The organism is Plantactinospora sp. B6F1 (genome assembly GCF_040120695.1).
In the GTDB taxonomy this organism is placed as follows: domain Bacteria; phylum Actinomycetota; class Actinomycetes; order Mycobacteriales; family Micromonosporaceae; genus Plantactinospora.
On the sequence record NZ_JBEEAC010000009.1, the window covers coordinates 172,408 to 226,413 of the forward strand.

The 54,006-nt window shown below is 72.2% G+C and carries 45 protein-coding genes and 2 pseudogenes; 16 read left to right on the plus strand and 31 right to left on the minus strand.

Translation table 11 applies throughout. The annotated features are described in order from the left end of the window. Positions 1–135 precede the first annotated feature (135 nt). The 5 genes from ABNF97_RS14995 to ABNF97_RS15015 form a co-directional block, all read right to left on the minus strand. Positions 136–1,365 carry a Gfo/Idh/MocA family protein gene (locus tag ABNF97_RS14995; RefSeq protein WP_349338906.1) on the minus strand — a complete coding sequence of 410 codons (1,230 nt, stop codon included), beginning with the start codon at positions 1,363–1,365 and terminating at the stop codon, positions 136–138. After that, positions 1,362–2,867, minus strand: a complete 1,506-nt coding sequence (locus tag ABNF97_RS15000; protein ID WP_349338907.1) for a mannitol dehydrogenase family protein — start codon at positions 2,865–2,867, stop codon at positions 1,362–1,364. Before ABNF97_RS15000 ends, ABNF97_RS14995 begins: the two co-directional genes overlap by 4 nt. Further along, a complete protein-coding gene (locus ABNF97_RS15005) occupies positions 2,858–4,168 on the minus strand; it encodes an enolase C-terminal domain-like protein (protein ID WP_349338908.1) in 1,311 nt (436 codons plus the stop codon). Before ABNF97_RS15005 ends, ABNF97_RS15000 begins: the two co-directional genes overlap by 10 nt. 189 nt (positions 4,169–4,357) lie before the next feature. Then, positions 4,358–5,794: a glucuronate isomerase gene (gene uxaC / locus ABNF97_RS15010; RefSeq protein WP_130465353.1), complete on the minus strand. Its 1,437-nt coding sequence runs from the start codon at positions 5,792–5,794 to the stop codon at positions 4,358–4,360. A gap of 85 nt (positions 5,795–5,879) precedes the next feature. Beyond that, positions 5,880–7,208 (minus strand): Gfo/Idh/MocA family protein, encoded by a 1,329-nt coding sequence (locus ABNF97_RS15015; RefSeq protein WP_349338909.1) that lies wholly within the window; start codon positions 7,206–7,208, stop codon positions 5,880–5,882. 242 nt (positions 7,209–7,450) lie between these two features. Between ABNF97_RS15015 and ABNF97_RS15020 the strand changes: the two genes are divergently transcribed. The 5 genes from ABNF97_RS15020 (at position 7,451) to ABNF97_RS15040 (ending at position 12,591) form a co-directional block, all read left to right on the plus strand. Further along, the gene (locus ABNF97_RS15020; protein WP_349338910.1) at positions 7,451–8,617 is read left to right on the plus strand and encodes a LacI family DNA-binding transcriptional regulator; all 1,167 of its coding nucleotides are present in this window, start codon (positions 7,451–7,453) and stop codon (positions 8,615–8,617) included. An 18-nt stretch (positions 8,618–8,635) separates the two neighbouring features. Beyond that, positions 8,636–9,985 (plus strand): extracellular solute-binding protein, encoded by a 1,350-nt coding sequence (locus ABNF97_RS15025; protein WP_130465356.1) that lies wholly within the window; start codon positions 8,636–8,638, stop codon positions 9,983–9,985. Positions 9,986–10,065: 80 nt separating this feature from the next. Then, entirely contained in the window at positions 10,066–11,049 is a 984-nt protein-coding gene (locus ABNF97_RS15030; RefSeq protein WP_349338911.1) for a carbohydrate ABC transporter permease, read from the plus strand. Then, on the plus strand, positions 11,049–11,918 hold the full coding sequence (locus ABNF97_RS15035; protein WP_130465357.1) for an ABC transporter permease subunit: 870 nt from the start codon (positions 11,049–11,051) through the stop codon (positions 11,916–11,918). Before ABNF97_RS15030 ends, ABNF97_RS15035 begins: the two co-directional genes overlap by 1 nt. Before the next feature lie 25 nt (positions 11,919–11,943). After that, positions 11,944–12,591, plus strand: a complete 648-nt coding sequence (locus ABNF97_RS15040; RefSeq protein WP_349338912.1) for a YesL family protein — start codon at positions 11,944–11,946, stop codon at positions 12,589–12,591. A gap of 90 nt (positions 12,592–12,681) precedes the next feature. Here ABNF97_RS15040 and ABNF97_RS15045 read toward each other — a convergent pair whose 3' ends face one another. The 9 genes from ABNF97_RS15045 to cysS form a co-directional block, all read right to left on the minus strand. Continuing rightward, the gene (locus ABNF97_RS15045) at positions 12,682–13,941 is read right to left on the minus strand and encodes a cytochrome P450 family protein (RefSeq protein WP_349338913.1); all 1,260 of its coding nucleotides are present in this window, start codon (positions 13,939–13,941) and stop codon (positions 12,682–12,684) included. Next, complete coding sequence (locus ABNF97_RS15050; protein ID WP_349338914.1) at positions 13,938–14,585, minus strand: GTP-binding protein; 648 nt, start codon at positions 14,583–14,585, stop codon at positions 13,938–13,940. The genes ABNF97_RS15045 and ABNF97_RS15050 overlap by 4 nt, the downstream gene beginning before the upstream one ends. Next, on the minus strand, positions 14,566–14,937 hold the full coding sequence (locus ABNF97_RS15055) for a DUF742 domain-containing protein (RefSeq protein ID WP_207230664.1): 372 nt from the start codon (positions 14,935–14,937) through the stop codon (positions 14,566–14,568). Before ABNF97_RS15055 ends, ABNF97_RS15050 begins: the two co-directional genes overlap by 20 nt. Before the next feature lie 217 nt (positions 14,938–15,154). Beyond that, positions 15,155–15,559 carry a roadblock/LC7 domain-containing protein gene (locus ABNF97_RS15060; RefSeq protein WP_207230665.1) on the minus strand — a complete coding sequence of 135 codons (405 nt, stop codon included), beginning with the start codon at positions 15,557–15,559 and terminating at the stop codon, positions 15,155–15,157. After that, positions 15,559–17,103: an ATP-binding protein gene (locus tag ABNF97_RS15065; protein WP_349338915.1), complete on the minus strand. Its 1,545-nt coding sequence runs from the start codon at positions 17,101–17,103 to the stop codon at positions 15,559–15,561. The genes ABNF97_RS15060 and ABNF97_RS15065 overlap by 1 nt, the downstream gene beginning before the upstream one ends. A 228-nt stretch (positions 17,104–17,331) precedes the next feature. Further along, positions 17,332–18,414: a pentapeptide repeat-containing protein gene (locus ABNF97_RS15070; RefSeq protein WP_130465362.1), complete on the minus strand. Its 1,083-nt coding sequence runs from the start codon at positions 18,412–18,414 to the stop codon at positions 17,332–17,334. Between the two features lie 88 nt (positions 18,415–18,502). Beyond that, positions 18,503–21,328: an Hsp70 family protein gene (locus tag ABNF97_RS15075; RefSeq protein WP_349338916.1), complete on the minus strand. Its 2,826-nt coding sequence runs from the start codon at positions 21,326–21,328 to the stop codon at positions 18,503–18,505. Positions 21,329–21,538: 210 nt separating this feature from the next. Then, positions 21,539–22,693: a 23S rRNA (guanosine(2251)-2'-O)-methyltransferase RlmB gene (rlmB, locus tag ABNF97_RS15080; RefSeq protein WP_349338917.1), complete on the minus strand. Its 1,155-nt coding sequence runs from the start codon at positions 22,691–22,693 to the stop codon at positions 21,539–21,541. After that, positions 22,693–24,114 carry a cysteine--tRNA ligase gene (gene cysS / locus ABNF97_RS15085; RefSeq protein WP_349338918.1) on the minus strand — a complete coding sequence of 474 codons (1,422 nt, stop codon included), beginning with the start codon at positions 24,112–24,114 and terminating at the stop codon, positions 22,693–22,695. The genes rlmB and cysS overlap by 1 nt, the downstream gene beginning before the upstream one ends. Positions 24,115–24,262: 148 nt before the next feature. Here cysS and ABNF97_RS15090 point away from each other — a divergent pair, with 148 nt between their 5' ends. Continuing rightward, entirely contained in the window at positions 24,263–24,961 is a 699-nt protein-coding gene (locus tag ABNF97_RS15090) for an IclR family transcriptional regulator (protein ID WP_502930489.1), read from the plus strand. A gap of 91 nt (positions 24,962–25,052) precedes the next feature. On the opposite strand, the gene ABNF97_RS15095 is transcribed toward ABNF97_RS15090, so the two are convergent. From ABNF97_RS15095 to ABNF97_RS15110, 4 genes are all read right to left on the minus strand, one after another. Then, complete coding sequence (locus ABNF97_RS15095) at positions 25,053–25,742, minus strand: HAD family hydrolase (protein WP_349338919.1); 690 nt, start codon at positions 25,740–25,742, stop codon at positions 25,053–25,055. A 29-nt stretch (positions 25,743–25,771) separates the two neighbouring features. Further along, entirely contained in the window at positions 25,772–27,172 is a 1,401-nt protein-coding gene (locus ABNF97_RS15100; RefSeq protein ID WP_502930486.1) for a class II fumarate hydratase, read from the minus strand. 137 nt (positions 27,173–27,309) lie between these two features. Then, positions 27,310–30,306 carry an AfsR/SARP family transcriptional regulator gene (locus ABNF97_RS15105; protein ID WP_349338921.1) on the minus strand — a complete coding sequence of 999 codons (2,997 nt, stop codon included), beginning with the start codon at positions 30,304–30,306 and terminating at the stop codon, positions 27,310–27,312. A gap of 595 nt (positions 30,307–30,901) precedes the next feature. Continuing rightward, a complete protein-coding gene (locus ABNF97_RS15110; RefSeq protein WP_130465369.1) occupies positions 30,902–31,144 on the minus strand; it encodes a hypothetical protein in 243 nt (80 codons plus the stop codon). 174 nt (positions 31,145–31,318) lie between these two features. Between ABNF97_RS15110 and ABNF97_RS15115 the strand changes: the two genes are divergently transcribed. Both ABNF97_RS15115 and ABNF97_RS15120 read left to right on the plus strand, forming a co-directional pair. Further along, positions 31,319–31,525, plus strand: a complete 207-nt coding sequence (locus tag ABNF97_RS15115; protein WP_130465370.1) for a hypothetical protein — start codon at positions 31,319–31,321, stop codon at positions 31,523–31,525. A gap of 372 nt (positions 31,526–31,897) precedes the next feature. Beyond that, a pseudogene (locus tag ABNF97_RS15120) lies at positions 31,898–32,105 on the plus strand (adenosylcobinamide amidohydrolase); the annotation flags it as partial. 104 nt (positions 32,106–32,209) lie between these two features. Here ABNF97_RS15120 and ABNF97_RS15125 read toward each other — a convergent pair. The 4 genes from ABNF97_RS15125 to ABNF97_RS15140 form a co-directional block, all read right to left on the minus strand. Continuing rightward, positions 32,210–32,821 (minus strand): GNAT family N-acetyltransferase, encoded by a 612-nt coding sequence (locus ABNF97_RS15125; protein WP_349338922.1) that lies wholly within the window; start codon positions 32,819–32,821, stop codon positions 32,210–32,212. A gap of 38 nt (positions 32,822–32,859) precedes the next feature. After that, a complete protein-coding gene (locus ABNF97_RS15130; RefSeq protein WP_349338923.1) occupies positions 32,860–34,539 on the minus strand; it encodes a fumarate hydratase in 1,680 nt (559 codons plus the stop codon). A 96-nt stretch (positions 34,540–34,635) separates the two neighbouring features. Next, on the minus strand, positions 34,636–36,066 hold the full coding sequence (locus ABNF97_RS15135; RefSeq protein WP_349338924.1) for an outer membrane protein assembly factor BamB family protein: 1,431 nt from the start codon (positions 36,064–36,066) through the stop codon (positions 34,636–34,638). 43 nt (positions 36,067–36,109) lie between these two features. After that, positions 36,110–37,372 (minus strand): MFS transporter, encoded by a 1,263-nt coding sequence (locus ABNF97_RS15140; protein WP_349338925.1) that lies wholly within the window; start codon positions 37,370–37,372, stop codon positions 36,110–36,112. Between the two features lie 117 nt (positions 37,373–37,489). Between ABNF97_RS15140 and ABNF97_RS15145 the strand changes: the two are divergent. Further along, positions 37,490–38,464, plus strand: a pseudogene (locus ABNF97_RS15145) (ArsR/SmtB family transcription factor); the annotation flags it as partial. Here the strand turns inward: ABNF97_RS15145 and ABNF97_RS15150 are convergent. After that, on the minus strand, positions 38,434–39,024 hold the full coding sequence (locus ABNF97_RS15150) for an Lrp/AsnC family transcriptional regulator (RefSeq protein ID WP_349338926.1): 591 nt from the start codon (positions 39,022–39,024) through the stop codon (positions 38,434–38,436). The pseudogene ABNF97_RS15145 and the gene ABNF97_RS15150 sit on opposite strands and share 31 nt — an antisense overlap. 135 nt (positions 39,025–39,159) lie before the next feature. Between ABNF97_RS15150 and hppD the strand changes: the two genes are divergently transcribed. The 6 genes from hppD (at position 39,160) to ABNF97_RS15180 (ending at position 45,097) form a co-directional block, all read left to right on the plus strand. Continuing rightward, positions 39,160–40,380 (plus strand): 4-hydroxyphenylpyruvate dioxygenase, encoded by a 1,221-nt coding sequence (gene hppD, locus ABNF97_RS15155; protein WP_349338927.1) that lies wholly within the window; start codon positions 39,160–39,162, stop codon positions 40,378–40,380. Positions 40,381–40,390: 10 nt separating this feature from the next. Next, positions 40,391–41,074 carry an RDD family protein gene (locus tag ABNF97_RS15160; protein ID WP_349338928.1) on the plus strand — a complete coding sequence of 228 codons (684 nt, stop codon included), beginning with the start codon at positions 40,391–40,393 and terminating at the stop codon, positions 41,072–41,074. A gap of 28 nt (positions 41,075–41,102) precedes the next feature. Beyond that, entirely contained in the window at positions 41,103–42,191 is a 1,089-nt protein-coding gene (locus ABNF97_RS15165) for an RDD family protein (protein WP_349338929.1), read from the plus strand. Beyond that, on the plus strand, positions 42,188–43,333 hold the full coding sequence (gene hisC, locus ABNF97_RS15170; RefSeq protein ID WP_130465376.1) for a histidinol-phosphate transaminase: 1,146 nt from the start codon (positions 42,188–42,190) through the stop codon (positions 43,331–43,333). Before ABNF97_RS15165 ends, hisC begins: the two co-directional genes overlap by 4 nt. 143 nt (positions 43,334–43,476) lie before the next feature. Next, positions 43,477–44,031 (plus strand): hypothetical protein, encoded by a 555-nt coding sequence (locus tag ABNF97_RS15175; protein ID WP_349338930.1) that lies wholly within the window; start codon positions 43,477–43,479, stop codon positions 44,029–44,031. Positions 44,032–44,065: 34 nt separating this feature from the next. Beyond that, positions 44,066–45,097 (plus strand): hypothetical protein, encoded by a 1,032-nt coding sequence (locus ABNF97_RS15180; protein WP_130465377.1) that lies wholly within the window; start codon positions 44,066–44,068, stop codon positions 45,095–45,097. 43 nt (positions 45,098–45,140) lie between these two features. Here ABNF97_RS15180 and ABNF97_RS15185 read toward each other — a convergent pair whose 3' ends face one another. The 5 genes from ABNF97_RS15185 to ABNF97_RS15205 all read right to left on the minus strand — a co-directional run bounded on the left by ABNF97_RS15185 (position 45,141) and on the right by ABNF97_RS15205 (position 49,760). Then, positions 45,141–46,514: an outer membrane protein assembly factor BamB family protein gene (locus ABNF97_RS15185; RefSeq protein WP_349338931.1), complete on the minus strand. Its 1,374-nt coding sequence runs from the start codon at positions 46,512–46,514 to the stop codon at positions 45,141–45,143. A gap of 99 nt (positions 46,515–46,613) precedes the next feature. Continuing rightward, on the minus strand, positions 46,614–47,171 hold the full coding sequence (locus ABNF97_RS15190) for an SRPBCC family protein (RefSeq protein WP_130465378.1): 558 nt from the start codon (positions 47,169–47,171) through the stop codon (positions 46,614–46,616). A gap of 165 nt (positions 47,172–47,336) precedes the next feature. After that, complete coding sequence (locus ABNF97_RS15195; protein WP_107257431.1) at positions 47,337–47,534, minus strand: DUF397 domain-containing protein; 198 nt, start codon at positions 47,532–47,534, stop codon at positions 47,337–47,339. 146 nt (positions 47,535–47,680) lie between these two features. Further along, a complete protein-coding gene (fahA, locus tag ABNF97_RS15200; protein WP_130465379.1) occupies positions 47,681–48,886 on the minus strand; it encodes a fumarylacetoacetase in 1,206 nt (401 codons plus the stop codon). Positions 48,887–48,902: 16 nt separating this feature from the next. Next, positions 48,903–49,760 (minus strand): hypothetical protein, encoded by an 858-nt coding sequence (locus ABNF97_RS15205; RefSeq protein WP_130465380.1) that lies wholly within the window; start codon positions 49,758–49,760, stop codon positions 48,903–48,905. A 94-nt stretch (positions 49,761–49,854) separates the two neighbouring features. Here ABNF97_RS15205 and ABNF97_RS15210 point away from each other — a divergent pair, with 94 nt between their 5' ends. Continuing rightward, positions 49,855–51,030 (plus strand): homogentisate 1,2-dioxygenase, encoded by a 1,176-nt coding sequence (locus ABNF97_RS15210; protein ID WP_130465381.1) that lies wholly within the window; start codon positions 49,855–49,857, stop codon positions 51,028–51,030. Positions 51,031–51,049: 19 nt separating this feature from the next. Here the strand turns inward: ABNF97_RS15210 and ABNF97_RS15215 are convergent, their stop codons facing one another. From ABNF97_RS15215 to ABNF97_RS15225, 3 genes are all read right to left on the minus strand, one after another. Beyond that, the gene (locus ABNF97_RS15215; RefSeq protein WP_349338932.1) at positions 51,050–52,039 is read right to left on the minus strand and encodes a hypothetical protein; all 990 of its coding nucleotides are present in this window, start codon (positions 52,037–52,039) and stop codon (positions 51,050–51,052) included. A 218-nt stretch (positions 52,040–52,257) separates the two neighbouring features. Next, positions 52,258–53,295, minus strand: coding sequence for a tetratricopeptide repeat protein (locus ABNF97_RS15220; RefSeq protein WP_349338933.1), 1,038 nt, complete (start codon positions 53,293–53,295; stop codon positions 52,258–52,260). A gap of 368 nt (positions 53,296–53,663) precedes the next feature. Continuing rightward, the gene (locus ABNF97_RS15225) at positions 53,664–53,957 is read right to left on the minus strand and encodes a DUF397 domain-containing protein (protein ID WP_349338940.1); all 294 of its coding nucleotides are present in this window, start codon (positions 53,955–53,957) and stop codon (positions 53,664–53,666) included. Between the last annotated feature and the right edge of the window lie 49 nt (positions 53,958–54,006).

Genomic DNA, 54,006 nt, shown 5'->3' on the forward strand with positions numbered 1-54,006 from the left:
GGCGGCCGAATGCCGAGTAGAGGGATATTCGGTCCGATTTCTATCGGACGGTTGTCCCCGAGATTTGCAGTCCGTCGCCCGTTCTGACGCATCCGGCCCGGCCGTCACGCATCATCAGTCTCCCGCAGCCGACCGTCACGCATCGCCGATCTCCCGCTCCACCGCCGCCCGGTGCGGCTTCACCGCCCACGGCACACCCAACTCCGAGAGGAGCACGCCCTCGGCCGCCGCCCGGCGCAGCGCCGCGTTGACCCCCCGGATGGTCAGCACCCGGTCCGACCCCGCACCGGACGCCACCACCCGCTCCCCCTCGACCAGCTCCGGTTCCGGTGCCGCCGAGATCGCCTGCACCAGGGCGGTGAACGCCGCCGTCCGGGCCAGCGGCGCGATCAGCGGCACCGCGGGATCGGTTCGGTGCGCCAACAGGTTCTCCAGCAGGTTCAGCCGGTCCGGCACCTCGCGCGGCCCCGGGTCACCCGGGAGCGTCAACCGGTCCGCGGTGTACTCCAGCACCGCCCGGCCGGCGGTGCCGTGCACGATCACCTCACCGGCGACGAAGTCCTCACCTGCGAGCGTCACGGCCGCCAGCACCGGCAGGCCGCAGCCGAGGGTCACCCGCAGCGCGGCGGTGTCGTCCACCTCGATTGGCCGGGTCCGGTAGCGCTCCAGCTCGACCTGGACCGGCCAGGCCGGCGCGGCGCCGTCGACCGCACCCAACGGCGCGACCGCGCCGGCCGCCACCGCCGCTGCTGCCACCGCCAGGCACTGCATCACCGCGTGGGCCAGCGGATTCACGAGTACGCCGTCCAGTGCCGGCCGCCCGTCCAGGCTGCGCCGACCGGCCCACGGAGCACGGGCGTAGTAGCCGTCGGTACGCTGCCAGCACGCCACCGTCGAGATTCCGGTGACCCCACCCAGCCGGCCCTCGGCGACCGCCGCGACCAGCTCGCGCAGTGCCGCCGAGCCGAGCGCCTGGAACCCGATCTGCGCCACCCGGCCGTTCTCGGCCAGCGCGCCGGCCAGGGTGCGGTGCTCGGCCAGCGAGAGCACCGGCGGCTTCTCCAGCAGCAGGTCCGCGCCGGCCCGGATCGCGTCCAACGCGATCGGCAGGTGGGTGTGCGGCGGCGTGCAGATCACCACCACCTCCGGGCGTACCGCCGCAAGCATCTGGCGATGGTCGGTGAAGATCCGCGCCCCGGGCGGGACCGGCGCGTCCGGCTCCGCCTCCACCGGCCGTACGTCGACCAGGGCGACCAACTCCAGCCGCCCGGCCTCGTGCAGCGGGGCGATGATCCGGCGGTGCCACAGCCCGTGCCCGCTCGCCCCGACCAGCGCCACCCTCGGCGGCGCACCGACCCCGCTCATGCGACACCCGCCAACGTCTTCTCCACTCCGTGCCGGTCCAGCGCGGTGAGCCACTCCACCACGAGCTCGCGTACCTCGTCGTCGGCGGCGAGTTCCGCCGGGAAGACCTCGGTCAACCCGAACAGCGCCGCCATCACCCCGGCCGGGGTCCCCTGCCCGGCCGCCAGGGCCGCCCGGATCCGGTCGGCGAGCGGGTCGTTCAGCGGCAGCGACGTACCGTCGTCGGCCCGGCCCTGTGCGAAGCGCATCCAGGCCGCCACCACCAGGGCCGCCCACCGGGGCCGGGCCCCGGCCGCACGCAGATCCGTGATGGTGTGCAGCACCCGCTGCGGCAGCTTCTGCGAGCCGTCCATCGCGATCTGGATGGTGCGGTGCCGGAGCACCGGATTGGCGAACCGCTCCAGCACCTCCTCGCCGTAGTCGACCACCGAGACGCCGTCCGGCGGGGTGAAGCTGGCCGCCACGTCCTCGGCGATCAGCCGGCGCAGCACCACGGCCAGGTGCGGGATCTCCAGCGCCTCCGCGATGGTCTCCCGGCCGGCCAGCGCGCCGAGGTACGCCGTTGCCGAGTGCACGCCGTTCAGCGCGCGCAGCTTCAGCCGCTCCCAGGGGCCGGCGTCGTCGGTGAGCACCGCACCGGCCCGCTCCCAGGCCGGTCGCCCGCCCGGGAACCGGTCCTCGATCACCCACTGCCGGTACGGCTCGGCGGCCACCGCCGCCAGATCGCTGACCCCGAGCGCCGCCTGCGCGTCGGCCAGGGTCTGCGGGGTGCTCGCCGGCACGATCCGGTCCACCATCGTGCCGGGGAAGGTGACGTTGTCGCGCAGCCAGCCGGCGATCCGCTCGGAGCGGCCGCCCGCGACGTCGCCGACCACGTCGAGCGCCTGGCCGACCAGGCTGTGCAGCCGCTCCCCGTTGGACGGCAGATTGTCGCAGCTGACCAGCGCGATCGGCCCGGCGTCGGCGACCGCCCGGGCGAGCAGGCCCTGGACCAGCAGACCCGGCACGGTCTGCGGCGGCCGGTCGGTGGTCAGGTCGGCCAGCATCGCCTCGTCCGGCCGGAGCCGACCGGTCGCCGGGTCGAGCTGGTACGCCTTCTCGGTCACCGTGAGCGTGACCACCCGGATCGCCGGGTCGGCCAGCAGCGCGACGATCGCCGCCGGGTCGCTGGCCGCGTGCCGGACCTCGGTGAGCGCCCCCACCACCCGGGTCTGGTTGCCCGCCCCGGAGGTGCTGGTGACGCTGAACAGGCAGTCCTGGGCGGCGAGCGTGGTCACGATCTCGGTGCTGCGCGGTGCCACCCCGACGATGCCCCAGTCGCCACCGGCCGCCGCCACCGCCTCCTCGGTGTAGACCGCCTGGTGGGCCCGGTGGAACGCGCCCAGCCCGAGGTGCACGATCCCGGCCGGTACGGCACCGGGCCGGATCAGCGGCCGGCACGAGGACGGCAGTCGGCGCAGCGCGCCGAGGCCCAGCCGCGAGGCGCCGACGGTCACGCCCATACCGGGCCACCCGGGAAGGAGTACTCGGCGACCGACGACGGCTTCATCGTGGAGCTGTAACCGGACTGCTCCGGCAACAGGTAGCGGCCCCCTCGGGTGCGTACCGGGTCGACGAAGTGCTCGTGCAGGTGGTCGACGTACTCGACCATCCGGCCGTCCAGCGAGGTGCCGACCCGCAGGTAGTCGAAGATCGCCAGGTGCTGGACGTACTCGCAGAGGCCCACGCCGCCGGCGTGCGGGCAGATCGGCACGCCGAACTTCGCCGCCATCAGCATCACCGAGAGCACCTCGTTGACCCCGCCGATCCGGCAGGCGTCGATCTGGCAGACCCGGATCGCCTCGGCCTGCATGAGCTGCTTGAAGATGACCCGGTTCGCCGCCACCTCGCCGGTGGCGACCCGGCAGCGCCCGCCGGAGAGCCCGGTCACCGCCTCGGCGATCCGGGCGTGCCCGAGTACGTCGTCGGCGTGTGTCGGCTCCTCGATCCAGTACGGGTCGAACTCCACCAGCCGGGACATGTTGGCGATCGCCTCGTCGACGTCCCAGACCTGGTTGGCGTCCATCATCAGCAGCGCGTCCGGGCCGATCTCCTCGCGGATGATCCGCGCCCGGCGAACGTCGTCGTCGACCGGGCCGCCGACCTTCATCTTCATCGCCCGCCACCCCTGCGCGTACGCCTCACGGGTCAGCGCCCGGACCTTGTCGTCCGGATAGCCGAGCCAGCCGACCGAGGTGGTGTAGGACGGGAACCCGTCCCGGGCCAGCTCGGCGAGCCGGTCCGGGAGGCCGACCTGCCCCTTCTCCAGGATGGCGACCGCCTCGGCCGGGTTGATCGCGTCGACGATGTGGTGGAAGTCGACGTTACGGACCAGTTCCTCGCTCGGCATCTCGGCGAGCAGCCGCCACAGCGGCTTGCCCTCCAGCTTGGCCCGCAGGTCCCAGACCGCGTTGACCAGGGCACCGGTCGCCATGTGGATGACGCCCTTCTCCGGCCCCAGCCAGCGCAGCTGCACGTCGGCGGTGAGCGACCGCCAGAACGCCACCGGATTCGCGACGATCTCCGTCATGGTCCGGCCGACCACGTGGTGGGCCAACGCCCGGATGGCGGCGCAGGTCAGCTCGTTGCCCCGGCCGTTGGTGAAGGTGAACCCGGCCCCGAAGGTCCCGTCCGGCGCGTCGGTGCGCAACTCGACGTAGCTGGCCGAGTAGTCGCCCCGGTTGATCGCGTCCGAGCCGTCCCCGGCCGCCGCCGTCGGAAACCGCACGTCGTGCACGTCGACACCGGTGATGGTAACCGTCACTGTGCTTGCCTTTCGTTCCCGACTGCGGGACTCACTCGCTCCGCTCGCTCATTCCTCGCGCTCACCGGCTTGCCTTTCGTTCCCGACTGCGGGACTCACTCGCTGCGCTCGCTCATTCCTCGCGCTCACCGGCTTGCCTTTCGTTCCCGACTGCGGGACTCACTCGCTGCGCTCGCTCATTCCTCGCGCTCACCGGTCTGGACTGTCGAGCTTGAAGACCTTCTTGGGCAGGTGGTAGGCGAGGTCGACGATGGTCTCGGCCGCCTCGTCCAGTGGCAGCCGGTGCTCGGCGACGAGCCGGGCCAGGAAGCCGGCGTCGATCCGCCGGGCCACGTCGTGGCGGACCGGGATCGAGCAGAACGCCCGGGTGTCGTCGACGAATCCGGCGGTGTTGTAGAAGCCGGCGGTCTCGGTGACGGCCTCCCGGAACCGGCGCAGCACCTCGGGTGAGTCCAGGAACCACCAGGGTGCGCCGAGGTAGAGCGCCGGGTAGCCGCCGGCCAGCGGGGCCAGCTCCCGGGTGAAGGTGTACTCGTCCAGGGTGTAGACGACGACCCGCAGCCGGGGATCGTTGCCGTACGCGTCCAGCAGCGGGGTGAGCGCGTGCAGGTACTCGGTGGCCTGCGGAATGTCGCCGCCGACGTCCCGGCCGTGCTTGGCGTAGAGCCAGCGGTTGTGGTTGCGTACCGAGCCGGGGTGCAGCTGCATCACCAGACCGTCCTCGATGGACATCCGGGCGAACTCCACAAGCATGTGCGCCCGGAACGCCTCGGCGTCCTCGGTGGTGGCCTCGCCGCGCAGGCCGCGCTGGTAGAGGGTGCTCGCCTCGGCCTCGCCCAGCCGCAGGGTCAGCGCGGTCGGGTGGCCGTGGTCGGTGGAGGTGGCTCCGGCGGCGATGAACGCCTGGCGGCGGCTGCGCAGCGCGGCGAGGTACCCGGGGTACCGGCCGGTGTCCTCGCCGGTGATGTCGCCGAGCCGGGCGACGTTGGCGGCCCAGCCGTCGAACTCCATGTCCACGACGTTGTCCGGCCGGAAGGTGGTGACCACCCGTCCACCGGGCCCGCCCCAGCCGTCCGCGGCGAGCTTGGCGTGCCGGCCCAGGTCGTCCAGGGGCGACTCGGTGGTGGCCAGCACCTCGATGTTGAAGCGTTCGAAGAGCGCCCGGGGCCGGAACTCCGGCTGGTCGAGCTGCGCCGCGATCGCGTCGTAAATCTCGTCGGCGGTCTCCGTCGAGAGCCGGGTCTCGATCCCGAAGACCTTCCGGAAGGTCTCCTCCAGCCAGAGCCGGCTCGGGGTGCCCCGGAACAGGTGCCAGTGCGCCGCGAAGCGCCGCCAGATGGTCCGCCCGTCCGTCTCGACCGGCCCGCCGTCCACCGCCGGTACGCCCAGCTCGGCCGGGGGGACCCCCTGGCTGAGCAGCATCCGGGTCAGGTAGTGGTCCGGCACGATGATCAGCCGCGCCGGGTCCGGGAAGGCGACGTCGTCGGCGAGGATGCCCGGGTCCACGTGCCCGTGCGGCGAGATCAGCGGCCGGTCCCGGACCAGCGCGTACAGCTCGCGGGCGATCGAGCGTTGGCTGGGCTCGGACGGAAATAGCAGATCAGGCCGATCGGACGACGCGGACACTGGCGAACTCCTCGCGGTCAGAGCGGTAGGGAAGGCCCCTTCTTATCGTTCTCTGTTGTAGAAGGGCCCCTTCCCTACAGCCGGGTCAGGGGATGGTGAGCAGGTCGGTGACGCGGACCGGCTGCCCGGTTTCGAAGGATCGGTTCGCGGCCAGGCCGGTGAGCAGGGCGAGTGCGCCGTCCCGGGCGGTGGCGGCCCGGTCCATCGGGTCGGTGTGGCCGCCGAAGAGCACCGCGGTCATCCGGGCGTCCGCGCCGCCGTGTCCGGTGCGGGTGTAGCCGGAGACCGGTACCTCCCGGGGCTGCTCCCAGAACGGCCGCAGGGTGATCTTCGCCCAGCCCTCCTCCACGGCCGCCTGTACCCCGTGCAGCGCGGCGCCCTTCAGCTCGCCGGCCGCCTGCGGGCTGACGAAGTCGCTCTCCACCACCTCCAGTTCGAGCCGCCCCCGGCTGCCGTTGAACATCACCCGGTAACCCTCCCAGGGTGCGTACGCGGTCAGGTGATAGGTCATCGTGGCACCACTGTCGTACTGCGCCAGCACCGCCATGTCGTCCTCGATGGTGACCCCGGGGGCGAAGACGTTCTGGTCGCGGTGGTAGCCGTCCTCGGCCTCCGCCTCCAGGTAGAGCGCCCGCAGCCTCGGGTGGTCGGCCAGGTGCAGCGCGAACGGATCGTCGGCGGCGGCCGCCGAGCCGTGTGCCCGGTCATACCGGCGGGCGTAGCCGTGCCGCCGGCCGGCCGCGTCGCCGTAGAAGAAGAGCCGTCCGGCGGCGTACACCTGGACCGGCTTGGCGTCCAGCCACCAGTTGACCAGGTCGAAGTGGTGGCTCGCCTTGTGCACCATCAGGCCGCCGGAGTTGGCCTTGTCCCGGTGCCAACGCCGGAAGTAGTCGGCACCGTGGCGTACGTCGAGCAGCCACTCGAAGTGCACGGAGCCGATCTCGCCGATGGCGCCCTCGGCGAGCACCTCCCGAACCTTCTCGTGCAACGGGTTGTAGCGGTAGTTGAAGGCGACCGAAACTTTCCGGCCGGTTTCCTCGACAGCCCGCAGGATCCGCTCGCACCGGGGCACGTCGGTGGTCATCGGCTTCTCGGTGATCACGTCGCAGCCGGCCCGCAACGCCGCGACGATGTAGTCGTCGTGCGTGCGGTCCACACTGGTCACCAGGACCACGTCGACCCGTTCCTTCTCCAGCATCGAGGAGAATTCGCTGGCCAGGTACGTCGGCACCGGGTCGAAGTCGAGTTCGGCGAGCCAGCCGTTGTGCGCGTTCATCCGGGCCGGGTTGACGTCGGCGAAGGCGACGAGTTCGGCCGTGTTCGGGTGGTCCAGCACCAGGGCCCGGACGAACATCTCGGCGCGCGCGCCCGTACCGACCAGGGCGAAACGCTGCCTTCCCGGGGTTACCGACATCCCAGCTCGCCTCCGATGGCTGCAAAGGTTTGCAGGAGAAGTAACCATGCCAGCGGGGCGGCCGTCAACGCCCGCCGACAATGCTGTGTCCTTTATCCGTATTTATAACTATTGGAGTGCCTCCCTCGCTGCGTAACGCAACAAAGCCGTGACCGAGTCCCGTTGACACCTGAGCAACCGTTTGCATTAATTGGCGGACCGCAGTGACGGTAGACACATCGGCAGCCACAGAGAGGACTCGCGTGCCAGCCACCATTCGCGACGTCGCGCGGGCCTCCGGAGTGCACATCTCCACCGTCTCGCGGACGTTCTCGGCTCCGCACCTGGTCAACCCGGAGACCCGCAACCGGGTGTTGGCCTGCGCCGAGGACCTCGGCTACCGGCCCAACCGGGCCGCCCGAGCGCTCATCACCGGCCGCACCCACAACATCGGCCTGATCATCGCCGACATCGCCAACCCGTTCTTCCCGCCACTGATCAAGGCGGCGGAGAGCCAGGCCCGGCAGCGCGACTACCACATCTTCATCGCCGACACCAACGAGGACCCGGCGGCCGAGGAGGACCTGGTGCACGCCCTGGCCAAGCAGGTCGACGGCGTGCTGCTGTGCAGCCCACGGATGAGCAACAGCCTGATCGAGCAGCTCAGCCGCGAGGTACCGCTGGTCGTGATCAACCGCCAGGTCACCGGCCTGCCGGCGGTGGTGATGGACGTCGGCCAGGGCGCCCGGCTCGCCGTCGAACACCTGACCGGCCTCGGGCACCGCGCACTCGCGCTGCTCGGCGGCCCACGCGGCTCGTGGACCAACCGGGAGATCCGCCGGGCGGCCACCGCCGCCGCCCGGGCCGCGGACGCCTCGCTGACCGTGCTCGGGCCCAACCCGCCCACCGAGGGCGGCGGCCTCGCCATGGCGGAACAGGTACGCCGGACCGGCGCCACCGCCGTGCTCGCCTACAACGACCTCATGGCGATCGGCCTGATGGAAGGGCTTGACTCGCTCGGGCTACGGGTGCCCCGGGACATCAGCGTCGTCGGCATCGACGACATCGCGCTGAGCCGACTCACCCGACCCAAATTGACGACGGTGGCCACGCCAGCCGCGGCCGCCGGCCGGACGGCCGTCGACATGCTCCTGCAACACGACGGTTCCGCCTCCGCACGCGCCGGGCGCGGCGGCGGGCGGGCCAGCACCACCGACGACCGTCGCACCACCGCACAGGTAAGCCTGCAGACCGAGTTGGTCATCCGCGACTCGACGGGTGTCGGTCCGGCGGCTTCGGCCGACCGGCCCGGGGCGGCGGCACCAGCCGACCGTCCGGGCGCGGCATCTCCCGCTCGCCCGGGTCCGCACGGCCATCCGGACCCGGGCGGCGCGACGACCGCGGCCACCCCCGAAAGTGTCGCCTCCTAACGCCAAGGAGTGAGCACAATGCACCCCCGCACACCCCCGACAGCAGACGCGTCCACCGCGCCTGGTCACCGCAGCCTGCATCGCCGGGACCTGCTGCGCCGCCTCACGGCCGCCATGGTCGCCGTGCCCCTCGTCCTCGGCGCGGCCGCCTGCGGCGACGACGAGGCGAAGGAGCCGGGCGGCCCGGTCAGCATCGAGTTCTTCTGGTGGGGCGGTGAGGCCCGGGCCGAGATGACCCAGAAGGCACTCGACCTCTACACGCAGAAGAATCCGAACGTCACCATCAAGCCCGTCTGGCAGGCCTTCGACGGCTACTACGACAAGCTCGCCACCATCTCCGCCGGTGGCAACGCCCCGGACGTCTTCCAGATCGACGACAACGGGCTGGCGGAGTACGCGAGCCGCAACGTCACCCTCGACCTGACGCCGTACGTCAAGGACAACAGGATCGACCTGTCCAAGCACGCCGAGGGGCTGACCAGGTACGGCCAGCTCGACGGCAAGCAGGTGGCGATCGCGACCGGCGAGAACACGCCGGCCATGATCTACGACAAGACCAAGCTCAAGGAGCTCGGCGTCGGCGAGCCCCAGGAGGGCTGGAGCTACGAGCAGCTCTTCGACTGGGCATCCCAGGTGACCGCCAAGGGCGGTGGCAAGTACTGGGGCACCATGGACACCAGCTCCGACTACAAGGCGCTGTGGCTGTGGCTGCGGGCCCAGGGCAAGGAGTTCTACGACGGCAACAAGCTGGCGTTCACCGAGGCCGACCTCGCCGCCTGGTTCCGGCTCTGGCAGGGTGCCCGGGCCAAGAACGCCACCCCGCCGGCCGACGTCGTGCACGAGGCGGTCACCGGCAGCGTCGCCACCCAGCTCGTGGTGACCGGCAAGGCCGCCACCTCGTTCATGTGGTCCAACCAGCTCGGCGAGTTGCAGAAGGCCACCAAGAACGAGCTCGGCATGGTCGCGTACCCCGGCGACCCGAAGGGTCAGTGGGCGCGTGCCTCGCTGTACTGGGCCGGGTCGCGCAGCACCAAGCACCCGGAGGCGGTGGCCGACCTGATCAACTTCCTGGTCAACGACCCGGAGGTGGCGAAGATTTTCGGTGTCGACCGCGGCCTGCCGTCGAACATGGACACCCGGACCTCCGTCGCGGCGGGCCTGACCGACCCGGCGATGAAGACGACGGTGGAATTCGAGAACGCCCTCGCCCCCAAGTTCGGCCCGGCGCCCACGCCGCCGCCGAAGGGGCACAGCGGGCTGCGCAACAAGCTGCGTGACATCGCGGAGAGCGTGACCTACGGTCGCGCCACCCCCGAGGACGCCGCGAAGCAGTTCTTCGCCGAGGCCCAGGCGGCGCTCGCCGGCTGACCGCCCGAGGCCAGGGGTGGGGAGCCGGTTGCCCGGCTCCCCACCCCTGCCGGAGCGTCCTTCGAGAGGAGAACCAACCCGTGGCTCTATCCACGGCGACCAAGCCGCGTCCCGACGACCCGGCGCCGGCCGGCACGCCGGGCCGGCGGACGCGGGCCGGTCGGCGCCGGCACCGCGCCGAAGGGGTCGCCGGCTACGTCTTCCTTTCCCCGTGGCTGATCGGCCTGATGGCGATCACCGCCTTCCCCATGCTCTTCTCGCTCTACCTGAGCTTCACCAACTACGACGTGCTCTCCAGTTGGGAACTCGTCGAGTGGGTCGGGCTGGACAACTACCGGCGGATGTTCGGCGAGGATCCGGCGTTCTGGCACGCGGTGACGGTCACCCTGACGTACGCCCTGATCGCGGTGCCGCTCAAGCTCGCCGCCGCGCTCGGCGTCGCGCTGCTGCTCAACCGCGAACGGCGCGGCGTCGGCTTGTTCCGCAGCCTCTTCTACCTGCCCTCGCTGCTGGGCGGCAGTGTCGCACTGGCCCTGGTCTGGCGGGCCATGTTCGGCGGTGACGGGGCGTTCAACAGCTTCCTCGGCCTCTTCGGAATCCAGGGCCGGGCCTGGGTGAACGACCCGAGCTGGGCGCTGGAGACGCTGATGGTGCTGGCCATCTGGCAGTTCGGCGCCCCGATGGTGATCTTCCTCGCCGGGTTGAAGCAGGTGCCGACCGAGCTCTACGAGGCCGCCTCGGTCGACGGCGCCGGCCGGGTCCGCCAGTTCTGGAACGTCACCCTGCCGATGCTCTCCCCGGTGATCTTCTTCAACCTGGTGCTGGAGACGATCAACGGATTCCAGGGCTTCACCTCGGCATACGTGATCAGCAACGGCACCGGCGGGCCGGTCTACTCCACGCTCCTCTACACCCTGCACATCTACGACCAGGGCTTCGGAGAGTTCCGGATGGGCTACGCGTCGGCGCTCTCCTGGGTCTTCCTGCTGGCCATCGCGGTGATCACCGTGATCTTCTTCAGCACCGGCCGGTTCTGGGTGCACTACTCCGACGGAGACGACTGATGGCAGTCCAGGCAGTCCGGGCAACCTCGGCCACCGGCCGCCGCTGGCGCGGCGTGGTCCGGGTCCTCGCGCTCGTCGGGGTGCTCGCCTTCGTGCTCTATCCGCTGCTGTGGATGGCCGGCTCGTCCCTGAAGTCACCGACCGAGGTGGTCAGCAACCTCTCGGTGATTCCGGAGAAGGTGACCTGGGCCAACTACCCGGACGGCTGGAACTACATCAGGGGCCTGAGTTTCGGCCGGTTCTTCCTGAACAGCACGGTGATCGCCCTGGCCACGGTGGTCGCCAACGCGCTCTCCTGCCTGGTGGCCGCTTACGCCTTCGCCCGGTTGCGGTTCCGGATGCGCAGGCTCTGGTTCGCCGTCATGATCGGTACCCTGCTGCTTCCCAGCCACGTGCTGATCGTGCCGCAGTACGTGATGTTCAACTACTTCCGCTGGGTCGACACCCCGCTGCCGCTGATCGTGCCGAAGCTGCTCGCCACCGAGGCGTTCTTCGTCTTCCTGATGGTGCAGTTCATGCGCGGCATCCCGCGCGAGCTGGACGACGCCGCCAAGATCGACGGTTGCTCGCCGTACGGGGTGTTCCGGCACGTGATCCTGCCGCTGAGCCGGCCGGCCCTGGTCACCACGGCGATCTTCTCGTTCATCTGGACCTGGAACGACTTCTTCACCCAGCTCGTCTATCTGCCGAGCCCGACCAGCTACACGGTGCCGATCGGGCTGCGGCTCTTCATCGACTCCAGCGGGCAGACATCCCTCGGGCCGATGTTCGCGATGTCCGTACTGTCGCTGCTGCCGGTCTTCGTCTTCTTCCTGGCCTTCCAGCGGATGCTGGTACAGGGCATCAACACCAGTGGGCTCAAGGGTTGAGGTGTCGGGGATGCAGACTCGGGACATGACCGAGCCACCCGCACCGAACTGGCCGGAGCAGCCCGCCCCGGCCACCCGACCCGACTGGCGGGACACCCTGCGCAACGCCGCCGATCTGGCGCTGCTCGGCATCGTCACCACCGTCGCGGCACTGCCGGTGGTCACCGCCGGAGCGGCGGTCGGCACCGGCAGCGCCGCGCTGCACACCTGGATCGAGACGGGGAGCTGGCCCGGGACCCGACCCGTGCTGCGGGACTTCCGCCGCGCCGTGCTGCCCGGCATCCTGCCCACCCTGCTCGCCGGGATCGCCGCCGCGGTACTCGCGGTGAACCTGCTGGCGCTGACCCGGGGCGTCGTACCCGGCGGCGCGGTGCTGGTGGTGGTCACCGCCGCGCTGGCGGCGGCGGCCGGCGGCTTCGCCGGGCTGACCGTGGTACGCCTCGGTCAGCGTGGCGGCGACGGCTGGCGGCACGCGGTCCGCGAGTCGACCCGGACGCTCCGGGAACGGCCGGTGATCCTGCTCGGCAGCACCGGTACCGTCGCGCTGGCCCTCCTGCTCTGCGTGCTCGTCCTCCCGCCGCTGACCCCGATCCTGGTCGGCTACACGCTCTTCGGGCTGCACGCCACCACCCGCCGGCTGGCCGGGCGGGTGCCGCCGTCGACCGACCTCTGACCCGGGACCTCCCCGTCCCGTTCCCGGGCTGGTTCGACCCGGCCCGGTCGCCCAGGGAGGGTGCTCAGGACCGGAGGCCAGGACCGGAGGTCAGGGCTGGTCGGCGGGCGTGAAGCGCACCGGCAGCGACGCCGGGCCGCGCGTCCAGGACGAGGCGACCGGCGCCACCTCCTCCGGCGCGACCGCCAACCGGACTCCTGACAGCTGATGCAGGGCGGTCTCGACGGCGGTCCGGGCGATGAGCCAGGCCGGAATGGTGGCCGGACAGGCGTGCGGACCGGCGCTCCAGGCGAGGTGAGCCCGGTTGCCGACCTCCGACCACGTCTCACCGGCGGTATGGATTCGCGGATCGGCATTGGCGGCGGCCAGGCCGAGAATCAGCGCGTCGCCACGCCGGATCAACTGCCCGCCCAGCTCGACGTCGGACATCGCGTACCGGGCCGCCGCGTTGGTGAAGGGCGGATCCCGCCACAGCACCTCGTCCAGCGCGTCGTCCACGCCGAGCCGGCCGCCCCGGAGGCGGCCGCCGAACCGCTCGTCGGTGAGCATCAGCCGCAGCGTCTGGCCGATCCAGTTGACGGTGTTCTCGTTCGACGCCACGATCAGCAGCAGCATGGTGTCGTAGATCTCGGCGTCCCCGCGCAGGTTCGGATGGGCGGCGAGGAAACTGGTCAGGTCCTTCGTCGGCGTCGCCCGACGCGCCGCGACCACCTCGGCGAGGATCTCCATCACCCGGCGGTGCGCGGCCGCGGCGTCGGCCTGCCAGGCGTAGAGCTGCTGCAGCGCGAGGTAAAGGGCCCGCCCCTGCACGGCGTCCAGGCCGAACGTGTCCGCGATGGCGAGCATCGGGACGACCGCGGCGTAGTCGGCGACCAGGTCGGCCTCGCCCCGGGCCGCGAAACCGGCGATCACCTCGGTGCAGAGCGCCGCGACGGCACGCCGCATCTGCCGCTGGTCGATCGTGGCGATCCCGCCGTCGATCGGGGCACGCAGCCGTCGGTGCCGCTCCCCGTTGGTGAAGAAGGCGTTGTTGTACGGCGACATCATCGGGCGGACCGGTGAGTCGGGTGCGAGCCGGCCGGCCTGGTACACCGACCAGTCGGTGGGGTCACAGGAATAGGTCTGCTCCTGCCGGGCGACGGTCAGGACCTCGTGGTATCCCAGCACGAGCCAGGCGTTGATCCCCGGTTCGAGCTCGATCGGCGCGACCGGGCCGTACTCCTCACGCAGCTTCTGGAAGACGTGTCGCGGCTCCGGACACATCGTCGTCGCCACCAGCGGAGTCAACCCGGTCATGTCGTCGAGGGACGCGGGAGTGCCCGCCTCCCGACGCGACGTCGCGGCTGTCACGAAACCACCTCCTGAGCGGCCGGACGGGTCCGGTCCGGAGTCGGGTCGCCGGCCGGGGCGGCGAGGTCGACGGCGTGCGCGACGAGGGCCGTCAGCGCGGTCAGGGCCGAGGCGCGATCCCGGGCGTCGCAGTCCACGATCGGCGTCTCCGGCAGCAGGTCAAGGGCGGTACGCAGTTCCTCGGCGCTGTGCCGCACCGTGTCCGGGAAGTGGTTGACCGCCACGACGAACGGCAACCGGGTGCCGATCTCCAACTGGTCGAACACCTCGAAGCTGGCCTCCAGCCGGCCGGGTCGGGTGTCGACCAGGGCCAGTACCCCGGCGGCACCCTCGGCCAGCCCTTCCCAGAGGTCCCAGAAGCGCCGCTGCCCGGGCGCACCGAAAAGGTACAACGCCAGGCTCTCGTCGAGGGTGATCCGGCCGAAGTCCATCGCGACCGTGGTGGTGGCCTTCCCCGGCAGGCCGGTGAGGTCGTCGACGCCCTCGCTGACCTGGGTCATGGTCTCCTCGGTCCGCAGCGGGGTGATCTCGCTGACCGAGCCGATCAGGGTGGTCTTGCCGACCCCGAAGCTGCCGACCACGAGGATCTTCACCGACTTGGTCACGGTGCCGGGTAGGTAGCGGTCAGAGAGCGCGGAGCCCATTCAGCACCTCTTGCAGTAGTTCCCGGGAAGGCTGTTCGGCGCGCGGGCTTCCGGCCCGCGCGGTCAGGTGGCCGGAGTCGACCAGGTCGCTGGCGAGCACGCGTACGACGCTCACCGGCAACTTCAGCCGAGCGGCGGCCTCGACGAGCGACAGCAGCCCACGGCACATGGCCAGCAGGGCGCGCTCCTGACGACCGGCCGAGACCGGCAGGGGTGGCGCCGGATCGGCGGCGACCAGTAGCGTGTCGATCCCTATGGTGTTGCGGGACGGCCGAGCCCGGCCCTTCGTGAGCACGTACGGGCGCAGCGCCGTGTCCCGGTAGGCGCCGCTCCGCTTCTCCCGCGGGGTCACACCCTGCTCCGCCGGCTCATCTGGAGCCGCCCGGGCGGCCGGCGGCATCGGCCATGGGGCGGTCAGCCGTGGTGATGATTGGCGGCGGCGTGGTGGTTGGCGGCATGGCGTCGACTCCTCCGTCTGGGGCGGAACTGCTCGGATGCAACTGTGATGCGCGGGCGTGGGCGCGACGGTGCGCCACACCTACGGCTGCCCCGGCCACCGGCCGGAAGCGTCAGGCCCCGCTGCCGTGCCGTGCCGTCGTGGCGAGGTTCCGCTCACCGATCCGGTTCACCTGTGCCTGCATCTGGTGCGCGATCAGCGCCGGATCGACGGCCGGCTCGGTCACCACCGCCAGATGTGAGCCGTCGCCGGCCCGCCGCAGGAACAGGTATCCGCCGTCGAACTCGATCATCAAGTGCCGGAGGGACCGGCCGCCCGACCCGAACTCCCGGCCCACACTGCGACCGAGCGACTGCAACCCGGAGGAGGCGGCCGCGAGCCGGTCGGCGACGTCCTGGTCGGTGTGCTCGGACCGGACCATCGCCAGGCCGTCGGCGGAGAGCACCACGGCGTGCCGGACGTACGGCACCGAGACCACCTCGGCCAGCATCCAGCTCTGGTCTTGCATCGCGCTCATCAGGAGCCGCCCATGGGACCCGTGGCGTCGTCCGTGGGGCGGACGGGGCGGTCAGGCGCGTTGGTGGTTGACGGCATGGCGTCCACTCCTCCGTGTGGGCGGAACTCCTCGGATGCAACTGTGATGTCCGGCTCGTCACCGGTCCGGGTGCCGGAGATGAAGGCGCCCATCCAGGAGCCGGCCTGCTCGGGTGTCGGCTCGGCGGACGCCGCGGCCGGTTCCGCCGCGACCGGAGTGACCGACGCGGACTCGCCGCGGCGGGACCGTCGGCGGGGCAGCGTCACGCCGGTGGCCGGGTCGGCGGGTTCCGCCTCGACCGGCCTCGGCCCCGGTTCCGACTGTGCCGCCGGCGGCTGCGCCGGCAGCACGGCCGGCGAGCGCAGCACCACCGCCTCCGGCGGGTCCACCGTCTCCACCACCTTCGACGGGATCAGCACCACGGCCCGCAGCCCGCCGTACGGCGACTCGCTCAGGTCAGCCCGGAAACCGTGCCGGCGGACGTAGTGGCCGACGACGGCGAGCCCGGTCTGCGGAATCTCGCCGAGCTCACCCAGCCCGACCGGGCGCCGCCCGGAGACCGTCTCCCGGGCCTGCTCCAGGCGGTGGTCGTCCATCCCGATGCCGCCGTCGTCGACCTCGATCACCGCACCGCGCTGCACCCGCCGAACCGTCACCGGCACGGTGGTGGCCGGCGGGGACGACTGGGTGGCGTTGGCCAGCAGCTCCGCCACCAGGTGGATGACCGGCTCCACCACCTCGGCGGCGACCGCCACGTCCTGGTCGCCGGAGACCTCGACCCGCTGGTAGGCCAGGATCCGGGCCGATGCGGCACGCACCACGTCCACCATGGCCAGCGGCTCCTGCCACTGCTGCCCCGGCCACTCTCCACAGAGCACGGCGAGGCTCTGCGCGTGCCGGGCCTGCTGCGCGGCGGCGTGGTCGACCCGCATGCTGGACTCCACCACGTCCGGGTCGTGCTGGTGGCGGTCGGCCATCAGCGAGACCTGCTCCTGGATGGAGTGCGCCGCCGTCTGCACCCGGCGGGACAGCGCCACCACCGCCAGCCGCAACGACTCCTCGCGCTCGTCCGACCGCTTCAGCGCGCTGGTCGCCTCGGCGAGGACCTCGTCGACGAGGCCGGCGGTCCGGTCGTCCAGCAGCGGATCGCGCGGTGTGGACGGTACCGGCGATCCGGTCAGCACGGCCGGGAGCCGGGCCCGGAGCAGGTGTTCGAGGGCGTTGTCCACCGCCGCCGACCGCGCCTCGGCCCGTTCCTGCCACTGCCTCTCGCGCTCCGCCAGCTGCTGCTGGTAGCCGCGCACCTGTCTTTCGAACTCCCGCTCGCGCTCGCCGAACGCGGCCCAGGCGGCCCGCTGCCGGCGCCGGAGCACCGCCAGCAGCACCAGGGTCAGCCCGGCGGCTCCGGCCGCCAGCGCGGTGACCGCCGTCGCCTCCGGGCCGGTGCCGAGCACGGCGGCGACCACGGCCGCCGTACCGGCCAGGGTGGTGAGAAGGACGGTGGCCGACCACAGTGGGCGGCCCATGGGCGAGGGACGACCGGACGATTCAAGAGGTGTCATGTTCACCTTCGAGCGGAGGATCCGGGCAGGACGGGGCCCCAAACCGCAGTTCAGGCACGTGGTGGATGAGGATGGTACCCGATCAGATCGGGAGGATCTCCCCTCTGACCGGACAGATGTCGCTGCCGCAAGCGGCGACCGTACGGTGGCCACGCCGCCATGGGTGGATCTCGGTCAGCGGGCCGGACGGAGTCAGTCCGCGCAGGTCGGAGCCGGGGAGACCGGCGTGGTCATCGCGGCCGGCAGTCGGGTCCGGTCACTGAGTACGGCGCAACTGATCTGCTCCGCGGTGACCTCGGTGGCGACCATGGTGGCGCCGTGCAGCATGGCGCGGTTGAGGTTCGCCCCGACCAGCCGGGCGTCGGTCAGGTCGATGTCGACCAGGTTGGCACCGACCAGTCTGGTCCGGACCAGTTCCGCTCCCGGCGCGGTGACGTAGCCGAGGTACGCGTCGCTGAGGTTCGCCCCGGTCAGGTCGGCGGCGGTCAGATTGGTGGCATCGAGACGGGCACCCCGCAGGTCCGCGCCGACCAGCGTCGCACCCGTCAGCCCTGCCCCGTCCAGCGCGGCGCCGACCAGCACGGCACCGGCCAGCGTCACCCGGTCGAGCATCGCCAGGTTGAGTCGCGCCTCGGTCAGGTCCGCCCCGCCCAGCCGGGCCTCCCGCAGGCTGGCCCGGTCGAGTACGGCACCACGCAGGTCGGCCTCGGTGAGGTCGGCCCGGTCGAGCCGGGCCCCGGTCAGGTCGGCGCCGTCGAGCCGGGCCCCGGTCAGCAGGGCACCGGTCAACCGCGCCTGCGCCAGCGACGCCCCGGTGAGCACCGCCCCGGTCAGGTCCAGCCTGTCACCCGGGCGGTCCCGGGCGGCATCCCGGCGACCGATCACGGTCAATGCCGCCTGCACGTCCACCCCGGGCCGCCGGTCCGGGCCGGCCGGCCGCCGGACCGACCCGGCGGCGGCCTCCGCCGCGTCCAGCTGCGACTGCCGGCGTACGAAGGTGGCGAGCACCGGGACGACGGTCGACTGCTCGGCCGGCGCGTCCCGGAGTACGCCGTCCAGCGCGTGGACGCCGCTGGCCCGTACCACATCGGAGGGCGAGGCGAGCAGCTCGACGGCGGCGGTGAACCTCGCGGTGACCCGGTCGGGTCCGGCGTCGGTGGCGCCGGCGGCGGAATGCAGCGCCACACCGGCCAGCAGCGTGGCCACGGCGCTGAGCACCAGCGCGGGTACGCCGAGAAACAGGACCGGCCGCCGCCGGCCGGGCTGGATATCCATGCACGTAGTCTGCCTGCCGGTTGCTGACCCCGGCTACCCGGCGACGTGCGCACCATCCGGCGGTCTGGGCGTCGTCCAGGGCCGGACGCTATCCGGCGGTGAAGCGGGCGACGACGAACTCGGAGTCGGCCCCGCAGACGATGACCGAGGTGTTCCAGGAGCAGGAGTCGGTGCTGACCTCCTTGAGCAGGCCGAGTTGGGTCAGCTTTCCGGACTCGGCGACCACCCCGGCGACGCTGGCATCCTGGGTGATCGTGCTCAACTCCTTGGCGAAGAGCAGCAGGTTGCCGCCGTCGACCCGGACGGCCACACCGTCCTCGCTCAGCTTCTCGGCCCCCTCGGTGGAGAAGAGTTTCGCCACCGGGTCGCCGCTGGAACCGGTCTGGACCAGGACACGCTCGCCGACCGCCAGCAGGCTCTTCGCCTGCGGCACCTTCCGGCGCCAGGCGGCCTGCTGACTGCCGCCCTGGTCGGTCCGGACCGCCACCAGCTCGGTGCTGTCGGTGCCGGACCCGGCGGTCTCCAGCAGGCAGACCTGCTTCTCCCCGCAGGGCTCCAGTTCGGTCGGCCGGCGGTTCTTGTCCGCCGCGTTGTAGATGGTCGTCGGTGGGCCGAGGGTCTCCAGGTCGTACCGGGCCAGGCCGTAGCCGCCGGTCTTCGGTGCGACGAAGAGCTGTCCCTCGTACGCCAGCACCTCGTCGTCGGTGTCGGCGGCGTCGGCCCGGGACTTCAGCACCTCGCCGTTCGTCACGTCGATGACCCGGATCGAGCCGTCCGCGCCGATCTGCACGAGTCGCGGTTTGGCACCGCGGTTCGGCAGCGCCGCGTCCCCGTACGGCTCGGCGGGCCCACTCACCTCCTGGAGGGTCCGCATCGGATAACCGGCGGCGTCGCTGTCGTACTCGCCCTTCGGGTTCGGCCTGGTCCACTCCTTGCCGGTACGCGCGTTGATCCCGATCAGCATGTCGGCGGTCTCGTCGAGCACCACCACGTACTCGTCGAAGAAGTAGAACCGGTCGTCGCCCCGGACGGCCCGTTTCCACAGCTGGGCACCGGTCACCGGATCGAGGGCGATCAGGTCGCGCGGGGTACTGGTGCTGCTGACCTCCGCCTTGGCCAGCAGTACGTCCGGGAGCGCCTTGATCCATCTCCACCCCTCGGCGCCGGCCGCCGTGGTGATCCACCGTTCGACCTTCGCCGACTCGGCGTGGAGTACCGCGATGTCCAACCGCTGGTCGGTCCGCTGGTAGGCGACGTACGCCCGCTCACCGGCGGTGGCGGTGAGGAGCGAGGTGCGGTTCTTCTCCCGTGTGGCGATCCGGTCGACCTCCTGGAAGGGGACGTAGTCGAGGCCGGGGTAGCGGTCCCGGGTCAGGTAGAGCAGCGTCGCGGCGACCACACCGACCAGCGCGACCAGCGCCCCGACGCCGATCCAGACCGGGCGGCGGCGTGCCAGGCCGGCCAGCCACGCCGACCCGACACCACCGGCCGGATGCGCCGGCCCGACACCACCCGCCGGATGCGCCGGCCCGGTCGGCGGATAGCCGCCGGCAGCCGCCGCCCCGGATGCACCGGCGACCGCCGTAGCCGGACCGGATGCACCGGGGACCGGCGCCGCCCCGGTTTCGTACGCCCGGGGCTGTCCCGGCACCGCGCCACCGGCGGCGGCGGCCGGGCTGGTCGGCACCGCACCACCGGCGGCCGGGCTGGTCGGCACCCCGGCGCTGCCCCGGGCCGGGAGTGTCGCCGGGAGCGGGAGTTCGGCGAGCGCGCCCTCCGCGACCGGCAGCTCCGGCTGTTCGAGTACGGTCGGCGCGATGCCGAGTTCGGCGTGCAGCATCCGGGCCACCAGCGGAACCCGGGAGGAGCCGCCGACCAGGAACAACCCGGCGAGCTGGTCGACAGCGAGCCCGCTCCTGGCGATCACCGAGGCGGCCTCGTGGACGCCCCGGCGCAGCAGCGGGCCGACCACGCTCTCCAACTCGTCCCTGGTCAGGTGCAGCGCCTGCTCGACGCCGGGCACGGCGACCGGCGCGGTCGCGGTGCGGGAGAGCATCTCCTTGGCTCCGCGTACGTCGTCCCAGAACTGCCGGCGGGCGCGCCACTGGCCGGCGCTGGCCGGCTGGCGCAACTGTTCCCAGATCGGCGGGTACGCGGTCCGGATCACCCCGCCCAGGTGCTCGACCAGCGCCGCGTCCAGGTCGAGCCCGCCGAGGTCGGCGACACCGCCCGAGCCGACCACCACGAACCGGGCCCGACCATTCCCGTCGATGCCCTCGTTGCGGACCACCGCGATGTCCAGGGTGCCGCCGCCGAAGTCGAAGACGGCCAGCGCGGACCGGACCGGCACCGGCCGGCGCAGCACGTCGGTGAAGTAGCGGGCGGCGGCAACCGGCTCCGGCACCAGCAGCGTCCCGCCATTGGGCCGGGCAGCCGGACCGGCACCAGGGAGCCGGGCGGCCGGATCGGCACCGGACGGGACCGGTGGCCAGCCGGCCCGGGCGACGGCGGCGGCCAGGGTGTCCCGGCGACGTGACCCCCAACTGGCCGGGTAGCTGAGTACGGCCGGCGGCAGGAACCCGACCGCCTCCACCGCGGCGTTGGCCACCGCACCGAGCACGCCGGCCAGCAGGTCGACGGTGGCGATCTCGCGGTCACCGAGGAGTACGGCCGGCTCGTCGATCCGCCGCTTGGGGTTCGGTTCGTAACGGGCCGGGTCGGCCTGGGCCAGCCGCTGGGCGTCCCGCCCGACGTGTGGCCGTCCGGCGTCGTCGAGGAACACGCCGGACGGCAGGATCGGCTGCCCGTCGTGCAGCAGCGGTCTGGTCCGGCCGTCGGGCCAGCGCAGCACCGCCACGGTGTGCGAGGTCCCGAGGTCGACGCCGAGCCCGTAGCCTCCGTCCTGACCCGCCATGAACCGACTCCTCCGCCGGGCGAGGGGTTGCCCGGCCCTGCATGTTACGGGGGCACCCCGCAGCACCGGACCCGGCCGTGATGATCTCGCTCGTTCCCGGGGTCGCCGGGGACAACGGGGTCACCGGGGACAACGGGTCGACGGGGACAACGGGTCGACGGGGACAACGGGGTCGACGGGGTCGACGGTCGGGCGACGGTCAGGCTGCGGTCAGGCGGCGAGACGGCGGCGGGAGATCTCGGCGAGCGCCACGGCTGCCGCCACGCTGGCGTTGAGCGACTCGACCTCGGAGACCATCGGGATGCTGACCCGCAGGTCACAGGTGCTGCCGACCAGCCGGGACAAGCCTCGTCCCTCGGAGCCGACCACCAGCACCAGCGGACCGACCGCCGCCTCCAGGTCGTACAGCTCGGTCTCGCCGTCGGCGTCCAGCCCGACCACCAGGAACCCCTCCTGCTGGGCGAGCTTCAGCGACCTGGTCAGGTTGGTCACCTGACTGACCGGCACCCGGGCCGCCGCACCGGCACTGGTCCGCCAGGCGGTCGCGGTGATCCCGGCGGCCCGCCGCTCGGGTACGAAGACGCCCTGCGCGCCGAAGGCCGCCGCCGAGCGGATCACCGCACCGAGGTTGCGCGGGTCGGTGATGCCGTCGAGCCCGACCAGCAGCGGTGAGGGCTGCTCCAGCGCCACCGCGAGCATGTCCTCGAACGGCTGGTAGGCGAACGGCGGCACCTGCACGCCGATGCCCTGGTGCAGCACCCCGCCGGTCATCCGGTCCAGCTCGGCCCGGCTGACCTCCAGGATCGCGATGCCCCGGTCGGCGGCGGTCCGGACCGCCTCGTTCACCCGGTCGTCGATGTCGATGCCCTGCGCGACGTAGAGCGCCGTCGCCGGCACCTGTGACCGGAGCGCCTCCACCACCGGGTTGCGCCCGACCAGCAGCTCCGCCGCCTCCCGCCCGGGAGCCGAGCGGCGGCCCGGCGCGACCCGGGGACCCGGACGGGGAGCCGGCTTGCCACCGGGACGCCCGGCACTGGCCGCACCCCGACCGGCGCTGACCGACTTGCGCCCGCCCTTCTTCGTACCGGCGCCGCCGGCACCCCAGGTGGTGTCCTTGCTTCCCGGTATGCCGACCTTCGGCGCCCGCCCCTCCTCGGCGGCCGCCCGGCGCTCCTTCGCCTGCTTCCAGGCGGTGCGCTGCGGCACCTGCTCGGTGCCGGAGTACGCCTTGTGCCAGGGGCGCTCGTCGGCGGGCAGGGTCTTGCCCCGGCCCTTGAGCGCGTTCCGGTTCTTGCCGCCGGAGCCCCTGACGGCGCCCTTCTTGGCGCTGACCCGACGGCCTCGGCGTGGCGAGTTTCCGGGCATCAGTCCTGTTCTCCGATCGTCCAACGCGGCCCGTGCGGGGTGTCTTCGACCACCACGCCCGCGTGCTTGAGCTGGTCGCGCACCGAGTCGGCCGCGGCCCAGTCCTTGCGGCTGCGGGCCTGTGCCCGCTGCTCCAGGGCCAGCGCCACCAGTGAGTCGACCACGGACCGCAGTTCCCCATCCTGCCCGTTGCTGCTCCAGGCCGCGTCGAGGGGGTCGAGCCCGAGTACGTCGAGCATCGCCCGGACCACACCGAGCGCCGCCCGGGTCCCGGCGTCGTCGCCGCCGGAGAGTGCGATCTGGCCGTCCCGGACCGTGTCGTGCAGCACCGCGATCGCCGCCGAGGTGTTCAGGTCGTCGTCCAGTGCCGCGCCGAACTCGGCCGGCAGCTCGGCGAGCGTACCCGCGCCGACCCGTTCCACGGCCCGCCGCACGAAGCCCTCGACCCGGCGGTACGCCACCGCCGACTCGCGCAGCGACTCGTCCGAGTAGTCGATCCGGGACCGGTAGTGCGGGGCGACCAGGTAGTAGCGCAGCTCGACCGGACGGATCCCGATCGAGGCGACGTGGTCGAGGTCGACCACGTTCCCCAGCGACTTGCTCATCTTGGCCTCGCCGAGGTTGAGCAGGCCGTGGTGCACCCAGTACCGGACGAAGGGCAGGCCCGCGGCGCGGGACTGGGCCTGCTCGTTCTCGTGGTGCGGGAAGGTCAGGTCGAGCCCGCCGCCGTGGATGTCGAACTCCGCGCCGAGGTAGCGCCAGCACATCGCCGAGCACTCGATGTGCCAGCCGGGCCGGCCCGGCCCCCACGGCGACGGCCAGGCCGCGTCCGCCGGCTCCTCCGGCTTGGCGCCCTTCCAGAGCGCGAAGTCGTTGACGTCCCGCTTGCCCCGTTCGGCGGACTCCTCCCCGATCTGGGTCTGGGTCGCCTCCGGCCGCTGGCCGGACAGGTCGCCGTATTCGGCGTACGACCGGACGTCGAAGTAGACGTCGCCGGAACCGTCGTCGGCGACGTAGGCGTGCCCCTCGGCGAGCAGCTTCTTGATCAGCTCGTGCATCTCGGGGATGTGCCCGGTCGCCCTCGGCTCGTACGTCGGCGGGAGCACGTTGAGGCTGCGGTACGCGGCACCGAGCAGCACCTCGTTGGCGTACGCGATCGACCAGAACGGGCGGTCCTGCGCGACCGCCTTGGTCAGGATCTTGTCGTCGACGTCCGTGATGTTGCGGATGAAGGTCACCCGGAAGCCGCTGTGCAGCAGCCAGCGTCGCAGCACGTCGTAGTTGACCCCGCCCCGGAGGTGGCCGATGTGCGGCGAGGACTGGACGGTGAGGCCACACAGGTAGATCCCCACCTCGCCGGCACGCATGGGAACGAAGTCCCGCACCGAACGGGTGGCGGTGTCATACAGGCGTAGCGTCACCGTACAAGGGTACCGACCTATGTCTGTTCGGGCTCACCCCGCAGACCCCCACCCGCACCCCGCAGAATCCTCACCCGGCCCGGCTCCGGTCGCGCCGGCTCCCGTGCCGACCGGCACCGGCCGTACGCTGCCTGATGTGGCGAGGGTGGTGGGCGACGGAGCGGCCGACCCAGCGGAGGAGGCCGCCGGCCGGGCCGGCGAGGAGGCCGCCGGCCGGGCCGGCGAGACGGCGCAGACCCTGGACCGTGGCCTGCGCCTGCTGCACCTGGTCGCCGACGCCTCCGGCGGGCTGACCGTGACCGAGGCGGCGACCCGGTTGGGTGTCGGCCGGGCGGTGGTCTACCGGCTGCTGGGCGCACTCACCGAACACGGGATGGTCCGCCGGGACGCCGGTGGCCGGCTGCGGCTCGGCGCGGGACTGCTGCACCTGGCCCGGCGGGCCCAGCCGCTGCTCGCCGACGGGGCGCTGCCGGCGCTGCGCCGGCTGGCCGAGCAGACCGGGGCGACCGCGCACCTGACCGTGGTCGACGGTGCCGAGGGGGTGGCGCTGGCGGTCGTCGAGCCGAGCTGGACGGCGTTCCACGTCGCCTACCGGACCGGCACCCGTCATCCGCTGGACCGGGGCGCGGCCGGCCGGGCGATCCTGGCCGGCCGGCAGGGCCGGGCCGACCCGGTGACGACCAGCGGCGAACTCCAGTCCGGCGCCCACGGCGTCGCCGCACCCGTGCTCGGAGTCCCCGGCCTGGAGGCCAGCGTCGGCGTGGTCGCCCTGGCCGCCCTCGACGTCACGAAGACCGGCCCCCAGGTCCGCGCCGCCGCCACCGAGATCGCCACCGCCCTCTCCTGACCCAGGAGACCGGGCAACTTCCCGGAAAGAGTGGCTCCCCGGGCGCTGGAGGCCACTCTTTCCCTGATATTGCCCGGACCTTCACCGCCTGTTAGGGGGTCTGGCACCAGTGGTGGAGTAGGGCGGGGAGTTCGGCCAGGGAGCGGATCTCGGCGTCGGGGCGCAGGCCGGCCGGGCGGGCCAGGCCGGCGCGGTTGAGCCAGACCGCGCGCAGGCCGGCTGCCTGGGCCGCCTCGACGTCCTTGCTCGGCGAGTCTCCGACGTGCACCACCGACGACGGGGGCGTCCCGGCTGCCGCCAGTACCGCCGCGTAGAACTCCGGTGCCGGCTTCTTCGGTACGCCGCCGACGTGCGCGTAGATCTCGAAGGCGAAGTCCGCGGCCAACCCGCACCGCTCCGGCCGGCTGTTGCCGTTGGTGGCGAAGCCGAGCGTGTACGACCGGCGCAGCACCCCGAGTGCCGGCAGGGTGTCCGCGAAGGGCCGGGTCAGCGCGAACCGCCGGGCGAAGTAGAGCTCCGCGATCGGCTCCAGTTCGGCGGTCAGGCCGGCCCGGGCCAGTGACCGGGCCAGCGCGGCCCGGCGGATCCGGGTGACCGGCTCACCGGCGTGGTCGGCGAGGACGGCGTCCCAGTCCCCCTCGATCTCGGCCAGCGTGACGTCCCGGGCCGCCGGGCTCAGCCGCCGCATCGCAGCGAGTACGGCGACCAGCGCGCCGGTCACCGCCGGACGCAGGTCGACCAGTGTCTCGTCCGCGTCGAACACCACCGTGCGCACGTCCACGCGTACGAGGGTAGGTGCCGCCGGGAACGTCAGGGATGGGTCATCCGGAGTACGTCGAGCGCCTCGTCGAGCTGCTCGGCGGTGAGTCGGCCCGCCTCGACGTGTCCCCGGGCGAGCACCACCTCGCGGATCGACAGCTCCTGGGCCAGCGCCTCCTTGGCGATCGAGGCCGCCTCGTCGTAGCCCAGGTGGCGGTTGAGCGGGGTGACCACCGACGGCGACCCCTCGGCGTACGCCAGCGCCACGTCGACGTTCGCGACCAGGCCGACCACGCAGCGGTCGGCGAAGAGCCGGCTGACGTTGGCGAGCAGGCGGATCGACTCCAGCACGTTGCGGGCCAGCACCGGCAGCATCACGTTCAGCTCGAAGTCGCCCTGCGACCCGGCGAAGCCGACCGTGGCGTCGTTGCCGATCACCTGGGCGCAGACCTGCCGGACCGCCTCGCAGACCACCGGGTTCACCTTGCCGGGCATGATCGACGAGCCGGGTTGCAGGTCGGGGATCTGCACCTCGCGCAGCCCGGCCCGGGGGCCGGACCCCATCCAGCGGATGTCGTTCGCGATCTTGTAGAGGCCGACCGCGATCGTGCGGAGCTGACCGGAGACCTCGACCAGCCCGTCCCGGGCGCCCTGCGCCTCGAAGTGGTTGCGCGCCTCGGTCAGCGGCAGCCCGGTCATCTCGCGCAGCTTCTCGATCACCTTGGGCGCGAAGCCGGCCGGGGTGTTGATCCCGGTGCCGACCGCGGTGCCGCCGAGCGGCAGTTCGGCGAGCCGGGGCAGGCAGCTCTCCAGCCGCTCGATGCCGTACCGGATCTGGGTGGCGTACCCGGAGAACTCCTGGCCCATCGTCACCGGTGTGGCGTCCATCAGGTGGGTACGGCCGGCCTTCACCACCTCGGCGAACTCGTCCACCTTGGACTCCAGCGCGAACTCCAGGTGCCGCAGTGCCGGCAGCAGGTCGTGCACGACGGCCTGGGTGGCGGCCAGGTGGATGGAGGACGGGAAGACGTCGTTGCTGGACTGGGCGGCGTTCACGTCGTCGTTCGGGTGCACCTCGCGGCCCAGCTTCCGGGCGGCCAGGGTGGCGATCACCTCGTTGGCGTTCATGTTCGACGAGGTGCCGGAGCCGGTCTGGAAGACGTCGATCGGGAACTGGTCGTCGTAGCCGCCGTCGGCGACGTGCGCGGCCGCGGTGACGATCGCCGCGGCGACGGCGTCGTCGATCACGCCGAGTTCGGCGTTCACCGCCGCGGCGGCGCCCTTGATCTGCGCCAGCGCCCGGATATGCGCCGGTTCGAGTCCGCGTCCGGAGATCGGGAAGTTCTGCACCGCCCGCTGCGTCTGGGCCCGCCACAGCGCGTCGACGGGCACCTCCACCTCGCCCATCGTGTCGCGTTCGATCCGGTAGCCGGCCGCCTCTGGTGTGGTCACGCGTTCCATCCTGCCCCGACCCGGGCCGGCTCGCAGATGATCGCCGTCACGGATCGGTCCGCCGGACACCTCAGCCGCCAGTTCCGGCTCGTTCCGGGGTTCGCGTAGCTGCCGCCGTATCTCATGCTGGTCCGGGGTCAGCCGAGTTCGCGTAGCTGCCGCCGAATCTCGTGCTGGTCCGGGGAGTCGACCTGGATCAGCAGGGCGAGCGCCCGGGTCCAGTACGACCGGGCGGCCGCCGGATCGGTCGGGCGCAGGCAGTGGGCCAGTCCATCCAGCGCGCGAGCCTGCTCGTACGGCGTCTGGATCTTCGTCGCGCCGAGCAGTGCCTGCCGGTGCAGGTCCAGCGCGGCGGTGGTGTCCCCGAGATCCAGCATGGCGCGGCCCAGGAGGTTCCGGGCGGTGCACTCGCCGGCCCGGTCCCCGGCGTCCCGCATCGCCACCAGCGCCTCCCGGTGCCGCTGCGCCGCCACCTCCGGCCGGCCGCACCGCCGCTCGACGTTGCCGATCTCGTTGAGCAGGTCCGCGACGGCGAACGGGTTTCCCCGGGCCCGCTGGATACGCAGCGCCACGGACATGTAGCGCAGCGCCCGGTCGCGCTGACCCAGCCGCCCGTACACCCCGCCGATCGAGCCGACGGTGTCCGCCACCACAGCGATCTTGCCGACCTGGCGGGCCAGGAAGAGCCGGTGCCGCAGCACCCGCAGCGCGTCCGAGTAGCGGCCGAGCCCGAGATAGACGCTGCCCAGGTTGGTCAGAGCGCCCGGCATCGCATGCCAGCCGGGTGTCTGCCGGGCCAGCTCCAAGCCGAGTTCGAGGTAGTGCATCGCCTCCCGGGTTCGGCCGAGCATCACCAGCGGCAGGCCGAGGTTGACCGTCGCCACCGACCGCCCGGCGACGTCGCCGAGCCGCTCCCAGATCGCGATGACCACCCGCAGCGACTCGAGCGAACGCTGGAACTCACCGAGCCGGAAGTACGCCGAGGTGAGGTAGTTGTGCATGATCGCGATCCCGGCGTCGTCGCCGAGCGCCTCCGCCGCCCGCAGCCCGTCGGTGTGGGTCTGGATCAGCTCGTCCAGGTGGCCGCCGAGATAGAGCTGCCGCCAGTTGGCCCGGGCGAGCTGCCAGGCGTACCGGTACAGGCCCTCCTGCACCGCCAGCTGGACCAGCGCCACCATGTTGCGCCGCTCCGCCTCCAGCCAGTCCTGCCCTCGCTGTACCGCGACGGCGACCAGTTCGGGGCGGGCCGGCTGCCCCGGTATGGCCAGCTGGAGGTTTCCGTTCGGTTCGAGGACATGGCTCACCGAGGCGGCGGCGTGCAGGTAGTAGTCGAGCAACGCCTGCAACGCCTGCCGCCGCGCCGGCGCGCCACCGACCACGGTGACCAGTTCGCTGACGTACTCCCGGACCAGATCGTGCAGCTGGAACCGCCCCGCGTCCACCTCGTCCACCAGGTGCGCGTCGACGAGTTCGTCGAGATGTTCCCGGGCCACGGCGAGCGGCAGCTCGGTCAGCGCGGCACAGGCGTACTGGTCGAACTGCACGTCGGGACGCACCCCGAGTAGCCGGAACGTCCGCTGGACCGGCTCCGGCAGCTGGGCGTACGACAGCGCGAAGGCGTCCGCCAGGGTCCGGTGCTCGACGGCGAACTCGGCGAGTACCGGACGGTCCGGGGCGCCGAGCCGCTGGGCGAGGTCCGCGACCCGCCAGCGCGTACGGTGGGCCAGCCGGGCTGCGGCGAGCCGGATCGCCAGGGGCAGGTATCCGCAGCGCCGGACCACCTCCTCCGCCGCCGTCGGCTCGGCCCGGACCCGTTCCGGGCCGGCGATCCGGGCCAGCAGGTCGACCGCCTCGGCGGGCTCCAGCACGGTCAGCGACTGCGCACGTACCCCATCCAGGCCCACCAGCCGGCGCCGGCTGGTCACCACGGTCAGGCAGCCGGGACCGGCCGGCAGCAGCGGGCCGACCTGGGCGGTGCTGGCCGCGTTGTCCAGCACCAGCAGTACGCGCCGGCTGGCCAGCTCGGTGCGCCACAGCGCCAGCCGGTCATCGAGGCCGGCCGGGATCCGCTCCCCCGGTACCCCGAGTTGCCGCAGCAGCGTGCCGACGGCCGTGCTCGCCGGCAGCGGGCTGTGCAGGCTGTGCCCGTGCAGGTCGACGAAGAGGTGCGCGTCCGGGTACGCGGCACCCAGCGCCGTCGCCAGGTGTACGGCCAGCGCGGTCTTGCCGCTGCCCGGCATGCCGTCGATGACGTGGACGGCGGAGAAGCTCGGATCGGCCTCCTCTATCTCCTTACGCAGCCGGGCGATGGTCTCGTGCCGGCCGGTGAAGTCCTCGATGGCCCGGGGCAGGGCACGTACCGGCGACCGGGGCTCGGGCTCCTCGTCCGCCGGCTCGACCTCGCCGGCGAGTATCCTCCGGTGGACCTCCCGCAGTGCCGGTCCGGGTTCGATGCCGAGCTCTCCGGTCAGGATCTCCCAGCCGGCCCGGAACACCGCGAGCGCCTCCGCCCGGCGGCCGCTGTCGGCGAGCGCCAGCATCAGTTGGCCCCGGAGCCGCTCCCGCAGCGGGTGGCGTTCCACCAGTTCGGTCAGTTCGGCGACCAGGTCGCCGCTGCGGCCGCCGAGCCGCAGTTCGAGCGCGAAGCTGTCCTCCATCGCCAGCATCCGCTGCTCGTCCAGCGACGCCGCGCCCCGGCGGACGGCGTGACCGCTGATGCCGGCGAGCGCCGGACCGCGCCAGAGCGCGAGGGCGGCCCGGTACCCCTCCCGCGCCTCCGGCCAGTTCTGCTCGGCGACGGCGCTGCGGGCCCCGGCTACCAGCCGCTCGAAGCGGTACGCGTCCAGGTCGTCCGGCCCGAGCACGATGCGGTAGCCGGCGGGGCCGGTGACGATCGTCTCACCGGGCACTCCGGCGGCGACCAGCAGCCGGCGCAGCCGGGAGACGCAGGTCTGCAACTGCCCGCGCGCGGTGACCGGCGGATCGGCCTCCCAGACCGCGTCGACCAGATCGTCGACGGGTACCACCTGCGGGGCATGCAGCAGTAACACCGCCAGAACCACTCTGTCCCGGCCGGCGGTCACCGTCGACTCGCCGCCGCTCACCTGGAGCGGCCCAAGAATTCCGAACCGCATGCCGGCTCCTGACCGAGGTCACATCCGGCAGCAGGGTAACCCGACAATCACGCGCGGCAGAATCGACTTGATAGCGGGCTGGCAGTGGAACGAGAGTGCCACCGCGAACACTGTGCACAGCACGTATGAAGTTGGGTACAGCACCGACGGGGGCGGTGCGTCCGGCGACCTGCGGGGGCGGCGGACGCACCGTGTCGGAGCAGCGGTTTCGCCGCCATCCACACCTGAGGAGACGCCAGGACATGGATGCCTCTGCACGTCCCCGGCGGACCCGGCCGGCGCCGGCCGCCGGGGACGTGTTGCAGTTCGCCGAATCCGACTACTGCTACGGAACCGGCCCGCTCGTCCTCCGGGTCACCCGGGTCGGCGCGGATCTCGGCCGGTATCCCCAGCTCGAGTGGCTGTCCCTACGCGGCGTGGAGTTGCGCGGAGACGGCAGCGCCGGTCCCGAACGGCAGGTGCTGGTCCGCACCAGCGCCCTATCCCACGCCGCTGAGTCGCGTTTCAGGTTGCCCGTCGTCCAGCGCCGCCCGATGGGCAACGCTGCAGTTCCTTCGGATCCAGGTAATCCGCCTAGCGGGTTGACGCTCAGGCGTCATTCCTCTCCGTCCCGGATGATCTGGCGGATGCGCTCCCGGCTGTAGCCGGTGACCTCAACGATGTCGCGCTGTCGCGTCCCGGCCGCTGCCTTGGCCCGAATCGCCTCGGCCAGCTCCGCACGCGCCTGGTCCACCCGGGCGCGAGCCTCGGCTAAAAGTCGGGCGGCCCGCTCCTCGGCGCGAGATACCCCAGCCTGCGCCGCACGCAGCTTCCGTACCGCCGACTCCAAGTCCGCCACTTGGCCATTCCAACAGGCCAGATGTTAGGCCAACTCATGTATCCCCTGATTTGGCCAACCTCATAGCTTGATGTTTGGCCAAATATCTAGTGTGATAGTTGGCATCTGCGGATGCTCGGACGGGCCGGCGATCCCCGGGCGCCCGCTGGGTGACTCCAAGTAGAGGAGATTCAGATGGCCAGCTTCGCGCCTACGGAGATCCGGGTGGTCGGTCCGCGTGAGTTGCCGGCGGACGGGAAGGTGCAGGTCTGGACCGACAGCGGTTCCGGCCATGGGCACGAGATCAGGGTGTGCACCGAACACCTGATGCTGTCCGTCCTCGACTCCGGCGACGGTGCCACCGCCATCTACGATCTCCGGGTCTTCTACTGCCGGGGCTGACCCAACCCCGACGCGACAAAGCCCTCGATCAGCCGCCCCTGCTCTGGCCTCGCCGTGACCGGTCAGGTGGCTGACCCTGACGGTCTGCTCAAGACTCCGAAGCCAAGATCTCAAGTTTTGGCGCCGAAACTTGAATCTGCACCTGGGAAGTTCAAGCGCGGAACGTAGCGGTGCCACTTCGATCAGTCAACCCGCACCCCTGCCCGCGTCGGCGCCCGGCCGAACCCATGATCGTCTTGGCGGTCACCTGGACAGCAGAGGCGTTATCGGGCTCCGATTACGCCTCTGCTGTCCAGGTGAATGCAGGCGGCTGCTCGACGGGGCGCCTGCCCGACGGCCAAGAGGTCCGGGACGGGACCGAAGAGTAGGTCGGTGCTTGGCGAACCGGAGCTGACCTACCGATCCGAGGACGGGCGTGACCTTCCGCTGCTGGTCTGGCGACTTCACCGACCGGCGCTGGTGATCAGCTCCGGCCCGCTCGGCGGCGGGGGGTACGCGTCACTGGGTGGTCAACGCGACCGTGCCGATGTCGTACCGCCGGGACGACCCGGACGCCCATCTGGCAGCAGGCACTGAGCGATCAGCGCCCGGTCAGCGGCGGCCGACGGTCAGCACCGGCTTCGTGACCTCGGCGAAGAAGTCGTCAGGAGTGCCATTGGTCCCACGGCGGTTGTGGGCGCGAAATCACGGTCGGCTGGCCTGGGGTCGAGGGGTGCCGCCGTCCGGCTGGTCGTGAGGGCTGGATGCCGTGGTAGCCCACTCGCGGGCCAGGATGGCAAAAACGAGTTGGTCGGCCCACTCTCCCCTGAACAGATAGCTTTCGACGTGGCGCGCCTCCTGACGCATGCCGAGCCGGACCATCAGGCGGGCAGACGCAGCATTGCGGCCGTGACACCGGGCGTAGATCCGGTGCAATCCGAACTCGGTGAACCCCCAATCCAACAGCGCCGTCGCGGCTTCCGTAGCCAACCCGCGACCTCCGTGGTCGGGATGGAAGACGTAACCGACTTCAGCCGTGCGGTCGGCCTGGCTGCGCCAGACCAGCTCCACCGTCCCGATGACCTCGGCGGCGGTGGCTACGGCCAACGTCAGGCAGTCTCCCTCAGCGCGTAGCGCGTCCTCACCCGCCATGGCGATCACCGACGATCGCGACTCCTCGCGAGTACGCGGCTCGCTGAGCGTCCAGCGGAAGACGTCCGGTCTGCGCTGCCATGAGCACACGTCATCGAGATCATCCAGCGTGACCGGGCGCAGGGTGAGCCGCGCGGTACGAATCGGGTACGTCGGTCGGAACATCCAGCGATATTAGAAAGTCTGCGTGGCGGGCTCGCCCGTCAGGGGCGGGCACCAATGTGAAGGACACTCTTAGGCTTCATCACATCGGCGAAGAAGTCGTTGCCCTTGTCGTCGACGACGATGAAGGCCGGGAAGTCCACCACCTCGATCTTCCAGACCGCCTCCATGCCGAGTTCCGGATATTCCAGGACCTCGACGTGCTTGATGCAGTCCTGGGCCAGCCGGGCGGCCGGGCCGCCGATGGAGCCGAGATAGAACCCGCCGTGCTGTTCGCAGGAGCGGGTCACCTGACCGGACCGGTTGCCCTTGGCCAGCATCACGTGCGAGCCACCCGCGGCCTGGAACTTCGGCACGTACGCGTCCATCCGGCCGGCCGTGGTCGGGCCGAACGAGCCGGAGGCGTACCCCTCGGGGGTCTTCGCCGGTCCGGCGTAGTAGACCGCGTGGTCGCGCAGGTACTGCGGCATCGGCTCACCCGCGTCCAGCCGCTCGGCGATCTTGGCGTGCGCGATGTCCCGGGCCACCACCAGCGGGCCGGTCAGCGAGAGCCGGGTCTTCACCGGGTACTTCGACAGCTCGGCCCGGATCTCGTCCATCGGCCGGTTCAGGTCGATCTGGACCACCTCGGAGCCCTGGTCGAGCTGGGCGTCGGTGACGTCCGGCAGGAACCGGGCCGGGTCGGTCTCCAGCCGTTCCAGCCAGACGCCGGACGGGGTGATCTTGCCTACCGCCTGCCGGTCGGCGGAGCAGGAGACCGCGATCGCGACCGGGCAGGAGGCACCGTGCCGGGGCAGCCGGACCACACGTACGTCGTGGCAGAAGTAGCGCCCGCCGAACTGCGCGCCGATGCCGAACTGCCGGGTCAGCTCCAGTACCTCGCCCTCCAGCTCCAGGTCGCGGAAGCCGTGCGCCAGCATCGAGCCGGCGGTGGGGAGGTTGTCCAGGTACTTCGCGGAGGCGAGCTTCGCGGTCTTCAGGGCGTACTCGGCGGAGGTGCCGCCGATCACCACGGCGAGGTGGTACGGCGGGCAGGCCGAGGTGCCGATCAGCCGCAGCTTCTCCTCCAGGAACTGCATCATCCGCTTCGGATTGAGCAGCGCCTTGGTCTCCTGGTAGAGGTACGACTTGTTGGCCGAGCCGCCGCCCTTGGCCATGAAGAGAAACTTGTACGCGTCCGGGTGCCCGTCCGGGTCCTCGGCGTAGATTTCCACCTGGGCCGGCAGGTTGCTGCCGGTGTTCTTCTCCTCCCAGGTGGTGAGCGGGGCGAGCTGCGAGTACCGCAGGTTCAGCCGGGTGTACGCCTGGTAGACCCCCCGGGACACCGCCTCGTCGTCGGCACCGTCCGTCAACACGTGCCGTCCCCGCTTGCCCATCACGATCGCGGTGCCGGTGTCCTGGCACATCGGCAGTACGCCCCCGGCGGCGATGTTCGCGTTGCGCAGCAGGTCCAGCGCGACGAAGCGGTCGTTCGGCGACGCGGCCGGGTCGTCGATGATGGCCCGCAGCTGGGCGAGGTGTGCCGGCCGCAGGTAGTGGGAGATGTCGTGCATCGCCTCGGCGGTCAGCGCGGTCAGCGCCGACGGCTCCACGGTCAGGAAGCGACGGCCGCCCGGCCCGTGAACCACGTCTACGCCCTCGTCGGTGACCAGTCGGTACTCGGTCTGGTCTGCGCCGACGGGCAACAGGGGGGAGTACGAGAACGGCGCGCCACTGCTCATAGCCGGCAAGCCTAGGCCAGCCGACCGCGGCCGGCCCACCCGCCGGGTCGGCCCTGCGACGTCGCTCTCATCCGGCTGCCGACGCGGGAAACACGCTCAGCCGTCCTTGCCGTTCTCCGGTGGGCACTCCGGCTGCTTCGGGCCGCCGCACTCGACGCCGGGCTCCGGTTCCGGCCCGCCCGGGCCGGCGGTCGGCCCCGGGCCGCCGGTCGAGACCCCGGCGAACCGGAGGTACCCGATGTCCCGCCCGTCGCCGATCACCATCCCGGCCGGACCCACCGCGAGCACCTCGGCCGACGAGCGGACGTTGGCCAGTTCCCGGCCGCTGCGCGGGTCGAGTGCGACGATCCGGTTCGGACGCCGGTCGATCAGCAGGGCGGCGTGCCGGGCGAGCGCCGCCCCGCCCTCGGAGTGGACCGGCCGGGTCCACCGGGCCCGGTCGATGGCGAGTTCGCTGCCGATGACCGAGCGCTGGTCGGCGGAGCGGGAGAGCGCGTACCGGTCGTCGACGGCGAGCAGCTTCTCACCCTTGGGGCCGCTCCAGAGCACCCGGCCGTCGTACGCGTCGATCACCGTCTCCCGGGCGTCCGGCCCGACGCCGACGAAGACGTTCTCGCCGCCCTGTGGATCCTCCCGCTGTACGCAGCCGGCACCGTCGGCGGTACGCAGGTTGAGCCCGTCCCGGCGCCACACCTCCTGCCCGGTCGCCGGGTCCCGGGCCACCACGGTGAAGTAGCAGGTGCCGTCGGCGGCGCGGGCCTCGATGCGCAGCATCCGGCCGCCGACCACCACGATCCGGTCCTGCTGCCCGGGCTTCACGTCCTGCATCACCCGGCCGGTGGCGGTGTCCACGATGTGTACCCGGCCGTCGACGGAGAGCCCGAGCAGCGGCGGCATCTCCACCGGGCCGCCGGCACCCTCGTGTACCCGCCGGGTGGTCAACGGCCGGGTGCCGAGGGTGTCGGGGTTGCCGGCGAGCGGCCCGGTCTCGACCCCGGGCAGGAACGTCGTCCAGATCGGATTGCTGCCCCGGGGATCCCACGCGGTCAGGGTGCAGTCCCGGGGCTCCCGGCAGCGCACGTCGAGCACGGCGTTGCGGTACGTCCAGACGCCGACCGCCGCGCTGTCCTTGCGGCGTACCGCTCCGGTGTCGGGGTCGAGCAGCTCGTAGCCCTTGCTCAGCAGCTTGCCGACGGCGACGACGGCGTCCCGGTCGCCGCCCGCGACGGCCGCCCAGTCGGCCTTGCGCTCCCAGAGTCGCAGGCCCGTGGCGAGGCTGCGGGCCTCGACCCGGGTGCGGTAGCGGATCACCACCGTGTTGCCGGCGATGGTGACGCTCTGCGGGGTACCGCCGATCCGCTGTTGCCAGACGACGTCCGGCTCGGAGATCGGCTCGTCGCGGTTGACCCAGTCCCAGACTCCGGGGAACGGGTTCCAGACGTTGGTGGCCGCGAGCACGATGACCGCGATCAGCGCGACGGCCAGGGCGGACATCGCGCCCGCGCTCCGGGCGCTCCCCTTGGCCATCCGCTTACCGTAAACGAGAGGGCGCGGCAAGTGCCGCTAGGCGTTATGTCCGTGTCGTGGATCTTCGTGCAACCGGCTCCGGACGGAGCCAGCGCCACAGCAGCAGGGTCGCGGCCATCGAGGCGACCCCGGCGAGCACCATCACCCGGCCCGGCGGGAGCCACTCGGCGAGCAGCCCGGCCAGCCCGGCGGTCAGGCCCTGCGTGGTCATCAGCCCGGTGGCCAGCAGCCCGAACGCCTGCCCCCGGCGCTGTTCCGGCACCGCCGCCAGGAACCGCCGGGCCAGCCCGAGCTGGAAGGCGAAGCCGAAGGTGGCCAGCCCGAACAGCACGGCGCCGGCGGCCAGCCCCGGTCCGGCGGCGAAGCCCAGCATCGGCGCACCGAGCAGCAGCGCCAGCCACGGGGCCAACCGCTCCCGCCGGGCCGGCGCGACCCACCGTCCGAGCACCAGGTCACCGAGGAGCATGCCGAACGCCGACGCCGCGAAGAGCACCCCGGCGCTCGCCCCGGGACCGAGGTCGTCGGCGTACGGCACGATCACGCCCTCGGCGCCGACCAGCAGCGACCCGGGCAGCCACTGCACCAGCAGCAGTCCCCGGATCCGCCGGTCGCGCAGCAGCAGCCGGTTGACCCGCCAGGTCTGCCGGACCACCCCGTGTGCCGCCGCCCGGCGTGGCCGCTCCGCCACGCCGTACCGCACCAGGAGGGCGGAGAGCCCGCAGGTGAGCGCGGTCAGCCAGAGCGCGCCGTACGGGCCGACCAGGCCGAGCAGCAGGCCGCCGAGGCCGAACCCGAGCACCTGGGTGGCACCCGCCGCGATGGTGAAGAGCGAGCGCCCGAGTACGTAGCCGTCCCCGACGAGCAGTTCCGGCAGCAGGGCGTTGCGGGCGGCGCTGCTCACCGGGGCCAGCAGCCCGACCGCGAAGACCAGTCCGAGCATGCCGGCCGGTGGGAGCACGCCGAGCGCGAGCAGCGCGGCCGCGGCCAGCCGCAGCAGGTCGTAGCCGACCATCAGGGCCCGGGGACGCCACCGGTCGGCGAGGGCGAGCAGCAGTACGCCGCCGATCGCGTGTGGCAGGAAGCCGACCACGTACGCCAGCGCGGCGAGCAGCGGCGACCCGGTCCGTTCGTAGATCAGTACGGCGAGGGCGAGCATCTTCACCGTCTCGCCGACCATGAACACGCCGAAGCCCGCGAAGATCGCCCGAAACTCGGGTACCGCCAGCACACTGCCGAACGTCGCCGGCCGGTCGTCCGGCTCCGGTCTGCTCGCCCGGTCCTCGACCGGGCCCGTCGCGGTGCTCACCCGGCCAGCGTGCGCGACCCCACCGCGCCGCACTAGTGTTTCGGGCAGGAGCGAAAGGTGCCGGCAGTCCCCGGGCCGTCGGAGCGGAATCGGCGGAAGGAGCCGGCGTCGGTGACCATCCGGATCGAGGTGACCCCGGCCGACGTGGCGGCCAGCCGGTTCGCCATCTCGCCGCTCGGCGAGGCGATGTCGGCGTTGCGGCTCTGCGCCGGGCAGCACCGGTCGGCCGCGCTGGCCCCCTGGGTGGCCCGGGTCCGGGACCGGTACCTGCGGTTGCGGCGGGACTCACCGTCCGTCGGTGCGCTGCTGACGCTGCTGCGCCGGGACGGCTACAACGCGGACTTCGTGCAGCCGCCGCCTCCGGCGGTCGGGTTGAGCTTCGCCGACGAACTGGCCGCGATCCGGGCAACCCCGCTGGAGCAGGCCCGCGAGGAGCTGGCCCGCAACCTGGCCGGGCACCGGACCCCGCCGGAGTACGCGCGGCGGATCTTCGAGGCACCGGACGTGGTCGACCGGATCGCCGACGGAATCGAGGCGGCCTGGACCGCGCTGGTCGCGCCCGACTGGCCACGGCTGCGGGCGGTACTCGAACGGGACCTGCTGCGCCGGGCCGGGCAGCTCGGCACGTACGGCTGGGCCGCCGCGCTCGCCGACCTCGACCCCCGGCTGCGCTGGGTCTCGGACGGGGTGGACGGGGTGATCGAGGTCGACTGCGCCGACCGGGGCAGCCGGAAGCTGGCCGGCCGGGGGCTGCTCTTCGTACCCACCGCCTTCGGCCCGCTGATCAGCTACACCGAGCCGCCCTGGCCGTACGCGATCGTCTATCCCGCTCGGGGCGTGGCCGACCTGCTCGGCCCGCCACCGCCCGGCCGTACCCCGGACGCGGTGGACCGGCTGGTCGGCGCCTCCCGGGCGGCGGTGCTGCGGGCCCTGGCCGTCCCCGCCACGACCAGCCAGCTCGTCGCCCAGCTCGGCAGCGGGTTGGGCAGCGTCGGCGGGCACCTGGCGGTGCTCCGGGACGCCGGGCTGGTCAGCCGGACCCGGCTCGGCCGTTCGGTCCGCTACGAGCGGACCGCGCTCGGCGACGCGCTCGTCGCCGAGCCCGCCCCCTCCGACGCGCCCGCCCCGCCCGACGCTCCCGTCGCCGAGCCCGCCCCCTCGGGCGCGGCGTCCACGGCCGAGCGGAGCAGCGGCAGCACCCGGTAGGGGATCTTCTCCGCCAACGCGATGATGCTGGAGGCCCGGGCGATCTGCTCGTGCGCGACGATCTGGTCGAGCACCCGTTGCAGGTCGGCGTTGGAGCGGGCGACGATCCGGCAGAGCACGTCACCGGAGCCGGTGATGGTGTGCGCCTCCAGCACCTCGGGGATGCCGAGCAGGTGTGCGGTCACCGGGTCGTGGCCGGACCGCTGGTTGATCTCCAGCGTGACGAAGGAGGTCACCGCGAAGCCGAGCGCCGCCGGGTCGAGCTGCGGCCCGAGACCGGCGATCACGCCCCGGGCGAGCAGCTTGTCCAGTCGGGCCTGCACGGTGCCCCGGGCCACCTGGAGCCGGCGGGAACACTCCAGCACGCCGATCCGGGGTTCGGCGGCGAGCAGGTCGATCAGGCGGACGTCGAGCCAATCAAGCCGCACATCTTGCACAGTAGTCACGGCTGCTCACCATACTAAATGCACAACCTGCTCAGCGTTTTGCGGATTGGTTGCCCAGTCAGCACCCCGAGCGGGATGCTCCCGGAAAGACCGGCCGGGCCGCCGGCCGGTCGCGGCACCCCAGGAGGCAGGACGATGACCAGCGCACTCCACAAGCCGTCCGGCGCCGGCTCGGCTCTGGACGTCGACGTCGACGTCGACCGGCTCGTCGGGGCCGTCGCGCACGACGACGCCGCCGACCCCTTCCCGGTGCAGGGGATCGACCACATCCGGTTCATGGTCGGCAACGCGAAGCAGACCGCGCACTACTACTCGACCGCGTTCGGGATGACCCGGGCGGCGTACCGGGGACCTGAGCAGGGCCACCGGGAGCACGCCGAGTACGTGCTGACCAGCGGCTCGGCCCGGTTCGTCTTCACCGGCGCGGTCCGCCCGGGCGCCCCGGACGCCGACCACGTGGCCCGGCACGGCGACGGCGTACTCGACATCGCGCTGGCGGTGCCGGACGTGGACGCCGCGTACGCGCACGCGATGGCGCAGGGCGCCACCGGCCTGGCCGCCCCGTACGACGTGACCGACTCACACGGCACGGTCCGGATCGCCACCATCGCCACCTACGGCGACACCCGGCACTCGCTGGTCGACCGCTCGCGCTACCAGGGCCCGTTCCTGCCCGGCTTCGTCGCCCAGGGCCCGATCGTGGACCGGCAGCCGATGATCGACGCCGGCCTGCAGCCGAAGCGGTTCTTCCAGGCCGTCGACCACGTCGTCGGCAACGTCGAGCTGGGCCGGATGGACGAGTGGGTGGAGTTCTACCGCCGGGTCATGGGCTTCACCAACATGGCCGAGTTCATCGGCGACGACATCGCCACCGACTACTCGGCGCTGATGTCGAAGGTGGTGGCGAACGGCACCCGCAAGGTCAAGTTCCCGCTCAACGAGCCGGCGGTGGCCCGCCGCAAGTCGCAGATCGACGAGTACCTGGAGTTCTACGGCGGACCCGGTGCCCAGCACATCGCGCTGGCCACCAACGACATCCTGGCCAGCGTCGACGCGATGCGGGCGGCCGGCGTGGAGTTCCTGGACACCCCGGACTCGTACTACGACGACCCGGAGCTGCGGGCCCGGATCGGCCAGGTACGCGCCCCGATCGAGGAGCTGAAGGCCCGGAAGATCCTGGTCGACCGGGACGAGGACGGCTACCTGTTGCAGATCTTCACCAAGCCGGTGCAGGACCGGCCGACGGTCTTCTTCGAGCTGATCGAACGGCACGGATCTCTCGGTTTCGGCAAGGGCAACTTCAAGGCACTCTTCGAGGCCATCGAGCGGGAGCAGGAGGCGCGCGGGAACCTGTAACACTGTCAGCGTGACCCAGCAGCCTCCCACCATGCATCCGCCGCCGCAGGGGTACGTCCCACCGCAGGGATACGGCCCGCCGCCCGGCTACGGCCCGCCCGGCTACGGCCCTCCGGGGTACGCGCCGGGCCGGCCGGGCCACGGGCCGGTCCCGGGTTACCCGGTGGCGCCGCCGCCGGTCAGCCCGTCCGGGCAGCCGCTCGCCTCGTTCGGTGACCGACTGCTGGCGTACCTGATCGACTCGGCGATCCTCTTCGGGACGATGATGGTGATCGCGATCCCGGTCTTCGTGGTCTACTTCACCACGGGGGGTGCGGACTTTTTCACCGTGACCGATCCGGACACCGTCACCCTTGAGCTGTACCTGTCGGACTTCCTGGTGCCGCTGCTGTTGCTGGAGGTCGGCCTGCTACTGGTCGGGCTCGCCCTCCAGTACGTCTACCACGTGGAGCTGGCGAAACGGACCGGGCAGACCGTCGGCAAGCGGGTGATGAAGATCAAGATCATCCCGCTGGATCCGGCCGGCACGATCGGCCGGCCCCCGCTGGCCCGGCGGTTCCTGGTCCAGACGGCCGGCGGCCTGGTGCCCGGGCTGAACTACCTCGACGGCCTCTGGCAGCTCTGGGACAAGCCGTACCAGCAGTGCCTCCACGACAAGTTCGCCAAGACCGTGGTGGTTAAGGTGCCAGCGTGAACGTCTGGACTCAATCAAGGTCGTCCCGGTGACGGTGCAGCCGGGCTGGTACGCCGACCCCGCCGAGCCGACCACCCAGCGGTACTGGGACGGCGAGGGCTGGGTGGGCGCACCGCTGCCCGTCGACGCCACCCCGCCACCCGGTCCGCCGCCGGCCGAGGAGCCCGAGCCCACCCCGGCACCGTCCAGCGGTGCCGGAGCCCCACCCGGGGCACCGGGTTCTCCCGCCGCACCCGGCTCACCAGCGACGCCACCCCCGCCCGGTGCGCCCGGTGGGCCGGCCGCGCCGTGGGGTGGCCCGCCGTGGGGTGGGCCACCGTGGGGTGGGCCACCGGGCAGCGGCCCGCCGACGGGCGGTACGCCACCGGTCAGCGACGCACCGCCGAGCGGACCGCCGTCCGCGCCCGGTTGGCCGGGTGCCGGTCCGGCGGGTCACCCGTACGGGCCGCCCGGAATGCCGTACGGGCCGCCGCCGCCAGGCTGGCCGCATCCGTACTGGGCCGCGCCACCACCCCGGCCGCACGGGTTGGAGCTGGCGCCGCTCGGCGCCCGGGTGGTCGCCCGGCTGATCGACATCGGCCTGGTGCTGCTGCTCAACGTGGTGGTGAACAGCTGGTTCGTCTGGCGTTTCGTGCAGGAGGTCGAGCCGGTCAGCCGGGAGATCTGGCGGCGTGCGCTGGCCGGCGAGTCGACCACCGAGGGCCTACCCCAGGTCAGCGCGGAGGCCGACGGGTTGCAGGTGGTCATCCTGCTGATCGCCGTCGCGCTCTGGTTCGCCTACGAGGTGCCGTCGGTGGCCAACACCGGGCAGACCTTCGGCAAGCGGATCATGAGGATCAAGGTCGTACCGCTGGCCGAGACCGAGCAGTTGGGCTTCGGTCGCTCGTTCCGGCGGTTCAACATGCTGGGCCTGCCGGTCTTCCTCTGGAGTTGCTGTGGCATCGGCTTTCTGATCCAACTCGTCGACTGCGCGCTTCCGTTCTTCGACCGGCCACTGCGGCAGGCCCTGCACGACAAGCGGGGCCAGACCGTGGTGGTCCGAGCGTCCGCCCCGGCCAGTCCCCCGGCCGAGACCACCGACACCCCGCACGATCGCTCTGGAGGCCCCGCGTCATGACCGGTCCGACCCCCGATTCCGGCCAGCGTCCCGCGACGACTCCCCGGCTGACCCGCGCCGATCTGGACGCGCTGCCGAACTACGTGCCCGGGCGCAGCCCGGCGGACCTGGCCCGGGAGCTGGGCCTGCCGGAAGCGATCAAACTGGCCAGCAACGAGGTGCCGTACGGTCCGCTGCCGGGGGTGGTCGAGGCGGTCGCCGAGGCGGTCGCCGGGGCACACCGGTACCCGGACATGGGCGTACTGGCGCTGCGGGCGGCGCTGGCCGAACGCCACGGCGTCGACCCGGACCGGATCGCCACCGGCTGCGGGTCGGTGGCGCTGGCCGAGCACCTGGTCCGGGCGACCTGCCTGCCCGGGGACGAGGTCGTGTACTCGTGGCGCTCCTTCGAGGCGTACCCGATCATCGCGGCGACCAGCGGCGCGACCAGCGTGCGGGTGCCCAACGACGCCGGCCACGGGCACGACCTGACCGCGATGGCGGCGGCGGTGACCGACCGGACCCGGCTGATCCTGGTCTGCAACCCGAACAACCCGACCGGGACCAGCCTGCGCCGCCCCGAGCTGGACCGGTTCCTCGCCGCGGTGCCGGACGACGTGCTGGTGGTGCTCGACGAGGCGTACCGGGAGTTCGTCACCGACCCGGCGGTGCCGGACGGCCTCGCGGCCTACGGCGACCGGCCGAACGTGGTGGTGCTGCGCACGCTCTCCAAGGCGTGGGGCCTGGCCGGGCTCCGGATCGGCTTCCTGGTCGGGCAGCCGGAGGTGGCCGCGGCGGTACGCAAGGTGGTCACCCCGTTCTCCACCAGCCTGGCCGCCCAGGCGGGGGCGCTGGCCGCGCTCGACCAGGCCGACGAGGTACGGCGGCGCTGCGCGCTGGTGATCGCCGAGCGGGACCGGGTGACCGAGGCGCTGCGCAAGCGGCTGCCGGCCGGGCCGGTCGGGGCGACGGTGCCGGAGAGCCAGGCCAACTTCGTCTGGTTGCCGTTGGGCGACCGGTCGGTGCCGTTCGCACAGGCCTGCGAGGCGCGCGGGATCATCGTCCGTCCCTTCGCCGGTGAGGGCGTACGGGTCACCGTCGGCACCCCGGCCGAGAACGACGCCTTCCTCGCGGTGGCCGACCAGCTCACCCAGCAGCGGTAAGCGAAGAAAGTACGATTAAACTCCTTTTGGCCCGCAAATAGGACGATATCCCCTATCTTCCTCGAATAGGTCACCGGGCGCGGCCCGGGATCCGAGATCACCGGATCGACGAGATCCATTCGAGAAAGCGTGAGGTACCGTCCGTGCGACTTGCCAGAATGCTCGTGATCGGAGCGGCCGCCGCGGCTGCGGTGGGACTCACCGCCGCACCCGCCGTGGCGGCGCCGACCGACACCACCACCGTCACCTTCGACGTCACCGCCGGCACTCTCGACATCGACGCGCCCACCTCGGCCGACCTCGGCTCCGGCGCACCGGGCACCACCATCGACGGCTCCCTCGGCGCGGTCACCGTCACCGACGCCCGGGCCTCGGGCGACGCCTCCTGGGCGGCGAGCGTGACGTCGAGCGTCTTCACCACCGGCACCGGTACGCCGAGCCAGACGATCCTCGCCTCCGAGGTCGAGTACTGGTCGGGGAGCCTGATCACCTCGACCGGCAACGGCACCTTCAACCCCGGCCAGGCCACCTCCGACGATGCGGTGCCGCTGGACACCGTCACCCCGGTGGTCGCGTTCACCCACGTCGGCGGCACCGGCAACAACTCCGCCACCTGGAATCCAGGGCTGTCGATCAACGTGCCGCTGGACGCCGAGGCCGGCACCTACACCGGGACGGTGACGCATTCGGTGGCGTAGTCCCCGCGCGACGGCGGCGGTCCCGACCGGACCGGTGCCGCGACCGGCGGGCTGGGCACCGCTGCTCCTCACCTGCCTCGTCGGCCTGGGTCTGCCACCCACCCAGGCCGGCGCGGCCGGTCGGGACGACCCCGACACCGAGAGAATCGGGATCCAGCTGCTGGAGGCACCGGTGGACCGCCGTGCCGACCCACGGGCGCTGCGCTACATCGTGGACCACCTGCCGCCCGGCACCGTGATCCGGCGCCAGCTGCTGGTGGTGAACAAGACCTCCCGCGCCCAGCGGGTCGACCTCTACGCGGCGGCGGCCAGCGTCGAAGGGGGCCGGTTCCGGTTTGCCGAGGGCCGGACGCAGAACGAGCTGAGCTCCTGGATCTCCCTGGACAGGGAGCGGGTGGAACTCCCGCCGGGCGCCAAGACCCGGATCCGAGCCACCCTCGACGTACCGCCACCAACACCGAAGGGTGAGCGGTACGCCGTCATCTGGGCCTCGACGAAGTCCCCGCCGAAGAAGTCGGCCAACGTCAGCCAGATCCACCGGGTCGGCGTACGGGTCTATCTCGACATCGGTGTCGGTGGCGAGCCGCCGTCCAGTTTCACGATCGGTGACGTGGTGCCGGCGCGGGACGCCCAGGGCGTACCGTCGGCGAGCATCCGGGTGGCGAACACCGGCGGGCGGGCGCTGGACCTCAGTGGCACGGTGTCGCTCTCCGAGGGACCGGCCGGGACCCGCGCCGGCCCGTTCGAGGTGATCGAGGGGACGACACTCGAACCCGGTGCGTCGGGCAGCGTCGGCGTGCGGTTTCCCCGGGAACTGCCCAACGGCCCGTGGAAGATCGACATCGAACTCGCGAGCGGTACGGTGCGGCAGCGCGGCACCGGAAGGATCACCTTCCCCGACCCGGGCGAGGTCGGCGAGCCGAGCCGGCTCCTCGCGCCGCTGCGCACCCCGTGGGGGATCGTCGGAACCTCGCTGGTCGTCGGCCTGATCCTCACCGGCGGACTCTTCGTCGTCGCCCGCCGGGCACACCGCCGTCGCAAGGTCGGTGCGGCGGCCGGGTCCTAGTCTCCGTCAGCGCACCGCCCGGCCCGGCACCGCCTCGGCCTGGTCAGGTGCCGGCCAGGATGACCGGCTGGGCCGCCAGGTAGTAGCGGTCGTCCCCGGCGGCCGGGTCCACCGGCTCGGCGAGCCGCTCCACGGCGACGAAGCCGCTGGCGGCGTACGCGAACCCGGGTGTCCAGCTGGTCGAGTCCCGGCCGTACGTGAACGGGAAGCGCGACCGTTCCGCCCCGGTCGCCGAGTCCAGGGTGACCAGGTCACCTCCGGCGGTACGCAGGTGCACGCGGCCGGGTTGGGTGGCGATCAGCCGGGCCTGCCCGGCCTCGGACCAGCGCCACAGTTCGGCACCGGTCCGCACCGACCGGGCCAGCAGCCCGGTCCCGTCCGGGGTCACCGCGACCTCGTCGACCAGGACCGCCTCGGGCGCGTCCAGTGCCGGGGCCGGCACCGGGCGGGCCCCGTCGAGCAGCCAGCCCCGGGTCACGCCACCGCTGACCGTGCGCAGGGCCCGGCAACCGGACCTCCCGGTCGCACAGCCGACCGGGCTGACCTGCACCGGCCGCCCGGAATCGTCGGGACGCCAGCGCCCGACGAGGGCGCCGGTGGCCACGTCGCGGAATTCCACCTCGACCGATCCGGCGCAGACGTCGACGACGGTGAAGAGCCCGTCGACGGTGGTCAGCCCCCGACCCGCCGCCGCGTCCGCGCCGTCCGGGCCGCCGTCCGCGCCGGCCGGGCCGTCCGGGCCACCACCGTCCGGGCCATCCGGGCCAGCACCGGCCGGGCCATCCGGGCCAGCACCGTCCGGGCAGGCCGGGTCGGCGGCGAGGCGCCACAGTTCCCGGCCGGAGTCGAGGTCGATGCCGCGCCGGTCGGCGGCCTCCCCGACCACCAGGACGGGCCGCCCGGTCGAGCCGTGGGCGGTGTGCAGGCCGGTCGGGGCGTAGACGGTGGCCGCTCCGGTACGCCGGCCGAGGTAGCCGTGCCCGGGACGCGGTCCGGCCGCCCGCCAGCGGACCGTGCCGGTACGGGCGTCCAGCGCCACCAGCTCGCCGTCCGACCAGCGGGTCAGCACCGTGCCACCGTCGGCCGCCACCCCCGCCACCTGGGCCGGCCAGCGCCGGTACGACCAGTACGGCGTGCGCCGGGTCGGTGCGTCGATCGGCCGGTCGGCTCGGATCTGCCGGGTGGTGGCGTAGACCCTGATCCGGTCGTCGACGATCAGCGGTGCCGCGTTGAGGGTGCCGACGACGCCGGGCCGGACGGTCACCGGAGCCGGATAGTCGCCCCGGGCCGGAGTACTCACCTCGGCGGGCGCCAGCACCCGGTAGACGATCACGGCGGCCCCGGCCAGGAGCAGCGCCGTCACCACGATGGCGACCGCCGTCCGCGGCCGGTTTCGCGCGCCGTTCGGCGTTGCCATGCCCGGACACCTCCGCCGGAACCCTATCCAGGGTCGGGCGGCCGCCACCTGGCAGGTGCCCGATCGGGGTAGCCGGCGGGCGCGGACTCCGTCGGCCGGTCAGGCGGCGACGGCCGGGCCGCTTCGTCCGGAGCGGGCGGCGGTCGCGGCCAGGTCGGCCAGGTCCCGGCGCAGCGCGCCCTCGCCGGCCCGCGCGGCGAGCCCACCGAAGACCACCGCGAGCAACCGGCTGTACCGCGCGGTCGGCACACCCTGGTGGCTGACCGTCACCACGGTCCGGCCCCGGCCCGGCGGTCGCGCCGGCACCGGAGCGAAGGTGTACGTCGTCAGATAGTCGACGCCGTTGCCTGACGAGCTGACGACGAGTCGCCGGGCCGGCACCGCCTCCTGGACCGTGAACTCCTCGACCATCACGGTGCCGTCCGGGCCGGGCCGGCTCTCCCGCCAGACGGTGCCGACCCCGAGGCTGGTGCCGGATTCCCGGCCGGACCTGGGTGGCGCGACGCTCTCCTCCGGTGCCGGCTGCCCGGTCTGGCGCAGCACCTGCACCTCGTCGACCTGACAGAGCCATCGGGGGCGGTCGGGCAGGTCGGTGAAGACCCGCCACAGTTCGTCGGCGGGTGCCTGGATCAGTCGGCTGAACGCCACCGTCGACATGGGCACCTCCCCGCCTGTCACGGTACGGCGTGGTGAGGACAGTTCACACTCCAGACCGCCACAGAGTGATCATAACGTGACAGTACGGAGTGCGAACGAATGTCGTGGCGAAGTGTTCCCCGTGACCGCGCGGTTCCGGCAGTGCTCGGAACCGCGCGGTGTCGATCAGCTTCCGAACGCGCCCGTCCTGGTCGCGGTCACGAACGCCGCCCAACTGGCCGGTTCGAACGACAGCACCGGGTCCGGGTCCTTCGAGTCACGCACGCCGACCACTCCGGGCAGGTTGTCGGCCACCTCGATGCAGAGCCCCTGATCGTTCGAACGGCTGCTCTTGCGCCAGCGAGCAACTTCCGCGTTGAACATATTTGTACCCTTTCAAGCTTAATAACACTTGATGACGGGTTTGTCACCGTCCGGGTAAGTCAACGCGCGACGAGCAATCCTGTTACTCGTCTCGACCGATCAATCGCACACTTCGTCCGACCGGCGGCGGGAGACCGACCGCCGGCTCAGTCCGGGCGGGCCGGAGCGATCGTCCCGACGACCTCACCGAGCCCGACCGTGGTGCCGTTCGGCCCCGGCGCGGTGGCGCCGATCCCGACCGTGTCACCGTCGGCCAGGAAGGTCCGGGTCGCCCCGTCGGAGAGCGTCACCGGCTCGGTGCCACCCCAGGTCAGTTCGAGGAACGAGCCGACCTGCTCGCGGCGCGGACCGGAGACGGTGCCGGAGGCGTAGAGATCACCGGTACGCAGCGCCGCCCCGTTCACCGTCAGGTGGGCGAGCTGCTGGGCCGGCGTCCAGTACATCCCGGCGAACGGCGGCTCGCTGACCCGGGTGCCGTTCCAGTCCACCGTCAGCCGCAGGTCCAGCCCCAGGTGCGGTACGTCCCGCAGGTAGTCGAGCACCGCCGGCTCCTGCTCCGGGGCCGGCACCCAGGCGTCGGCCAGCGCCTCCAACGGCACCACCCAGGGCGAGACCGAGGTGCAGAACGACTTGCCGAGGAACGGCCCGAGTGGCTGGTACTCCCATGCCTGGATGTCCCGGGCCGACCAGTCGTTGAGCAGCACCACCCCGAAGACGTGCGCCGGGAAGTCGGCCACCCCGACCCGTTCGCCCAGCGCCGACGGTACGCCGACCACGAAACCCACCTCGGCCTCGATGTCCAGCCGGGTCGACGGCCCGTACACCGGACCGTCCGGGGTGCCGCGCTGCCCCGTCGGGCGGACCACCGGGGTACCGGAGACCACCACCGTGCCGGCCCGGCCGTGGTAGCCGACCGGCAGGTGCCGCCAGTTCGGCAGCAGCGCCTCCCCGTCCGGCCGGAAGATCTTGCCGACGTTGCTCGCGTGGTGCTCGGAGGAGTAGAAGTCGACGTAGTCGCCGACCTCGAACGGCAGCACCAACTCGACCTGGTCGAGCGGGACCAGCAGCGGAGCCACCGCCGCCCGGTGCCGCTCGTCGGTCAGCAGCTGCACGATCCGGGTCCGGACGGTGCTCCACTGCGCCCGGCCGAGCGCCAGGAACGCGTTCAGCGTCGGCTGGCGCAGCGCATCGCCGGCCAGGATCAGCCCGGCCGCCTCCGCGCCGTCCAGGTCGAGGACGAAATCGCCGATCCGTACGCCGATCCGGCGCGCCCGCCCCGCCGACCGGAAGACCCCGTACGGGAGGTTGTGCACCCCGTACGCCGAACCCGTCGCCTCCGTCACCCAGGTCACACCCGTCCCCCAACCGTCACGACTCGAAGCCTCCGTTCACCAGTCCCAGCCGGACCAGGTCGATCAGCGGTTCCATCACGCTGCACGAGCCAAACCCGCTCCATAGTGGACGTGGCTCCTCGCGCCGGGACCGGGCCGCCTCGACCAGCGGCAGCGGGTCGGTCGCGGCCAGCGTCTCGGCCACCTCGGAGACCTCGGCGCCGGCGCAGGCCACGGCGGTGCCGGCAAGGACGTTGACGAAGCCGTGGTGGGTGAAGCCGGTCTCCGGGTCGATGTGCCGGATGGCGTGGTGCAGCCCGGCGGTGAGCTTGAACGGCAGGTCCCGGTCCCGACAGGCGCCGATCACCGCCGCCAGCTCGACCGGGGTGGGGAAGAGTTCGGCGGCCAGCCCGCCGGTGCGGAACTTGGCCGCGATCCGCCGGCCGCCGGCCCGCTCGTCGGCCAGCCGGTCGAGCGCGCCGAGCAGCCCCCAGGTGAGCGGGATCTCCGCGTAGACGTCGGCGTCGTCGAGCTGGCCGGGAAGTTCGGCGAGTGCGGCGAGCCCGGGCAGCGGGTCCTCGCCCCGCTTGGCCACCGCCATCTCGACCTGGCGGATCCGGATCCGCGGGTCGGTGCGGTCGCGCAGCGGGTACAGCTCTGCCACGGGGACGTCGCCGATCACGCCGACGTCGATCGGCTCGTCGTCGGCGAGCAGCGCCGGCAGGCTGGGCAGGGCGGAGGCGGGCAGCAGCAGGGGGCCGACCAGCGGGGCGTACCAGGCGCCCCGGTGCCGGCGGTGCGCGGCGACCGCGTCGGGCAGCGTGGCGCTGCCGGGCGGGAAGACGGCGGCGTCGTCGACCAGCCCGGCGAAGAGCCGAGGTACCTGCGTTGACACGAACAGAGAACTTACGGGACGCTACGACTAGCGGACAACACCGTCCGATTATCGGACACCGTCGGCCGGTGACTGGGACAAAACGGAGGCGATCATGCCGTACTACCGCAGCGTCGGCGAGGTTCCCCGGAAGCGCCACACCCAGTTCCGGCAGCCCGACGGCAGCCTCTACGCCGAGGAGCTGATGGGCCAGGAGGGCTTCTCCGCCGACTCGTCGCTGCTCTACCACCGCTACCTGCCGACCGCGATCGTCGCCGCCGAGGAGTTCACCCCGCCGGCCTGGCAGCGGGTGCCGAACCTGCCGCTCAAGCCCCGTCACCTGCGTACCCACAAACTCGACGGCGGAGCCGGCACCGACGCGATCCTGGGCCGGCAGCACCTGCTCGCCAACGACGACGTCCGGATCTCCTACGTCGTCGCCGACCGGCCCTCCCCGCTCTACCGCAACGCGGTCGGCGACGAGTGCCTCTACGTCGAGTCCGGCGCGGCCCGGGTCGAGTCCAGTTTCGGCGTGCTCGGAGTGACCGCCGGGGACTACGTGATCATCCCGACCTCGGTGGTGTACCGGATCGTGCCGGTCGCCCCGGAGCCGCTGCGGATGCTCGTCGTCGAGGCCTCCGGGCACATCGGCCCGCCCAAGCGCTACCTCTCGGTACGCGGCCAGTTCCTCGAACACTCCCCCTACTGTGAGCGGGACATCCGGGGCCCGGAGTCCCCGCTGCTGGTCGAGGAGACCGACGTGGAGGTGTACGTCCAGCACCGCCGGGGCTGGACCCGGCACGTGTACGCCAACCACCCCTTCGACGTCGTCGGCTGGGACGGCCACCTCTACCCGTGGGCGTTCTCCATCCACGACTTCGAGCCGATCACCGGTCGGATCCACCAGCCACCGCCGGTGCACCAGACCTTCCAGGGGCCGAACTTCGTGATCTGCTCCTTCGTGCCCCGCAAGGTCGACTACCACCCGCTGGCCGTCCCGGTGCCGTACAACCACCACAACGTCGACTCCGACGAGATGCTCTTCTACACCGGCGGCAACTACGAGGCGCGGCGCGGCTCCGGCATCGCGCAGGGCTCGATCTCGCTGCACCCGGCCGGCTTCACCCACGGCCCGCAGCCCGGCGCCCCGGAGCGGGCGATCGGGGCGGAGAGCTTCGACGAGCTGGCCGTCATGGTCGACACCTTCCGCCCGCTCGACCTCTGCGGCCCGGCACTGTCCTGCGAGGACACCGGGTACGCCTGGACCTGGTCCGGCCGGGGCACCGGCTGAGCCGACCCCGACGGCCTGGTCACCGGTCTGCCTCGACCAGCGGCCGCAGTCTCTTCTGCAAGGCCGCCTCGTCGATGCCCCGGGCCAGCTTTCGGTTGTAGTGCATGCGGAACGGGCAGCTGTCCTCGGCGCTCTGCCGCCCGGGCACGGTGAACTCGCTGACCAGCTTGCCGCTGCGGGCTTCCCGAACCGTTACGTGGTAGGCGCTCTCGAACAGGTCGAAGGTGAACGGGCTGCCACCGGCCAGCAGCGCCTGCTCATGCGCGTAACTGCAGGTAACGTCCTGCCGCGAGTCCCGGGACGCCGTCACCCGTACGCAGACGAGGAGCTGCACCTGGTCGAGGTCCCGGCGGGAGGTGCCGGACTGGTACCGGGGTTCCCATTCCCTGGGCAGCAGAATCTCGGTGTACTCCAGCTCCCGCTCGTCGGAGTACCTGACCATCGCCATCAGGTGCGGGCCGCGGCCGGCAAAGGGCCGGGAGGTGAGGTTGTAGACATAGAGCTTCGGCGACCGGCACGGGTCGGCGGAGTCCTCGCTGCGGGTCTGCGTCGGCCCGGACGGTGCCGGGAGGGGTGGAAGCTGCCCGGCGGACGGCGGGCCACCGGGCCGATCCGGCGGCCAGGTGCACGGCCCGGTCAGGGCGACGGTGAACCGCCCACTCTCCAGAGGCATTTCCATGAGCAACTCGGTGCCGTCCTCGTGCACGGCGGTGATCTCCCGGACGTCGGCGGGCGTGCCGGTCCGCAACCTCTTGGCATGTTCGGCGAAGCCCTCGCGAAGCATCCACATCTCCACGTCGTCGAGGTACTTCCCGGCCTGCTCCGCAGCGGAGACCGTCAGCTCCGCCCGGGGCCGGACACCCCAGCTCGGGCCGCCCCCGGGCAGGTCTGCGCAGCCTGCCCTCCGGGAGTGGCTCGGCGCGGTTGCCTGCGCGTCGGACTCGAGCGCCCCGGCCACCGCGCGGGACAGGTGCTCGGTCAGTCGTTGCTCGAACTCTTCGGTGCTCACCTTGGGTGCCGGCGGTTCCGGTCCGGTTTCGCTGGTGCAACCCGTGAGCACCAACACCCCGCACACCGTCACGCCGATCCGGCGGCTCCATCGCTGCGTCCACTGCCGAGCCATCGCACCCCCGAACGTTCCGCCGGCACGAGCAAGCCGCAGAGAAACGGGATGTTCTGTCCCGGACTCTACCCGTTCATCCACGCTGTCCGATACAGGTCATGCCATCAGTCGCGGTCGGGTGACCAGCCGAAGAGCACCGCCAACTGCGTCGCGGCGGTGGTGACCAGCGCCAGCACCAGCGGCCACGGCGAGCCGAGGATCGCGTAGAGCAGGATCAGGCACGGTCCGGCAACCACGGCGTAGACGGCGAGGGCCAACAGCCGGTCGGAACGGATCAGGTCGGGCAGCCGCCCCCGGCCCAGGTTCGGCACCCGTCTGGCGAAGCGCCAGACCAGAACGCCGCCGGTCACCGCCGCGAGCCCGGCCCAGAGCCGGGACGACACCGGGTTCGCCGCCGCCAGGCAGGCCACCAGGATCGACACCACGATGGTGTAGCCGGCGCCGTACATCAGGAGTTGCCGCAGCCCGCCGCCGATCGCCCGGGCGCCGTCCCGGCTGGTCGGCTCCAGCGCCGCCGCGTCCGCCAGATGTTCCAGCGCCTCCGAGTAGCGCCGCTGCTCCAGCCGGATCACCCCGATGTTGTGCTGCGCCGCCGCCAGTTCGGGGTCCAGCCGCAGCGCCTCCCGGTACGCCCGCTCGGCCAGGTCGAACATCTGCATCCTGGCCGCCACCAGGCCCAGCACCAGGTGCGCCTGCGGCTCCTGCGGCGCCAGCTCGACACCCCGCCACGCGGCGTTGAGCGCCTGCTGCCCGTTGCGCGACTCACCCAGGATCGCCGCCGCGCTGCGCTGGGCGTACGCGTCGTCGGGGCCGAGCGCGAGGATCTCGTCGGCCGTCGCCGCCGCCTCCTTGAACCGGCGCAGGTCCGCCAGGGCCTGTCCTCGGATCACCAGCGGGTGGATCAGCTCCGGAGCGGCGGCGACGGCCGACTCGGCGGCATCCAGCGCCTCCTCCGGCCTGCCACCCGCGAGCTTGACCATCGCGAGCATGACCAGCGCAGGCACATGCGACGGGTCGAGCGCGATCGCGAATCCGACTTCCGCGGCCGCTTCGTCGTAGCGGCCGAGCTCGGCGAGCAGTTCGGCGCGCTGGACGTACCCTTCGGCGGAGGAGAACTGGTCGGAATCGGCGTCGCTGGACACGGGCCGAGCCTATCCGGCGCTGTCCCGCCGGATACGCACGCCCGACTCACCGAACACCCACTCCCCGGCCGTCAACCGACGGTCGCCGGCCAGCTGACCGACGACCCGCCCGAATGCCCACTCCCCAGCAGCCCGGATGCGCGGTACCGTAGACGGGACCAAGCCTGGCGCTCCCCCCGTGGCGTCAGGCTTGGTCCACTAATGCCCCGGTCACCTGGTCGGATGCCTCCCCACTGCCGAGCCCGCCTCGGATTCCGCGCTCGCGATCCTCGATGCGATCCCGTCAAAGGGACTCCTGCCGAGGCCGAGCATGGCGACGCCCCCGTGCCCGTGCTGCCACACGGACGCGGGGGCGATCGTCAAATCGACTACCGATGCGGGGCAACACCCCGGACGAAGGTGCGCCAGGCCGCCGGCCCGAACGCCAGCACCGGCCCCGACCGATCCTTGCTGTCCCGCACCAGCTCCCAGGTCTCGCGACTGGTCGAATCGAGTTCCGGTGACCTGTGGCGCGCCGTGGCCCTGTCAGCCGGCCCGCCTCGGCCTGCTACGCGCCTACCGGGACGACCGCATCGGATCACTGAGCTAGTGCCTCGTCTTTGAACGTTGATCGTGTAATCCGTCGGTTCTGAGGATCTATCGGGCAGGCTGTCTCCCAGCACTCGTGGTGGGAGGTGATGGCCGGTGGGCAGACGGCCAGAGGTGTTCGTC

Bases quoted from the DNA above. Each gene is read 5' to 3' on its own strand.
- ABNF97_RS15125 (WP_349338922.1), bottom strand. From the start codon at position 32,821: ATGTTCCGACCGACGTACCCGATTCGTACCGCGCGGCTCACCCTGCGC.
- ABNF97_RS15015 (WP_349338909.1), bottom strand. From the start codon at position 7,208: ATGTCGGTAACCCCGGGAAGGCAGCGTTTCGCCCTGGTCGGTACGGGC.
- ABNF97_RS15135 (WP_349338924.1), bottom strand. From the start codon at position 36,066: ATGGCCAAGGGGAGCGCCCGGAGCGCGGGCGCGATGTCCGCCCTGGCC.
- hppD (WP_349338927.1), top strand. From the start codon at position 39,160: ATGACCAGCGCACTCCACAAGCCGTCCGGCGCCGGCTCGGCTCTGGAC.
- ABNF97_RS15115 (WP_130465370.1), top strand. From the start codon at position 31,319: ATGGCCAGCTTCGCGCCTACGGAGATCCGGGTGGTCGGTCCGCGTGAG.
- ABNF97_RS15190 (WP_130465378.1), bottom strand. From the start codon at position 47,171: ATGTCGACGGTGGCGTTCAGCCGACTGATCCAGGCACCCGCCGACGAA.
- ABNF97_RS15050 (WP_349338914.1), bottom strand. From the start codon at position 14,585: ATGGGCTCCGCGCTCTCTGACCGCTACCTACCCGGCACCGTGACCAAG.
- ABNF97_RS15075 (WP_349338916.1), bottom strand. From the start codon at position 21,328: ATGGCGGGTCAGGACGGAGGCTACGGGCTCGGCGTCGACCTCGGGACC.
- ABNF97_RS15025 (WP_130465356.1), top strand. From the start codon at position 8,636: ATGCACCCCCGCACACCCCCGACAGCAGACGCGTCCACCGCGCCTGGT.
- ABNF97_RS15130 (WP_349338923.1), bottom strand. From the start codon at position 34,539: ATGAGCAGTGGCGCGCCGTTCTCGTACTCCCCCCTGTTGCCCGTCGGC.
- rlmB (WP_349338917.1), bottom strand. From the start codon at position 22,693: ATGCCCGGAAACTCGCCACGCCGAGGCCGTCGGGTCAGCGCCAAGAAG.
- ABNF97_RS15185 (WP_349338931.1), bottom strand. From the start codon at position 46,514: ATGGCAACGCCGAACGGCGCGCGAAACCGGCCGCGGACGGCGGTCGCC.
- ABNF97_RS15210 (WP_130465381.1), top strand. From the start codon at position 49,855: ATGCCGTACTACCGCAGCGTCGGCGAGGTTCCCCGGAAGCGCCACACC.
- ABNF97_RS15105 (WP_349338921.1), bottom strand. From the start codon at position 30,306: ATGCGGTTCGGAATTCTTGGGCCGCTCCAGGTGAGCGGCGGCGAGTCG.
- ABNF97_RS15035 (WP_130465357.1), top strand. From the start codon at position 11,049: ATGGCAGTCCAGGCAGTCCGGGCAACCTCGGCCACCGGCCGCCGCTGG.
- ABNF97_RS15065 (WP_349338915.1), bottom strand. From the start codon at position 17,103: ATGGGCCGCCCACTGTGGTCGGCCACCGTCCTTCTCACCACCCTGGCC.
- ABNF97_RS15070 (WP_130465362.1), bottom strand. From the start codon at position 18,414: ATGGATATCCAGCCCGGCCGGCGGCGGCCGGTCCTGTTTCTCGGCGTA.
- ABNF97_RS15040 (WP_349338912.1), top strand. From the start codon at position 11,944: ATGACCGAGCCACCCGCACCGAACTGGCCGGAGCAGCCCGCCCCGGCC.
- ABNF97_RS15195 (WP_107257431.1), bottom strand. From the start codon at position 47,534: ATGTTCAACGCGGAAGTTGCTCGCTGGCGCAAGAGCAGCCGTTCGAAC.
- ABNF97_RS14995 (WP_349338906.1), bottom strand. From the start codon at position 1,365: ATGAGCGGGGTCGGTGCGCCGCCGAGGGTGGCGCTGGTCGGGGCGAGC.
- hisC (WP_130465376.1), top strand. From the start codon at position 42,188: ATGACCGGTCCGACCCCCGATTCCGGCCAGCGTCCCGCGACGACTCCC.
- ABNF97_RS15000 (WP_349338907.1), bottom strand. From the start codon at position 2,867: ATGGGCGTGACCGTCGGCGCCTCGCGGCTGGGCCTCGGCGCGCTGCGC.
- ABNF97_RS15060 (WP_207230665.1), bottom strand. From the start codon at position 15,559: ATGAGCGCGATGCAAGACCAGAGCTGGATGCTGGCCGAGGTGGTCTCG.